At 37.6% G+C, this 57,671-nt stretch carries 45 protein-coding genes, 14 tRNA genes and 3 rRNA genes (2 of these 62 only partly in view); 6 read left to right on the top strand and 56 right to left on the bottom strand.

What is annotated here, in order from left to right; all coding sequences use genetic code 11:
* The 48 genes from ftsX to CYJ72_RS06595 form a co-directional block, all read right to left on the bottom strand.
* Positions 1-563, bottom strand: partial view of a permease-like cell division protein FtsX gene (gene ftsX / locus CYJ72_RS06830; RefSeq protein WP_284628820.1) — the 5' portion only. It extends 328 nt beyond the left edge of the window; 563 of the gene's 891 nt are visible here — the first part of the coding sequence; its start codon is at positions 561-563; its stop codon lies off the left edge, out of view.
* On the bottom strand, positions 550-1,236 hold the full coding sequence (ftsE, locus tag CYJ72_RS06825; protein ID WP_066126244.1) for a cell division ATP-binding protein FtsE: 687 nt from the start codon (positions 1,234-1,236) through the stop codon (positions 550-552). Before ftsE ends, ftsX begins: the two co-directional genes overlap by 14 nt.
* An 83-nt stretch (positions 1,237-1,319) precedes the next feature.
* Positions 1,320-2,436 (bottom strand): peptide chain release factor 2 gene (gene prfB / locus CYJ72_RS06820; protein ID WP_101812885.1). Its coding sequence is split into 2 segments (ribosomal slippage): positions 1,320-2,363 and positions 2,365-2,436, totalling 1,116 coding nucleotides; the frame shifts between segments, so codons are not numbered across the junction.
* Between the two features lie 218 nt (positions 2,437-2,654).
* On the bottom strand, positions 2,655-5,090 hold the full coding sequence (gene secA, locus CYJ72_RS06815) for a preprotein translocase subunit SecA (RefSeq protein WP_066126247.1): 2,436 nt from the start codon (positions 5,088-5,090) through the stop codon (positions 2,655-2,657).
* Between the two features lie 171 nt (positions 5,091-5,261).
* Entirely contained in the window at positions 5,262-5,507 is a 246-nt protein-coding gene (locus tag CYJ72_RS06810; RefSeq protein WP_066126249.1) for a hypothetical protein, read from the bottom strand.
* 112 nt (positions 5,508-5,619) lie between these two features.
* On the bottom strand, positions 5,620-6,174 hold the full coding sequence (gene hpf, locus CYJ72_RS06805) for a ribosome hibernation-promoting factor, HPF/YfiA family (protein WP_066126250.1): 555 nt from the start codon (positions 6,172-6,174) through the stop codon (positions 5,620-5,622).
* 209 nt (positions 6,175-6,383) lie between these two features.
* A complete protein-coding gene (locus tag CYJ72_RS06800; RefSeq protein WP_284628808.1) occupies positions 6,384-7,103 on the bottom strand; it encodes a ComF family protein in 720 nt (239 codons plus the stop codon).
* Positions 7,096-8,448 (bottom strand): ATP-dependent helicase ComFA, encoded by a 1,353-nt coding sequence (locus CYJ72_RS06795; protein WP_284628806.1) that lies wholly within the window; start codon positions 8,446-8,448, stop codon positions 7,096-7,098. The genes CYJ72_RS06800 and CYJ72_RS06795 overlap by 8 nt, the downstream gene beginning before the upstream one ends.
* A 94-nt stretch (positions 8,449-8,542) precedes the next feature.
* Positions 8,543-9,580: an LLM class flavin-dependent oxidoreductase gene (locus tag CYJ72_RS06790; protein ID WP_257876891.1), complete on the bottom strand. Its 1,038-nt coding sequence runs from the start codon at positions 9,578-9,580 to the stop codon at positions 8,543-8,545.
* Between the two features lie 361 nt (positions 9,581-9,941).
* Entirely contained in the window at positions 9,942-11,177 is a 1,236-nt protein-coding gene (locus tag CYJ72_RS06785; protein WP_101812890.1) for an RNA-guided endonuclease TnpB family protein, read from the bottom strand.
* A 231-nt stretch (positions 11,178-11,408) separates the two neighbouring features.
* Positions 11,409-12,284 (bottom strand): DegV family protein, encoded by an 876-nt coding sequence (locus CYJ72_RS06780; RefSeq protein ID WP_101812891.1) that lies wholly within the window; start codon positions 12,282-12,284, stop codon positions 11,409-11,411.
* A 14-nt stretch (positions 12,285-12,298) separates the two neighbouring features.
* Positions 12,299-12,949, bottom strand: coding sequence for a YigZ family protein (locus tag CYJ72_RS06775; protein ID WP_066126327.1), 651 nt, complete (start codon positions 12,947-12,949; stop codon positions 12,299-12,301).
* A 10-nt stretch (positions 12,950-12,959) separates the two neighbouring features.
* Positions 12,960-13,832 carry a DegV family protein gene (locus CYJ72_RS06770; RefSeq protein ID WP_066126329.1) on the bottom strand — a complete coding sequence of 291 codons (873 nt, stop codon included), beginning with the start codon at positions 13,830-13,832 and terminating at the stop codon, positions 12,960-12,962.
* A 14-nt stretch (positions 13,833-13,846) separates the two neighbouring features.
* Positions 13,847-14,884, bottom strand: coding sequence for an MraY family glycosyltransferase (locus CYJ72_RS06765; RefSeq protein WP_066126331.1), 1,038 nt, complete (start codon positions 14,882-14,884; stop codon positions 13,847-13,849).
* Between the two features lie 26 nt (positions 14,885-14,910).
* Positions 14,911-15,741: an NAD(+) synthase gene (gene nadE / locus CYJ72_RS06760; RefSeq protein WP_066126333.1), complete on the bottom strand. Its 831-nt coding sequence runs from the start codon at positions 15,739-15,741 to the stop codon at positions 14,911-14,913.
* Complete coding sequence (locus tag CYJ72_RS06755; RefSeq protein WP_174519406.1) at positions 15,741-17,228, bottom strand: nicotinate phosphoribosyltransferase; 1,488 nt, start codon at positions 17,226-17,228, stop codon at positions 15,741-15,743. The genes nadE and CYJ72_RS06755 overlap by 1 nt, the downstream gene beginning before the upstream one ends.
* 372 nt (positions 17,229-17,600) lie before the next feature.
* A complete protein-coding gene (locus CYJ72_RS06750) occupies positions 17,601-18,992 on the bottom strand; it encodes an ISLre2 family transposase (protein ID WP_284628800.1) in 1,392 nt (463 codons plus the stop codon).
* A 204-nt stretch (positions 18,993-19,196) separates the two neighbouring features.
* Positions 19,197-20,195, bottom strand: coding sequence for a ribose-phosphate diphosphokinase (locus CYJ72_RS06745; protein ID WP_066126334.1), 999 nt, complete (start codon positions 20,193-20,195; stop codon positions 19,197-19,199).
* A gap of 11 nt (positions 20,196-20,206) precedes the next feature.
* On the bottom strand, positions 20,207-21,589 hold the full coding sequence (gene glmU, locus CYJ72_RS06740) for a bifunctional UDP-N-acetylglucosamine diphosphorylase/glucosamine-1-phosphate N-acetyltransferase GlmU (protein ID WP_284628796.1): 1,383 nt from the start codon (positions 21,587-21,589) through the stop codon (positions 20,207-20,209).
* A 76-nt stretch (positions 21,590-21,665) separates the two neighbouring features.
* Positions 21,666-22,505 carry a pur operon repressor gene (gene purR, locus CYJ72_RS06735; protein ID WP_245631301.1) on the bottom strand — a complete coding sequence of 280 codons (840 nt, stop codon included), beginning with the start codon at positions 22,503-22,505 and terminating at the stop codon, positions 21,666-21,668.
* A gap of 326 nt (positions 22,506-22,831) precedes the next feature.
* Positions 22,832-22,915: transfer RNA gene (locus CYJ72_RS06730), tRNA-Leu, on the bottom strand.
* A 9-nt stretch (positions 22,916-22,924) separates the two neighbouring features.
* Positions 22,925-22,995, bottom strand: a tRNA-Cys gene (locus CYJ72_RS06725).
* A gap of 38 nt (positions 22,996-23,033) precedes the next feature.
* Positions 23,034-23,105 (bottom strand) — tRNA-Gln (locus tag CYJ72_RS06720).
* A gap of 12 nt (positions 23,106-23,117) precedes the next feature.
* Positions 23,118-23,190: transfer RNA gene (locus tag CYJ72_RS06715), tRNA-His, on the bottom strand.
* Between the two features lie 14 nt (positions 23,191-23,204).
* Positions 23,205-23,275 (bottom strand) — tRNA-Trp (locus tag CYJ72_RS06710).
* 23 nt (positions 23,276-23,298) lie between these two features.
* Positions 23,299-23,379 (bottom strand) — tRNA-Tyr (locus tag CYJ72_RS06705).
* Positions 23,380-23,391: 12 nt separating this feature from the next.
* A tRNA-Phe gene (locus tag CYJ72_RS06700) sits at positions 23,392-23,464 on the bottom strand.
* A 3-nt stretch (positions 23,465-23,467) separates the two neighbouring features.
* Positions 23,468-23,540, bottom strand: a tRNA-Asp gene (locus tag CYJ72_RS06695).
* Between the two features lie 4 nt (positions 23,541-23,544).
* Positions 23,545-23,617 (bottom strand) — tRNA-Val (locus CYJ72_RS06690).
* A 15-nt stretch (positions 23,618-23,632) separates the two neighbouring features.
* Positions 23,633-23,704: transfer RNA gene (locus CYJ72_RS06685), tRNA-Glu, on the bottom strand.
* A 26-nt stretch (positions 23,705-23,730) separates the two neighbouring features.
* A tRNA-Ser gene (locus CYJ72_RS06680) sits at positions 23,731-23,817 on the bottom strand.
* Between the two features lie 33 nt (positions 23,818-23,850).
* A tRNA-Asn gene (locus CYJ72_RS06675) sits at positions 23,851-23,923 on the bottom strand.
* An 18-nt stretch (positions 23,924-23,941) separates the two neighbouring features.
* Positions 23,942-24,057: ribosomal RNA gene (gene rrf, locus CYJ72_RS06670) — 5S ribosomal RNA — on the bottom strand.
* A gap of 83 nt (positions 24,058-24,140) precedes the next feature.
* Positions 24,141-27,021: ribosomal RNA gene (locus CYJ72_RS06665) — 23S ribosomal RNA — on the bottom strand.
* Positions 27,022-27,221: 200 nt separating this feature from the next.
* Positions 27,222-27,294, bottom strand: a tRNA-Ala gene (locus CYJ72_RS06660).
* Between the two features lie 42 nt (positions 27,295-27,336).
* Positions 27,337-27,410: transfer RNA gene (locus CYJ72_RS06655), tRNA-Ile, on the bottom strand.
* A gap of 67 nt (positions 27,411-27,477) precedes the next feature.
* Positions 27,478-29,026 (bottom strand): 16S ribosomal RNA (locus CYJ72_RS06650).
* The 16S, 23S and 5S rRNA genes sit together here with 14 tRNA genes alongside, the layout of an rRNA operon.
* A 385-nt stretch (positions 29,027-29,411) precedes the next feature.
* Positions 29,412-30,389 carry an IS30 family transposase gene (locus CYJ72_RS06645; RefSeq protein ID WP_101813433.1) on the bottom strand — a complete coding sequence of 326 codons (978 nt, stop codon included), beginning with the start codon at positions 30,387-30,389 and terminating at the stop codon, positions 29,412-29,414.
* Positions 30,390-31,187: 798 nt separating this feature from the next.
* The gene (recA, locus tag CYJ72_RS06640; RefSeq protein WP_066125654.1) at positions 31,188-32,237 is read right to left on the bottom strand and encodes a recombinase RecA; all 1,050 of its coding nucleotides are present in this window, start codon (positions 32,235-32,237) and stop codon (positions 31,188-31,190) included.
* Between the two features lie 60 nt (positions 32,238-32,297).
* Positions 32,298-33,182, bottom strand: a complete 885-nt coding sequence (locus tag CYJ72_RS06635) for a UTP--glucose-1-phosphate uridylyltransferase (protein ID WP_066125650.1) — start codon at positions 33,180-33,182, stop codon at positions 32,298-32,300.
* Between the two features lie 93 nt (positions 33,183-33,275).
* On the bottom strand, positions 33,276-34,574 hold the full coding sequence (locus tag CYJ72_RS06630; RefSeq protein WP_284628795.1) for a ClC family H(+)/Cl(-) exchange transporter: 1,299 nt from the start codon (positions 34,572-34,574) through the stop codon (positions 33,276-33,278).
* A 353-nt stretch (positions 34,575-34,927) separates the two neighbouring features.
* A complete protein-coding gene (locus CYJ72_RS06625) occupies positions 34,928-36,541 on the bottom strand; it encodes a C40 family peptidase (protein WP_101813028.1) in 1,614 nt (537 codons plus the stop codon).
* A gap of 458 nt (positions 36,542-36,999) precedes the next feature.
* Positions 37,000-38,268, bottom strand: a complete 1,269-nt coding sequence (tyrS, locus tag CYJ72_RS06620; protein ID WP_101813056.1) for a tyrosine--tRNA ligase — start codon at positions 38,266-38,268, stop codon at positions 37,000-37,002.
* A gap of 80 nt (positions 38,269-38,348) precedes the next feature.
* Positions 38,349-38,513, bottom strand: a complete 165-nt coding sequence (locus CYJ72_RS06615) for a hypothetical protein (RefSeq protein WP_157064777.1) — start codon at positions 38,511-38,513, stop codon at positions 38,349-38,351.
* Complete coding sequence (locus CYJ72_RS06610) at positions 38,513-39,193, bottom strand: NAD(P)H-dependent oxidoreductase (RefSeq protein ID WP_180764752.1); 681 nt, start codon at positions 39,191-39,193, stop codon at positions 38,513-38,515. Before CYJ72_RS06610 ends, CYJ72_RS06615 begins: the two co-directional genes overlap by 1 nt.
* A gap of 95 nt (positions 39,194-39,288) precedes the next feature.
* Positions 39,289-40,374 carry a hypothetical protein gene (locus CYJ72_RS06605; RefSeq protein ID WP_284628791.1) on the bottom strand — a complete coding sequence of 362 codons (1,086 nt, stop codon included), beginning with the start codon at positions 40,372-40,374 and terminating at the stop codon, positions 39,289-39,291.
* A gap of 87 nt (positions 40,375-40,461) precedes the next feature.
* Entirely contained in the window at positions 40,462-41,883 is a 1,422-nt protein-coding gene (locus CYJ72_RS06600) for a sensor histidine kinase (RefSeq protein WP_101813031.1), read from the bottom strand.
* A gap of 1 nt (position 41,884) precedes the next feature.
* The gene (locus CYJ72_RS06595) at positions 41,885-42,598 is read right to left on the bottom strand and encodes a response regulator transcription factor (RefSeq protein ID WP_284628789.1); all 714 of its coding nucleotides are present in this window, start codon (positions 42,596-42,598) and stop codon (positions 41,885-41,887) included.
* Between the two features lie 134 nt (positions 42,599-42,732).
* Between CYJ72_RS06595 and CYJ72_RS06590 the strand changes: the two genes are divergently transcribed.
* On the top strand, positions 42,733-43,146 hold the full coding sequence (locus CYJ72_RS06590; protein ID WP_066125634.1) for a single-stranded DNA-binding protein: 414 nt from the start codon (positions 42,733-42,735) through the stop codon (positions 43,144-43,146).
* A 283-nt stretch (positions 43,147-43,429) separates the two neighbouring features.
* On the opposite strand, the gene whiA is transcribed toward CYJ72_RS06590, so the two are convergent.
* The 3 genes from whiA to rapZ are packed head-to-tail and all read right to left on the bottom strand — an operon-like array spanning position 43,430 to position 46,274.
* The gene (gene whiA / locus CYJ72_RS06585; protein ID WP_071408992.1) at positions 43,430-44,356 is read right to left on the bottom strand and encodes a DNA-binding protein WhiA; all 927 of its coding nucleotides are present in this window, start codon (positions 44,354-44,356) and stop codon (positions 43,430-43,432) included.
* A gap of 17 nt (positions 44,357-44,373) precedes the next feature.
* Positions 44,374-45,390: a gluconeogenesis factor YvcK family protein gene (locus tag CYJ72_RS06580; protein WP_066125630.1), complete on the bottom strand. Its 1,017-nt coding sequence runs from the start codon at positions 45,388-45,390 to the stop codon at positions 44,374-44,376.
* Entirely contained in the window at positions 45,387-46,274 is an 888-nt protein-coding gene (gene rapZ / locus CYJ72_RS06575; RefSeq protein ID WP_066125628.1) for an RNase adapter RapZ, read from the bottom strand. The genes CYJ72_RS06580 and rapZ overlap by 4 nt, the downstream gene beginning before the upstream one ends.
* Before the next feature lie 132 nt (positions 46,275-46,406).
* Between rapZ and CYJ72_RS06570 the strand changes: the two genes are divergently transcribed.
* Positions 46,407-48,380: an ABC-F family ATP-binding cassette domain-containing protein gene (locus CYJ72_RS06570; protein ID WP_101813033.1), complete on the top strand. Its 1,974-nt coding sequence runs from the start codon at positions 46,407-46,409 to the stop codon at positions 48,378-48,380.
* A gap of 799 nt (positions 48,381-49,179) precedes the next feature.
* On the opposite strand, the gene fba is transcribed toward CYJ72_RS06570, so the two are convergent.
* The 3 genes from fba to CYJ72_RS06555 all read right to left on the bottom strand — a co-directional run bounded on the left by fba (position 49,180) and on the right by CYJ72_RS06555 (position 51,236).
* A complete protein-coding gene (gene fba / locus CYJ72_RS06565; RefSeq protein ID WP_066126019.1) occupies positions 49,180-50,037 on the bottom strand; it encodes a class II fructose-1,6-bisphosphate aldolase in 858 nt (285 codons plus the stop codon).
* Between the two features lie 125 nt (positions 50,038-50,162).
* Complete coding sequence (gene rpoE, locus CYJ72_RS06560) at positions 50,163-50,798, bottom strand: DNA-directed RNA polymerase subunit delta (protein WP_066126022.1); 636 nt, start codon at positions 50,796-50,798, stop codon at positions 50,163-50,165.
* A 42-nt stretch (positions 50,799-50,840) separates the two neighbouring features.
* Complete coding sequence (locus tag CYJ72_RS06555) at positions 50,841-51,236, bottom strand: DUF1934 family protein (RefSeq protein WP_066126023.1); 396 nt, start codon at positions 51,234-51,236, stop codon at positions 50,841-50,843.
* Positions 51,237-51,329: 93 nt separating this feature from the next.
* Here CYJ72_RS06555 and CYJ72_RS06550 point away from each other — a divergent pair, with 93 nt between their 5' ends.
* From CYJ72_RS06550 to tnpC, 4 genes are all read left to right on the top strand, one after another.
* Complete coding sequence (locus CYJ72_RS06550; RefSeq protein ID WP_101813034.1) at positions 51,330-52,181, top strand: lipoate--protein ligase family protein; 852 nt, start codon at positions 51,330-51,332, stop codon at positions 52,179-52,181.
* Between the two features lie 11 nt (positions 52,182-52,192).
* On the top strand, positions 52,193-53,593 hold the full coding sequence (locus CYJ72_RS06545; RefSeq protein ID WP_066126027.1) for an HD domain-containing protein: 1,401 nt from the start codon (positions 52,193-52,195) through the stop codon (positions 53,591-53,593).
* Between the two features lie 216 nt (positions 53,594-53,809).
* Positions 53,810-54,160, top strand: a complete 351-nt coding sequence (gene tnpB / locus CYJ72_RS06540) for an IS66 family insertion sequence element accessory protein TnpB (RefSeq protein WP_084801928.1) — start codon at positions 53,810-53,812, stop codon at positions 54,158-54,160.
* Positions 54,161-54,227: 67 nt separating this feature from the next.
* On the top strand, positions 54,228-55,769 hold the full coding sequence (gene tnpC / locus CYJ72_RS06535) for an IS66 family transposase (RefSeq protein ID WP_284628775.1): 1,542 nt from the start codon (positions 54,228-54,230) through the stop codon (positions 55,767-55,769).
* 188 nt (positions 55,770-55,957) lie between these two features.
* Here the strand turns inward: tnpC and CYJ72_RS06530 are convergent, their stop codons facing one another.
* Positions 55,958-56,893 carry a GNAT family N-acetyltransferase gene (locus CYJ72_RS06530; RefSeq protein WP_066126029.1) on the bottom strand — a complete coding sequence of 312 codons (936 nt, stop codon included), beginning with the start codon at positions 56,891-56,893 and terminating at the stop codon, positions 55,958-55,960.
* A gap of 151 nt (positions 56,894-57,044) precedes the next feature.
* Positions 57,045-57,671: the 3' portion of a MetQ/NlpA family ABC transporter substrate-binding protein gene (locus CYJ72_RS06525; RefSeq protein WP_284628773.1), read on the bottom strand. It continues 201 nt past the right edge of the window; the window shows 627 of its 828 coding nt (coding positions 202-828); the start codon falls outside the window, past its right edge; the stop codon is at positions 57,045-57,047.

Raw genomic sequence — 57,671 nt, 5'->3', positions numbered from 1 at the left:
CTAATTAATAATACCGCTACTACAATTAAAATAGCCGCAATCACAGCGAGAATATAACGTAAGACATCAATCTGCTTGAATAAATTATCTGCTGTTAAAGCACCGTAATTCGCTTCTGAAACATACTTTAAGTCATTAATCTGATTGGCAACTTCGCTAATGTTGTCAACATCATCTACGTCTACAACGTATACATTTAATAAAGGATTTGCATCGCCTTCATGGAGAGCAAATTCTTCCCCTACATTTTCGATTAAGGCTTCTAGCTCTTCATCTTTAGTCCGATACGTAATCGTCTTAACATGTTGTATCGCTTGAATTTCTTCTTTTAACAATTTTTCATCTTGCTCATTGGCGGCAGCATCTATCATTACGCGAATTTGAATACTGGATTCAACATCTGAAGTAATCTTTTCAATATTGGTTAAAAGTAAGACGAGCCCTCCTATCATAAACAAGGTTAAAGCCATTGTAAAAACGGAAGCGGTTGTCATCCAACCATTTCTAAATAAATTCCGGATACCATCACGAACATGACGGAAGAAATTTCTAATGATGATCATCGTATTCCCCCTTATAATCATCGCGAACCAAGTGTCCTCGGTTCAATTCTAATACACGATGACGGTAGTCATTAACGAATGTTTCGTTATGTGTTCCCATGATAACAGTGGTGCCTAAATTATTGATATCTTCCAATAATTTCAAAATTCCTAGAGCGGTCTCAGGATCTAAATTACCAGTCGGTTCATCGGCAATTAGAATAGCGGGCTTATTAACGACTGCCCTAGCAATCGCCACTCTTTGTTGCTCTCCACCAGATAATTCTTCTGGTAGCTGATTGACTTTCGTTCTTAAACCTACTTGCTCTAACACTTCATTGACTCGATGCTTAATATCTTTACTTTTCTTACCAGTGACTTCCATTGCATAAGCAACATTTTCATAAACGGTTAGTTTGGGTAATAATTTAAAATCCTGAAAAACAACTCCTACATAACGTCTTAAAAAAGGGACCTCTTTGTCCTTCATTTTAGGCATTTGATATTTACCTACTTGAACCCGTCCTTTCGTAGGAACTTCTTCGCGATAAAGTAATTTCATAAAAGTTGATTTTCCTGAACCACTTGGTCCGACTAAATAAACAAATTCACCTTGCTCAATACGTAAGGTGATATTGTCTAATGCTTTAATACCATTAGGATATTGCTTCGTTACATTCGTTAGTTCTATCATCATTTTCTCCTTTTCAGGTATTTTCTCATTTAGTTTAACATAAAAATATTATTATCTTTTGTCAAACGAGTATCAAATCATTGTCATTCTTCTCGATGATCTTGAATACGCCATTTTAAATAGGCATCAATAAACTCATTTAAATCGCCATCCATTACTGCTTGAGCATTACCCGTCTCATAATTGGTACGGTGGTCCTTTACCATTGAATAAGGGTGAAAAACATACGATCTAATTTGTGAACCCCAAGCAATTTTACTTTGTTCTCCTTTTAATTCCGCAATTTCTTGGGCCTTTTTTTCTTCCTCCAATTGATAGAGTTTTGCTTTTAATAATTTCATTGCCAAATCACGGTTTTGAAATTGTGAGCGTTGAGATTGACTTTGTGTTACAATGCCAGTTGGAATATGCGTGATTCGGATTGCCGAACTGGTTTTATTAATGTGTTGACCTCCAGCTCCCGATGCTCGATAAGTATCAATCCGTAAATCATCTTGATTGATTTCTAATTCAATCGTATCATCAATCATCGGTGTGACTTCAACTGAACAAAACGAGGTGTGTCGACGACTGTTCGAATCAAATGGCGAAATCCTTACTAAACGATGGACACCTTTTTCTGATTTCAAATATCCATAAGCATTATGCCCTTCAATTTCCAGAGTCACACTTTTAATACCGGCCTCTTCACCATCTTGATAGTCTACCATACTCACATTAAAACCATTTTGGTCTGCCCAACGTTGGTACATTCTTAATAACATACTACCCCAATCTTGTGATTCGGTCCCACCAGCACCGGGATGAATCTCTAAAATAGCATTCGAGGCATCATGTGGTTCTGATAATAATAATTTCAATTGATAATTCGTTAAACTTTTTTTCAACTGACCTACTTGTTCAATTGCTTCTTCCATTAAATCATGATCATCAGATTCTTCAAATAGTTCGACTGCCATTGAAATCTCTTCAAACTGTCCTTCTAATCCTTTAAAAGTTTGATAAGTAGATTTTGCTTCATTCAATAAATTAATAGTCTTTTGAGCTTGTTCATTATCATCCCAAAAATGGGCATCCGTCATTTGATGCTCATAATCTGCAATATCGGCTTCTAATGCATCAAAGTCAAAGAGACCCCCTAAAACTATTTATCTGTTTTTCGGCTTCTGTCATAAACTGTTTAATCTCATATAATTCCATCGGTAATTAATATTCCTTTCTTTAGAAAAAGAGAGTGGACTAGAAGTTGAAAATCTGTGATTTTCGCTTCTACAGCCCACCCCTCACAGTTGACTCGTTTTTAAAACCCGTCCAACCGAACTTTGTTTTAAGTCAGTCAACCACTGCACTTTTAGATTGTTAAGAAGGTCGTGAAAAGCATAATCTTAATATGCTCCACCTGTCTTCACATAATAATATTATTTAATCGCATCTTTTGGTGCTGAACTAGGCGCTGGACGAGCTGCAGGATTATTCACTTGCTCACGTTCCACATTTTGTCTAATTTGAGCCTTCATAACAAAACGCGTGATATCCGCTTCAATTGCAGCGATCATCTCTTGGAATCGTTCATAACCTTCAGTTTGATATTCCGTTAATGGGTTTGTTTGTGCATAAGCACGTAATCCGACACCTTGTCTTAAATGATCCATCATATCAATATGATCTGTCCATTTCGCATCTACCACTTTAAGGGTAATTACTTTTTCAAACTCATTGACCTGTTCTGGTGTTGCAAGGGTTTGAATCTTTTCATCATACGCTTTAGATGCTTTATCGTATAAATAATCAACCAATTGTTTTGGTGATTTACCTTGTAAGTCAGCTAATGAAATTTTGTCTGGATGGAATAATGAATTGTGGGAAAATTCTAATAAGCCTTCTAAATTCCATGTTTTCTTTTCACCTTCAGTAGCATAATCTACTTGGGCTTGAATCGTACGTTTAATCATTGCTTTAATATAAGGAGTTAAGCTACCTTCTTCTTGAATAACTTGTAAACGTTGACCATAAATAACTTCACGTTGTTCACGCATGACTTCATCATATTCTAGAACGTTTTTACGGGTATCATAGTTATTACCTTCAACACGTTTTTGAGCTGATTCAACTTGACGTGATAACATCTTACTTTGAATTGCTACATCCTCATCTTCATCTTCAGTCATATTTAATTTTTGCCAAACAGCTTGGACACGATCTGAACCAAAGCGACGCATTAAATCATCTTCTAAAGATAAATAAAATTGAGAAGCACCTGGATCTCCTTGACGACCCGCACGTCCACGTAATTGATTATCAATACGACGTGATTCATGGCGTTCTGTTCCGATTACACATAAACCGCCTATTTCTTTTACACCACTACCTAATTTAATGTCAGTACCACGACCAGCCATGTTCGTTGCAATCGTAACAGCACCACGTTGCCCTGCTTGCATCACGATTTCCGCTTCTTTAAAGTGGTTTTTAGCGTTCAACACTTCGTGTGGTATGCCTTCTTGTGTTAGTAAACGCGATAAGTATTCACTGGTTTCCACCGCAACTGTCCCCACCAAAATCGGTTGCCCTTTTTCATGGCGTTCCTTGATGTCTTTAACGACTGCACGGAATTTGGTTTTTAAGTTTGGATATAATAAATCGGCTGCATCATCACGAATAACTGGACGGTTGGTCGGTATTGAAACAACATTCATATTATATATCTCGCGGAACTCTTCTTCTTCTGTTTTAGCAGTCCCGGTCATTCCGGATAATTTTTCATACATACGGAAATAATTTTGGAAAGTAATGGTCGCCATTGTTTTGGATTCATTTTCAATTTCGACGCCTTCTTTTGCTTCAATCGCTTGATGTAAGCCATCAGAATAACGTCGTCCTTCCATAATACGTCCTGTAAATGGATCGACGATTTTTACTTTACCTTCATCAACTACATAATCAATATCATGAATCATGATGTAATTGGCACGTAACGCCTGATCAATATGGTGAACTAGAGCCGTATTATTAACATCATAAAGATTTGGTAAACGGAAGACACGTTCCGCTTTATCAACCCCGGTATCGGTTAAGGCAATCGTTTTAGAAGTTAAATCAATAGTATAATCTTCTTCTTCTTTTAATCCTTTTGCAAAATAATCAGCACGTGAATAAAGAGCCGTTGAACGACCTGCTTGGCCTGAAATAATTAGAGGTGTACGAGCCTCATCAATTAAAATAGAGTCTACCTCATCCACTACCGCAAAATGTAAAGGACGTTGAACCATTTGATGCTTATAAACAACCATGTTGTCACGTAAATAGTCAAAGCCTAATTCATTATTAGTCGAATAAGTCACATCACAATTGTAAGCCGCACGTTTTTCCGCCGCTGACATACTGTTCAAGTTTAAACCAACTGTTAGGCCTAGGAAACGGAAGACTTCACCCATCTCCTTTGAGTCACGTGTGGCTAAATAATCGTTAACCGTTACAACGTGAACCCCTTTTCCAGTTAAAGCATTTAAATAAACAGGCATTGTTTCGGTTAATGTTTTACCTTCACCGGTTTTCATTTCGGCAATATCACCATTATGGATAACAAGCCCACCTTGAATTTGTACTTTATAAGGGAATAACCCTAAAACACGTCTTGCTGCTTCACGGGTCACCGCAAATGCTTCAACGGTAATATCATCAAGGGTCTCACCTTTAGATAAACGTTCTTTAAAGATATTAGTTTGACCACGTAACTCTTCATCGGTCATATCCTTGTAACGTTGTTCTAATTCCATTACTTTATCAGCAATTTTTGCTGTTCTTTTCAATTCTGCTTTGTCATTTTCAAACATATTTTTCAGAATATTCGCCATTAATTCATAGCTCCTTTGTCAATCAATCTTTATCTTTTATAATCTCAATTAAAATTATACATTCACTCTCTCATTATATCATTAAAGCTATCTAAATAGAAACATTTTTTCTATTTTAAACATATCTTAGCACATCATTTAGCTTTTCACATTATTTTGCTTTGAATTAGATTAAACAAAGAAACTAATGATGCCGGCAATCAAATAACCGACTAAAATAATAGGGAAAAAATCTACTGGTTTTCCCATAGAATGGGTTTTACCTATATTCATCACATCATGATGATTTTGACCAAATAAAATAATAAATGATAAAATGAGACCTATAAAATAAGCCATTGGTACGTTAAGAACCAGAATTAGCCCTATTACCATAGCGAAGATAAATGTCACAATTTTCTTCTGACTTTGATTCATAAAATCCTCCTAATCTTCATTTTCATTTTAGATTATAACATAAGAAAAGGATGGTAAACGAATGAACTCCTATGAATTCTTTCGTTTTCCCATCCTTAATTAGTTAATTTACTTACATTGAAGCTGTTTCAATTAAACCATAACGTCCATCTTTACGACGGTACACAATGTTAATTTCATCTGTTTCAGCATCAGTGAAGATAAAAAAGTCATGTCCAAGCATATTCATTTGTAATACTGCTTCTTCACTGTCCATTGGTTTTAAATTCACACGTTTTGAACGTACAATCTCTAATTCAGTTTCTGATTCAGGTTTTACATCTTCTGCAACAAATTGTGTTGCCAATCCATCAAATCCACGTTCTCTAGATTTGCGATGAATTTTTGTTTTATATTTGCGTACTTGTCTTTCTAATTTATCCACAACTAAATCAATACTTGCATATAAATCTGGAGTGGTTTCTTCTGCACGCAATACTAAAAATGATAGTGGAATCGTTACTTCAGCTTTTGCAGTTTTATCAGGATAAACTTTTAAATTAACATACGCTGTTGCTTCAGGTACATCATCAAAGAAACGTTCTAATTTTGAAACTTTCTTTTCTGCATAATCTCGTATTGCTTTAGTAACCTCAATATTTTCTCCACGAACATTATACGTAAACATACAAATCCCTCATTTCATATAAAGTTACAATGAGTAAATTCATCATTTTGATTCCGCTAAAAATAGGAGCTTTCTTCTCAATGACTTCTTTTACTATTGTTAAAAAGCATTGGCTAGCTTTTAACATATTATACCACATTTTTAATTTTTTGGAAACGTAATCAAATATTTTATCGCATAGTTTTCAAATATTTTCATAATATTATTGTTTATATTAAACTATCACGTGCCAGAGTAAGACTTAAACATCGTTCAATTGAATGTTGAAATAACAGTTCTTTCGCTCTAATTAGGGTGGTTCCCGTTGTATAGACATCATCCACGATTAAAATATTTTTTGTCTCTAACTTTTCATTGTTGATTATAAAGGGTTGCACTAAATTCAATCGTTCTTTTTTATTTTTCTTAGCCTGACTCTGTCCTGGCTGATGAATATTATAATCGAATAATTCTTGATAAGGAATATGGGCTAATTCAAACAAAACCTGTATTTGATTAAACCCTCTTTTTTTATAATTTTGCGGTGAACTGGGTAAATAAGTCCATGTATAATTTGAATATTGATAATAGTATTCTTTCAAAATTGGTAGCATGATTTGTGCTTGTCTGATATCCCCTAAATATTTATAATCACGAATCCAATCTTTAAAAAAATCATTATATTCAAAAATAGAACGATGATTTAAATAGTTTTCATCATATAACTTTAACCATTGTTGGCAATCGAAACAAATTGTTTCATCAACTTTTATTAGTGGATGTTGACAGTAGCAACAGACTCCTTTAGTAGCACATTTTTTTAATTTTGACTGACAGCTTTCACAACATGATGGCCACTCAATGGTAGTAAAACTCCAAATTTGTTGCCAACTTAATTGTTGACGTAACGGATCTTGACATCTTAAACAATGGGTTATTTCATCAATCATTAAGTAGTCCCATCTTTCTAGCAAGACGATTCATTTTCCTAATATTATGACGAGCTTTAATCATTGATACACTAATACCATAATGCGCATACCATAGTTCTCCTGTAGGATAATTCGGTTTGCGCCCAACACGACCACTCATTTGAATAATCGCCGAACTACTATAAGCTCGATCCTCACTACCAATAATCATGACCTGACAATTTGTAAAAGTCACACCTCTTTCTAAGATTGTGGTACTGATTAAAGTAGATAATTCTCCTTGTCGTAACTGATGTACTTTTTCTTTGCGCAAATAATCTTTCGCATGAACAACAGCCATTTTGTTAGCAAGTGCTTCTGCTTGTAGCCATTCATATAAAGCTTCAGCTAAAAGAATATCAGGCATAAATATCAATTTTACACCTTTTAATAATAAAAATTGTTTTATTTTAACCATTAAGGATCCTGAAGACTGTTTTAGCATTATTTGTTGACGCCAATCGCCAATCCAAATAAATTGTGGTTCTGGAAGTGGATAACGATGATATCGTGCAGGTAAAATCGTTCTTTCAGCCTTTTTTTGCCTTATTAACTTCTCAATATAACTATCTGGTGTTGCTGTTAGATAAATTAATTTTCCTTCCTTTTTCACCGCATTTTTGACCGCAAAATGTAAGCTATCATCTCCCGCTAAGGGAAAGGCATCCACTTCATCGACAATAATTAAGTCAAAAGCATGATAAAATTTCCATAATTGATGGGTGGTCGCGATGACAATCCGGGTATAATGATAGGCTTCTGTCATGGTCCCATGAAGCGTGATGACTTTCACGGTCTTGAAAGCTTCTTGTAGACGTGGTGCTAATTCTAAACAAACATCAATTCTAGGCGAAGCCATCGCTACTCTGCCTCCTTGCTGTAATACTTTCTCAATAACTTTAAAAATCATTTCTGTTTTACCCGCACCTGTTACTGCTTGAATAATGTGGATTTTTTGATACTGATGAAGCTTGTTACACATAGCTGTTGATGCTCGATGTTGTTCATCAGAAAGTTGTCCGCGCCAAGTAAGGAGTGGACTATCGTCAACTTGATGTTGATAGGCTGGAATGCGATACAAAAATTCTGCTGAACTTATTCTTCCTAATTGTAAACAATTTATACAATAAACCCTCTCTTTATTAAGTTGTTTAAACTTGGTCTGATTCCCACAGCGTTGGCATTGCCAATGATTGTTCTTTAATTTTATGATGGCTGGAATTTTTTCGAAAAGAGTCACTTGGTGTTCCAACTCTGATACTAATATTTGAAATTTTTCTAAATCAGACACACTTAATTGTCTGCCGGCTAATGCTACTTCCATTTCTTCACCTTCTTTATAAGTAAATACGTGAAAAAAATAAAAACTCTTGAATCAATGAATGATTTTTTCATTTCATCGAGACAAGAGTTCTATCTTATTTAGTTGTATATTTTTTTACTTCAGGAATTACTTTTTCGCCCAATAAGGTAATCGTCCGTTTAACTTCTTCAAATGGCATGCCACCAAAATCGATTTGTCCAATATAGCGAGTCATTCCCAATTCTTCATACTGTTTAATTAATTTTTCTACTACCAATTCTGGGCTTCCGACATTAATGACTGAATCAAGATTTTTAGCTTTTTCAAATTGTTTTCTCTCAATTCCTTGTTCATTCACCGTAATGGAACCCTCATTGATAAATGGATAGTAATCATCAATTGCTTGTGATGTGTCAGGTCGCACAAATAAATAGCTTGCAACAGCTAATGGGAACTGGCTTGGTTCAAAGCCTTCATGGTTTAACGACTGACGATATTGATCAATTAATAATTGATAATGTTTTAAATCCCCACTAAAGTGCGATACATAAATTGGATCCCCTGCCTGACCAGCCTGTTTTACTGACTCTAAACTTCCGCCAACAGCTCGCCAAATTGGTAATCCTTGTTCCTGAAGAGCACGGGGTAATACAGGAACATTATTTAAAGGAGCACGATGTTCACCGGTCCAGTTAACAACTTCCCGTTGATTGATTAATTTTAAAAGTTCAAATTTTTCATTAAATAAGGCTTCGTAATCAGCTAATTCAAATCCTAATGTCTCATAGAGACCCGTCCGAGCAGACCTTCCACATACCAATTCCATTCGACCATCTGATAGTAAATCAATTGTTGATGCGGCTTCGTATACCCTTACTGGATCAGCTACGCCTATAATGGTAGCACCTGAAGCTAAGCGAATCGTTTTAGTACTTTGAGCAATCGCGCTTAAAATAATTAAATGGGCTTGACTAATAAAATTGCGTTGATGTGATTCTCCTACTTGAAAAATGTCAAAACCAGCTTGTTCGGCTAATTGTGCCATTTCAATAATATTTTTAATCCGTTCTTGTGGCGTAATCAATTGTTTGGTATGAGGGTTTACAACATGTTCTCCTAAAGTATATAAACCTATTTCTAATCTTGTGGACACATAATCCCTCCTAAATATCTAATCCATTTAAAATTATGCTTTTATTTACCTTTTCATCATACCTTAAAGCGTTAAAAAATTCTACCGCTATCTAAAATATAAAGATAAAAAATAAAAAAGGAATGAGAGTGAAGTAAAAAAATAACTTACCTTCAACTAACCCACTCCCGAACTAAACAGCTCTATGCAATTCCTATAAGTACAACATCAACTACTCTCTGTTAAAACAGAGAGTTTGTCCTAAACATGGTGGTTGTACAAACGATGTAATATCTCCAACCGTTTAAAGACACTAAGGGATGGTTGACTGGCACCCCATCAATAAGCAGTCTGTAGACACTTACCGTATATTGTTTTATTTTTAATAATTTTGTATTGGCACAACTTTTTCAAACCGTGGGTTTTTCTCACTCGACAGATATCGGTGACCCAATTCTTGAATATTGATAGCTGCCACACGGTCATCATTTGATTGATACCCACAATTCTGACAAGTAAACAAGTGCTTATCTTGTTGTCTATTCGCTTTATCAATTGATTCGCATTTTGGACAACGTTGGGACGTAAATTGTGCGGATACTTTTAAAACTTGCGAACCACTTTCTAAAGCTTTGTACATTAACTTTTCTTCAAAATCGAAGAATCGCCAAGAATGGTGTTCATACCGTGCATCTTGCTTACGATGGTGAGTCGTGTTAAAAGTAACGTTCGTAAGATCTTCCATCACAAACAAGGTATTGGCCCCGTATCGGTCAACGAGTGTCTTTGATAATTGATGGTTCACATCATTCATCCAGCGGTTCTCTCGTCTTTCAATTGTTTTAAGGCGTCTACGACTTGATTTGGTGTTCTTCGCTTGTAAGGACTGGCGCAATTTCTTAAAATGCCGTCTTTTCTTTATCAAGCTTTTACCCGAATAGAAGGTAGTATGAGCTGTATCATCCGCAATCGTTAGTATCTGTCTTAAACCACGGTCAATGCCTACAATCCGTTGAATATTAGCTTCATCTGGGTTGTCTATCTCTTTACTGGCGGACACGTGTAAGAACCACTTACCCTTACGACAGAGTAATTCAGCTTGACCGAACTTGTAAGCATTTTGGCTAAATTGTTGAAGATAAGCGATATGTTGCTTATCACAAGACACTTTAATTCGTCCTTGATTGGTCGTCAGTGAATAGGTGTCGTCTTGATGATAAGCGTAGTTACGATTACGTACGAACACAGCGACTGGTCGCTTAAACCCTAGGGGTTTCGTTAAATGGTAAAGGTCTTTATATAGCGTATGATATTGACCTGTATGGATATCTTTATAACGCTTAGGTTTTTGTTTAAACTGTGTTTTCACGGTCTTATATCTCGCGATTACCGTACGCATCACGGACTGGGCCATTTGCGATTGCAGTCCAAAATCCTGACGTATCTGACGATACAAGGCGTTATGCAAAGTCGCTTGACCTAATTCAAAGTCATGGTCAAAGATATATGTCGAAACAAAATTACAAGCGTTTAAAAACTGTTGTTGGGTTTCTTCGAATTTTTCAATATCACGAGCACTTGGGTATAATTGCACTTTAATCGTTTTCGTTAACTGCATCTTGTCACCTCTTTCCTCTTAAATACATTATACCATCTATTTAGTGAAAACATTAACGATAACCTAGTAAAATCAACAAAAAGAGCTGTCTATTTCGCTAATTCCTCCTAGGTATTAATACCGAGGTTTCCTTAGCTGACAGCTTGTATATGAAAATCATGAGTCGTTTACTATGACGAGGATAGAAAGAGCACTAGAAATTATGATGTTAATTCAGCGCTATAATATATATTATAAATAATTTTCAATATTTGGAATAATGGCAATACCTTTTGTTCCTCGTCCTGTATGAGTTCCCACTACAGGTCCCAAAGCTGAAACCGAAGAGGTGATTCCTGGATGCTCAGCAACAATTTGCATTTCAACCTTTTTAATTTCGTCATACGCGTCTCCATGCGCAAAAGCAATACTAATCCCTTTCGGATATTTGTCGATTGCTTCTTGAACTAATTCAGACCACCGCTTAAACACTCGTTTATTGGTTCTAATTTTTTCAAACAAAACAATTTTACCCTCTTGATCAAAATAGAGTAATGGTCGTATTTGTAATACACCACCTAAGAGGGCACTTGTGGCAGTTAATCGGCCACCTTTTACTAAGTTGGTTAAATCTTCAACCATTAAATAAATACGACTTTCATTAGCCAACCAATTTAATTTATTCGCAATAAGTGAAGAGTCTTCTCCTTGATCAATCATTTTTAAAGCCGCTCTTACTAGACCTTCCATCGTCACAGAAGCTCCCTTGGAATCAATACAATAGGCTTGTATTTTATCTTGATACTCACTGGTAACCATTACCGCGGTTTGATAAGTACCACTAATCCCTGCTGATAAATGAATACAAAAAACGGTTTGATATCCCTCAGCTACTAAGTGATCAAGCAACTCATAATATTTACCTACTTGTGGTTGAGAGGTGGTAGGTAGTTGAGTTTCTTTACTTAAACGATCATAGAATGATTTTAATTGTGCTGGTTCACAGGTATCACTGATGACAGTGCCATCACTAAAATTAACTGTTAAATCAATTGTATAAACATTTGATAGTGAATTTAATTCTTCAGACAGATAGCCTACACTATCGACAATTAATGCAGTTTTCATTGATTACCTCCTCTTTATGATTTATTTTTTATTGGAATATAGACCGTGTCTTCACCAATTTTTTCCCAAGTCAGTTGTCCATTAAATAATGAAATTAACTCTTCTTCTACTGTTTTTGCACTTTCGATATTAACAGCTAATTGATAATTGACTTGGTCGGTATATATTGTATCAAGGATAGTGATAGGATGCTCGGTTTTATTGAGAAAATAATTAAAAGTATCTACTGAAGGATAACCAATAATTAAAGAAATCCGCATCTGACTAATATTAGCGACGATTTCTGCCTCTTTTAAAGCTTCACTCACTGAATTACCATAAGCTCGAATTAATCCGCCAGTCCCTAATTTGATACCTCCAAAATAGCGAACTACCACAGCCAATATATTGGTTAATTGATGATGCTTTAGCACCTCTAACATTGGTACGCCCGCTGTGCCACTAGGTTCGCCATCATCACTCATTCTTTGAATGGAAAAATCTTCCCCTATTACAAAGGCTGAACAGTGATGATTCGCTTTATGATGTTCTTTACGAATAGTTTTCAATTTTTCTTCAACTTCGGCCTCAGTCTTAACAGGGACCAAATAAGTTATAAAGCGTGATTTTTTTATTTCCATTTCAGAAACAAATTCTTTTAAAATAGTACGAAAATTCTCGGACAATTGATCCCTCCTAATGAGTTGCAACAGGAATTATTGCCATTCCTTTGACACCATTTCCACCGTGTACGCCTACTACTGGTGTCAAATAACCTATGCCAAAGGATTTTATTTGAGGAAATTTCTTTTTCATTGTTTCTTGAACAGCTGCGACCGCTTCATAAGCGTCTCCATGAGCAAATCTTAAATGAATGCCATTAGGAAACTTTTGCAATGCATTTTCAACAATTTCTTCCCAACGCTTATAAACTTTCTTCTCTGTTCTAATTTTTTCGATTACTTGAACTGCTCCCGTATCAGTAAATTCTAATAATGGTTTTATTTGCAGTAAGGACCCTAAAAAAGCATTGGCAGATGATAAGCGTCCTGATTTTACTAGGTTATTCAAATCTTCAATGACCATATAAATATGAGATTCTTCAGCTAGCCAATTTAATTTTTCATTAATCTCTTCAAAAGTAAGCCCCATATTTTGCATCTCTAACGCCTGTTCTAACATATTCTCAATTACAACAGAAGTGCCTTTTGAATCAATCGCTGTGACCATTAAACGATCTGAATATTCATTTAAAACCATTTGCGATGTTTGAAAAGTGCCGCTTAACTGACTAGACAAATTAATCACAATGACTGCTTGGTAATTATTTGCTATTAATTGATCCATTAATTGGTAGTATTCACCAGGTGACGGTTGCGCAGTAGTGGGTAATTGAGTTTCTTCTTTTAAACGTTGATAAAAAGCTTTTACTTTTGAATTTTCTGTTGAATCCTCATACACATCGCCATTGGCAAAATTAATCGTTAAATTTAAAACATAAACATCTGGATGTTGTTTTAATTCGTCTTTTAATCCAGCCGTACTGTCTACAATATAAGCTATTTTCATTCTATCATCCTTTCCTATTTATTTTGTTTAGATAATTTATTCATTGTTACCATTAAAATGATTAAAATGATTCCGGTTACGATTAACCAAATTACACGATAATTAGGCCAGATATGTGAAAAGATTGCAATTAAAGAAAAGATAATCGTGATACAAATCATTGATAAAACCACTTGTCTCTTTGAAAAACCGAATCTTAACAATCGATGATGTAAATGCTCGCGATCGGCTTGACCAATCGGTTTATTCGTTAAGAATCGTCTCATCATCGCATAACTTGCATCAAACAATGGAACCATATAGATTAAAACAGGTACTATTAATGAAAATAAACTAGCATTTTTCAAATTTGAAACCGATAAAGCAGCATACATGAAGCCAATAAATAAAGCCCCAGTATCCCCTAAATAGATTCTTGCCGGTACCCAATTAAAAGGTAAAAAACCTAAAATAGCACCTGTTAATAAGATTAACATTGTCAGAAATGCCATTCTAATGGACAAACTAAAAAAGTAAGTCGTAATAATTAAGGTAATTAAACTGACAATGGATACTGAGCAAGCTAAACCATCAACGCCATCAATCAGATTTACCGCATTGGTCACCGCATAAATCCACATAATAGTAGCAGAATAGGATAATATTTCAAAAAATAAAGGACTCGCTTCAGGTAATAATGCAGAAGAAAATTCAATGCCTGCTTTAAAATACAATAGATTCGCAGCTAATAGAATCCCGATAGTTTTTTGTATCGGATTTAATTCAATCGTATCATCAATAATCCCCACGATTAGGATGACAATCGAGGCAATGAACAACCAAAATTGATTACTTGACGATAATAATTGAGGTATTGTGAAAATAGACCCGATCCAAAAACTTAAAAATATGGCAATCCCACCATAACTGGCAACTTTTTTTTGACTCTCTTGAATTTGATGTGGATCCTTATCGAGCCACTTTTTTCTTTTAGCAATATGTAATAGTACAGCTGTTAGTACAAAAGATAAAAGAGTTACTTGTAAGAAGGCCGTTCCTATTTGGCTTAGCATCTCACTGTCTCCTTTCTACCAACTTATTAATTTTTCCAAAAATCATCGAAAATGGTAATAGGTAAATGACGTTTATGTTGCGATTTAAGGTACCATTTTTCGATTGTTTCTGCGTCTTGTTCTGATACTTCTTTACCCGTTAAATAATCATCAATGGCTTGATACGTTACTCCTAAAGCCACTTCATCAGCAATCATCGGTTTATTTTCTTCTAAATCCGCTGTAGGAACTTTTAAATATAATCGTTCTGGTGACTGAAGTTCTTTCATTAATTCTCGTCCTTGGCCTTTAGTTAAGCGCCATAATGGTGTGATATCAGCGGCACCATCGCCAAATTTGGTATAAAAACCGGTTACAGCCTCCGCGGCATGATCGGTACCAATCACAGCCCCAGCCATTTGTCCGGCAATCGCATACTGGACAATCATTCTTTGACGAGCTTTAATATTTCCTTTATTGTAATCACTAATCTCTAATGGATTCATTTCCAATGCTTTAACCATCGCATCAGTGCTCTCTTTAATATTAATAGTCATTATTTGATCAGGTTGAATGAATTCAAGCGCCGCTATAGCATCCGCTTCATCATTTTGAACTCCATAAGGTAGACGAACTGCTATAAATTGATAACTTTGATCACCGGTTTCTGCTCTGATTTCTTCTATCGCTAATTGAGCTAAACGACCGGCTAGACTTGAATCTTGTCCACCACTAATTCCTAAAACATAAGTTTTTAAAAATGGATGTGCCATTAAATATTCTTTTAAGAAATCAATGGTACGTCTTACTTCTTGCTTTGGATCGATCGTAGGAGCAACATGCAAAGCGCTAATAATTTCCTGTTGTAAAGGACGCATTATTGATCACCTTTTTCCATTTTTTTAACTTGACTGTCGATTTTTGAACGAATGTCTTTAATACTTGCCATTTTTTCATCATATAATTTTTGAGATAAGTCTACCGGATATTGTTCAGGGTTTAAAATCCGTTTGTATTCATCCCATAATGCATTAATCGATTTATTAGCGTAGTCTTTCACTTCAGATAATGAAGGAACTTCATATACTAACTCACCCTTTTTAAAGACCTCAACTAATAATGGCTTAGCAGTAAAGTCTTTAACTGTCTTATTGATATATGTATGTACCGGATGGAACATAAAAAGTTCATCTAATAAATCGGGACGTTCATCAATTAAAGCAACATAATCACCTTCGGATTTGCCATCACGATTACGTGTAATACGCCAAACTTGTTTCACACCTGGAGTCGACATTTTTTCAGCATTACTTGAAATTTTCATTGTTGGTACCATTTCACCATTTTCATCCTCAATGCTGACTAATTTATATACCGCTCCTAGTGAAGGTTGATCGAAAGCAGTAATAATTTTAGTCCCAACACCCCAATCATCAATTTTTGCCCCTTGCATTCTTAAGTTAAGAATCGTTTTTTCATCTAAATCATTAGAAGCAATAATGTGAGCATCTGGGAAACCTGCCTCATCTAATTGTTCACGAATTTTTTTTGATTGATAAGCCATGTCACCAGAGTCAATTCGAACTCCTAAGAAATTAATTTTATCACCCATTTCACGTGCTACACGGATAGCAGTGGGTACACCTGAACGTAATGTATCATAAGTATCCACTAAAAATACAACATTTTTATGTGATTCAGCATATTTTTTAAATGCAGTATATTCATCACGATAGGCTTGTACTAAAGAATGAGCGTGAGTACCGGAAACAGGAATACCGAATAATTTTCCAGCACGAACATTACTAGTAGAATCAAACCCTCCAATATAAGCAGCGCGCGTGCCCCAAATAGCTGCTTCCATTTCTTGAGCACGACGGGTTCCAAATTCTGATAACTTATCATTCTCACCAATCACACTACGCATACGAGAGGCTTTAGTGGCAATCAATGTTTGGAAATTTAAAATATTGAGTATCGCAGTTTCAACGATTTGACATTGACCTAAAGGCCCTTCAATTTGAATTAAAGGTTCGTTTGCAAAACATAGTTCTCCTTCAACCAAACTTCTCACGGTACAAGTAAATTTGAAATCACGTAAATAGTCTAAAAATTCCTGTGGATATAAGTCTAAGCTTTCTAAATATTCAATATCAGTTTTTGAAAAACGCAAATTACTTAAATATTGAACGATTCGTTCTAATCCTGCAAAAACAGCATATCCATTTTCAAAAGGATTTTTTCTAAAATAGGCTTCAAATACCGCTTGTCGATCAGCTGTATTGTCATCCCAATACGTTTTTAACATATTTATTTGATATAGGTCAGTATGTAATGATAAACTATCATCCGTATAATTAAACATAATATACTCCTTCATTATTAACGTCAATTTAATCTTTATTTTGACTTTTACTTTTGTTCATTATACCACATCTAATTAGTCAAGTTCCATGAAGAGCCTTAGTTTGATAGTGTCAAATTATTGTTGGTTTTCCTCTACCATACTTTTTACTAATTCTCTGAACCCAGTTTCATGGATTCCATATTTTAATCGATATCCTTGATAGCCAGCCTCTAGCGGCATGGGAGGTTCTGGAAGTCTTTAGGGAGGCATTTCCACCCGATAGCCAATCCAGTCTCGCTAGACGCCAGTACCATGCCGTTGCTCGCTATCAAGCATTCACTTCATCGCCTTTAGCTATCATTATGAAGACTGGCTTCAATCTACTATATTTCAATAACCAGCGATTGTCCCAAAAGCCTGGCGACTGCGTGTGTTATTGGAATAGTGTAAGATGGCTACTTTACCACTCCAATCATACTGACGGGCGTATTTCCGCCCCACACGGCCATCTAATTTCTCTACTCTTCTTTTTCTTTCTTTTGTTTTAATTTGATTTGTTACCCAAGTTTTTAAATCGCCACCATTTAAGTCATAAGCACGGGCTTTAGCGATGTTTTCTGCTCCTGTTGTACTCCATCCTAGCGGTCGCGAACTTAAACGAGCACTTAACCAATGGCTGACGTGACCTTCGGCACTACAACCGATATATTGAGGGTCCCTTTGTCTTTGAATAGAATCCCAATTTCCTATCAGATAGCGACGGACCTTTTGAAGCGTTTGTTTCGAAGAGTCGGGTAGCGACGGATCGCTGAGTCGCACTTCGAAGTAGTCCTGTAAATAGCCTTTTTCACCTGTATAAAGCCAACGATGTAAAGTGGCGTATAAATGATCATTACTGATACCAACACATGCCTGACGAAGGTATTTAACCGTATGATAAGGGTCAAGAACAAAGCGTGTTTGAGTCGGTAGATAGTCCAACCCTTTCTTAATCCAGTGAGCCCCGTCTCCACTTAAATAGAGGGTCGGACAGGCTGCTAAATCGTATTGTTGGTCGAGGTAGTAATAAACATCTTCCCACAATTCCTCGCTATCTTCGTATAATCCTGTGAAGATGCGACTAATATTTAATTCTTTTCGGTCACTTGATTCTAAATTTTCTTTGTATCCTTCGTGAACATACGCCAAGCGCATTTCCCGATTCTTCCCATCTTGATAAGCTACATGGTCTTCATCGGCTTCAATATATAAGCAGTCTACCTGACGCTTTGCTTCCACTGGCAACGCAACAGAATCCGGGCGATACTTATGCACAATATTCTTGACTGTCTGGCGACTATAAATCCCGATATGTTCGAAGCTATCAATGGTCTCTTGATAAGAATGCTTACTAGCCTTCTCGTAAATGGCTGCTTCTAGCTCGAGATCCACGCGCTGGTGAGGCGTGAGCGATAAGAAGTCATCCAATAAATAGCAGAACTCACCCGTTTGTTTATCTTTGTAATAACGCCTTGAGAGTTTAATGTCACCAATCAGTGTGGAGATTGTTTTTTCATCATCGCAACGATGAACGCTATATCTTGCTTTTCTTGCAGGACTTTCAAAGAGTGATTCCTCAATTGTTGTACAGAGATCTTCTCCTAAATCGACTGAGAGTTGACGCATCGTATTGCTAATGGTTTTGATGCATGTTGAAAAGTCTACTTCACCTTGAATCGCATTATTATATAAATCTGCCATCATTTCATTAATTTCTTGCATAATTTGTGTTATAATACTCATGGATAATCCTCTACCTTTCTGTGTGTTTAGACTACTTACAGTATAGCAGAGGATTATCTTTTTTGCTTTTAGCTGACCAACAGTTATTTTACACTAAGCCTTAGTTTCTATAGAGAAAGCCTTGCTGGGCGCACCGAAAAAACCTTTCAAACTTCCTAAATTGGTTTAAAAGGTTTTATTAATGGATTAACTATTTAACTCAAATTAATCCAAAATATTGAATTTTTCGCTAAATAATGGACTGACAGAACGATTTTCATGGATTCGACGAATGGCTTCTCCCACTAACTGACTAACGGAAATAATTTCAATTTTATCAATTTTCTTTTCTTCCGGTAAGACAATTGAATCGGTAATAATCACTTTTTCAACTGGCGCTGCTTCTAATTTTTCTTTTGCATTGCCTGATAAAATAGCGTGAGTACAACAAATATAAACTTCTTTAGCACCTTTTTCTTTTAAGGCATTAGCGGCTAAAGTAATCGTTCCAGCTGTATCAATCATATCATCAATAATAATACATTTTTTTCCTTCAACATCCCCAACGATATTCATGATTTCCGCAACATTTGGACGTGGACGGCGTTTATCAATAATCGCAATCGGAGATTTTAAAAATTCTGCTAATTTTCTAGCGCGAGTAACACCACCATGGTCAGGGGAAACGACTACGCAATCATCCCCATGTAAATTATTTTCTAAGAAATAATTCGCTAATAAAGGTGCTCCCATTAAATGGTCTACTGGAATATCAAAGAACCCTTGAATTTGAGCTGCATGCAAGTCTAATGCTAAAATACGAGAAGCTCCGGCCATCGTCAACATATTCGCTACTAACTTAGCTGTAATCGGCTCTCTTGATTGGGCTTTGCGGTCTTGTCTCGCATATCCATAATAAGGAATCACAATATTAATTGTTTTTGCACTTGCACGACGTAAAGCATCAATCATAATCATTAATTCCATTAAATGATCACTTACAGGGAATGAAGTCGATTGGACGATATAAACATGATCCCCACGAACACTTTCTTCAATATTTACTTTAATTTCACCGTCAGAAAAATGAGAAATTGTTAATTGTCCTAATTCAATTCCTACTTCTTCTGCAATTTTTTCTGCTAAGGGTCTATTTGAACTTAATGAAAAAATCTTCAACTTTGGATCTTTATAATGTACTTTTGTCACGAAATGAACCTCCATTTAATTTTGATCTATTTTCTGACGCTTTTTTTTTGTAATTTTTCCCAATAGCCTGGAATATTTTTTTGTTCAGATCTTGAAATGACTAATGATTCTGATTCAACATCTTTGATTACCGTTGTGCCGGCCGCAACAAATACTTTTTCGCCAATATTAACAGGTGAAACAATATTCGCATTGCATCCAATAAAGGCATCTTTTCCAACATGCGAACGATGTTTATGTTTACCATCATAATTCACAAAAATGGTACCGCATCCCACATTAATATTTTCTTCTAAATCAGCATCCCCAATATAAGTTAAATGGCCTGCTTTGGTTCCTTCACCAATCGTACTATTTTTTACTTCTACAAAGTTTCCAATATGTACATTTTTATCCAACTTACTGTTTGGACGAAGATGAGCAAACGGTCCAATCGTCACGCCTTCTGAAACGACTGATTTTTCAATAACTGATTGAGTAATTTCGACATTATCTGCAATTTCACTATCTACGATTTCACTATTAGCACCTATCAAACAATCAGAACCGATAATGGTATTGCCTTTTAACATTACACCTGGTTCAATAATGGTATCGTTGCCGATTTTAACACTTGCTTCAATAAAGGTAGTTGCTGGGTTCACGATGGTGACACCATTGCGCATATGCTCTAAATTAATACGTTTTGTCATTAATTTATTCGCTTGAGATAGAGCAACACGATCATTGACCCCTAATGCTTCTGACATATCATCCATAATATAAGCGGAAATTTTACCGCCTTCAGCCTTAATCAATTCAATCACATCTGGTAAATAATATTCACCTTGGGCATTATCATTTTTGACATTTGATAGAGCTTTAAATAAGGCTTTATTATCAAAAACGTAAGTACCTGTATTGATTTCTGTAATTTTTAATTCTGATTCTGAAGCGTCTTTTTGTTCGACAATTTTTTCAACATCTACATTCGTAGAACGTACGACACGCCCATAACCCGTTGGATCTTCAGCAATAGCTGTTAAAATAGTTGCACTTGCTTGGTTTTCCGAATGATATTTAAATAGATAATTTAAAGTGTCACTTGAAAGTAACGGCGTATCGCCACAAATAACCAATGTTTGTCCGTCTAAATCACCAATTAAATCTTTAGCTTGTAGGACCGCGTGACCCGTTCCTAATTGTTCCTCTTGCAATGCGTACTTAGATTGTTCACCTAAAACTTCTTTAACTGTTTCAGCACCATGGCCAACAATTGTAACAATTTCATCTACACCCGATGATTTTACTGAATTTACCACATGTTCCACCATCGATAAGCCACATACTGGATGCAATACTTTGTATAATTTTGACTTCATCCTGGTTCCTTTTCCGGCTGCTAGAATAACAGCTAAACGTTTTTCCATCAAAACACTCCTCTGTGTATTTCTTACCACCTAATTATAGCACAACGAGAACAGAATATTGATAAAAAAACTGCATTTACTCAAAAAAAGTTCCTAGTTCTGATTGAAGTTCAAAACGTGATTCTTCTTTATTATAAACGATCTCGACCTTTAATAAAGAGTCATAATCCGGAATGGGTTCATGGTCTCGATACGTACTCTCAACAAACACGCAAATACCAACAGTTTTACAATCAAATTCTTCAATTAAGTTCATTAATCCAATCATTGTTCCACCATTTCGTAGAAAGTCATCAATGATTAACACTTTACTTCCTGCTTTTAAACTAACTTTTGAAAGTTCCATTTTAGAAACTCTTTGATGAGACCCTGACACATAGTTAACAGAAATAGTAGAACCGTCCATCTCAGAAGAACTTCTACGAACAACTACATGTGGAACATTTAAATATTTAGCAACTGCTACACAAAGCCCAATTCCTTTAGTTTCAATCGTTACAACAGCATCAATCTCTTCCTTTTGATATTTAACAGCAATTAGTTTCGCAATATTATCTAATAACCTCGGATCTTGTAATAAATCGGCCAAATATACATAATTTCCGGGTAAAATTCTTTTTCCTTCGGTTAATCTTTGACGAATTTCATCCATTAATTCATTTGTCTTAACGTCTGAATAAGCTGGTCTAAAAATCATGCCGCCTTGCACACCCGCTATTGTTTCAATGACACCAATCTCTGTTTCTTCAAAAATCCCTCTAACAAAATCAATGTCTTCACTGATGGAAGATTTAGCAGAGTTAAAATAATCAGAAAAATAGGATAACCCAATTAATTCATTTGGATGAGTCACAAAAAATTGACTAATGTATACAATCCTCTGATTGCGTTTCATTTTATTCGACATTGTAGCCATAAAAAAACCTCCAGTCTCTTAATAAATCTATTATAGCAAAAAAACAAATGATAGCTAGCAAATAATTGTTAATGTTCGTGAAAAACAACAAAATTAAGGAAGTTTTAATAAGTAAAAAACACTTGAACAATCGTCAAGTGCGTCATTATTATTACAATAAGACTCATTCGTCAAAGAATCCAAAGTTTAAAGACCACACCATTTGACAAAGAGGCGTAAAAATAGCGGTAATGGTTCCTGCACCAACACTAAAAATTATAGAACCACAAAAAACCTTAGCACCATAAGGCAACTAAGGTCTTCAAACTGATGTATTTATAAAAATATGCCGGTGGCCGGGGTCGAACCGACACGCCCGTGAAGGCACAGGATTTTGAGTCCAGCGCGTCTGCCAATTCCGCCACACCGGCCTAATTGTAAGGCGGTAACCGGATTTGAACCGGTGATCGAGGTTTTGCAGACCCATGCCTTACCACTTGGCTATACCGCCATATCTTGTATAGCTATTCTTCTATATAAAATAAAAAACTGGGGTAGCTGGATTCGAACCAACGAATGACGGAGTCAAAGTCCGTTGCCTTACCGCTTGGCTATACCCCAATAATATAAAGAGGCGACTGAAGGGAATCGAACCCTCGAATGTCGGTGCCACAAACCGATGCGTTAACCACTTCGCCACAATCGCCATTATCCACCTAACAGGGACTGTAGGAATCGAACCCACACTAACGGTTTTGGAGACCGTTGTTCTACCGTTAAACTAAGTCCCTATCGTCCTCTAGGTCTTATCCTATGGAGGGAGGCAGATTCGAACTGCCGAACCCGAAGGAGCGGATTTACAGTCCGCCGCGTTTAGCCACTTCGCTATCCCTCCGCTTTATGTTAATGGCTTGGGACGGAATCGAACCGCCGACACTTTGAGCTTCAATCAAATGCTCTACCAACTGAGCTACCAAGCCATACGGTCCCGACGGGATTTGAACCCGCGATCTCCTGCGTGACAGGCAGGCATGTTAACCCCTACACCACGGAACCGGAATGGAGGTTAACGGGATCGAACCGCTGACCCTCTGCTTGTAAGGCAGATGCTCTCCCAGCTGAGCTAAACCTCCATGTCTATTCTCTTATGATCCGTACGGGATTCGAACCCGTGTTACCGCCGTGAAAGGGCGGTGTCTTAACCACTTGACCAACGGACCTTCTTGATATAATCGTCTATTCTGTACGGAGAGTAAGGGATTCGAACCCTTGAGACGGTTTCCCGCCTACACGATTTCCAATCGTGCTCCTTCAGCCTCTCGGACAACTCTCCATCTTAGAAGCTGTCTCCACTCTATACAAAATACTCCGCAAGTAGGGCTCGAACCTACGACATCATGATTAACAGTCATGCGCTCTGCCAGCTGAGCTATTGCGGAATGAAAAAAATATACCCTGCGCGGCAACGTCCTACTCTCACAGGACCAAAGGTCCAACTACCATCGGCGCTAAGAAGCTTAACTGCTGTGTTCGGCATGGGAACAGGTGTATCCTTCTTGCCATCATCACCACACAGGTACATTATTTTCTTTAAGTAAACTTATATTAGTTCACTCAAAACTGAATAACTCACAAACCTTTCAACCTTAAATCTTCGTGGTTAAGTCCTCGACCGATTAGTACTAGTCCGCTCCATATATCACTATACTTCCACTTCTAGCCTATCTACCTGATCGTCTCTCAGGGGTCTTACTTCTTACGAATGGGAAATCTCATCTTGAAGCTGGCTTCGCGCTTAGATGCTTTCAGCGCTTATCCTTCCCACACATAGCTACCCAGCGATGCTCCTGGCGGAACAACTGGTACACCAGCGGTGCGTCCATCCCGGTCCTCTCGTACTAAGGATAGCTCTTCTCAAATTTCCTACGCCCGCGACGGATAGGGACCGAACTGTCTCACGACGTTCTGAACCCAGCTCGCGTACCGCTTTAATGGGCGAACAGCCCAACCCTTGGGACCGACTTCAGCCCCAGGATGCGATGAGCCGACATCGAGGTGCCAAACCTCCCCGTCGATGTGAACTCTTGGGGGAGATAAGCCTGTTATCCCCAGGGTAGCTTTTATCCGTTGAGCGATGGCCCTTCCATACGGTACCACCGGATCACTAAGCCCGACTTTCGTCCCTGCTCGACTTGTAGGTCTCGCAGTCAAGCTCCCTTCTGCCTTTGCACTCTACGAATGATTTCCAACCATTCTGAGGGAACCTTTGGGCGCCTCCGTTACACTTTAGGAGGCGACCGCCCCAGTCAAACTGTCCACCTGACACTGTCTCCCGTTGCCTTACAACGCGGGTTAGAGGGTTCATATCACAAGGGTAGTATCCCACCAGCGCCTCCTCGTAAACTGGCGTTCACGATTCTTAAGCTCCTACCTATCCTGTACATGTCACACAAACACTCAATATCAAGTTACAGTAAAGCTCCATGGGGTCTTTCCGTCCTGTCGCGGGTAACCTGCATCTTCACAGGTACTATAATTTCACCGAGTCTCTCGTTGAGACAGTGCCCAGATCGTTACGCCTTTCGTGCGGGTCGGAACTTACCCGACAAGGAATTTCGCTACCTTAGGACCGTTATAGTTACGGCCGCCGTTTACTGGGGCTTCAATTCGAAGCGTCGCTTGCGCTAACCTCTCCTCTTAACCTTCCAGCACCGGGCAGGCGTCAGCCCCTATACGTCATCTTTCGATTTGGCAGAGACCTGTGTTTTTGATAAACAGTCGCCTGGACCTATTCACTGCGGCTGGTATTTCTACCAGCACCCCTTCTCCCGAAGTTACGGGGTCATTTTGCCGAGTTCCTTAACGAGAGTTCTCTCGATCACCTTAGTGTTCTCCACTTGACTACCTGTGTCGGTTTGCGGTACGGGTTCATGTTATCTCGCTAGAAGCTTTTCTCGACAGTTTGATTATCCACCTTCGCTACTTTATTCGCTACGCTTCACAGCTCATCCTTTAAAGTAAAAGCATTTCACTCTTACTAAAACTCACTGCTTGCACATCCTCTTCCATCCGGATGCGTGGAGTCACCTCCTGTGTCCCTCCTTCACTCAATCGATAACATCAAGTACAGGAATCTCTACCTGTTGTCCATCGCTTACGCCTATCGGCTTGGGCTTAGGTCCCGACTAACCCAGGGCGGACGAGCCTTCCCCTGGAAACCTTAGTCTATCGGTGGACGGGATTCTCACCCGTCTTGCGCTACTCATACCGGCATTCTCACTTCTATACGCTCCAACACTCCTCACGGTATGCCTTCGCCGCATATAGAACGCTCTCCTACCACTCTAGTCTTAAACTAGAATCCACAGCTTCGGTGTATTGTTTAGCCCCGGTACATTTTCGGCGCAGAATCACTCGACTAGTGAGCTATTACGCACTCTTTAAATGATGGCTGCTTCTAAGCCAACATCCTAGCTGTCTGTGCAACTCCACATCCTTTTCCACTTAACAATTACTTGGGGACCTTAGCTGGTGGGCTGGGCTGTTTCCCTTTCGACTACGGATCTTATCACTCGCAGTCTGACTCCCAGAGATGAGTCCTTGGCATTCGGAGTTTATCTGAATTCGGTAAAACTTGCGTCCCCCTCGTTCAAACAGTGCTCTACCTCCATGACTCTTACTCTGAGGCTATACCTAAATATATTTCGGAGAGAACCAGCTATCTCCAAGTTCGATTGGAATTTCTCCGCTACCCACAAGTCATCCAAACACTTTTCAACGTGTCCTGGTTCGGTCCTCCAGTGTGTCTTACCACACCTTCAACCTGCTCATGGGTAGGTCACTTGGTTTCGGGTCGACAACAACATACTCTCGCCCTATTCAGACTCGCTTTCGCTTCGGCTCCGTTTCTTCAACTTAACCTCGCATGTTATCGTCACTCGCCGGTCCATTCTACAAAAGGTACACCATCACCCCTTAACGGGCTCTGATTACTTGTAGGCACACGGTTTCAGGTACTCTTTCACTCCCCTCCAGGGGTGCTTTTCACCTTTCCCTCACGGTACTGGTTCACTATCGGTCACTAGGGAGTATTTAGCCTTGCCAGATGGTCCTGGCGGATTCCAACGGGATTCCTCGTGTCCCGCCGTACTCAGGATACTCCTAAAGCTTCAGTCAGTTTCGTATACAGGGCTCTCACCTTGTCTCGCTCTGCTTCCCATCAGATTCTACTACTCACTTCGGTCTTATATCGGAGTCCTACAACCCCATTGTGCATGCACAATGGTTTGGGCTCTTCCCTTTTCGCTCGCCGCTACTTAGGGAATCGATTTTTCTTTCTCTTCCTGCAGGTACTTAGATGTTTCAGTTCTCTGCGTCTTCCTCGCTTACGCGTACTGCATTTAGCAGTGGGTTCCCCCATTCGGATATCTCTGGATCATAGCTTACTTACAGCTCCCCAAAGCGTTTCGTCGTTCGTCACGTCCTTCATCGGCTCCTAGTGCCAAGGCATTCACCGTGCGCCCTTTGTTTCTTAACCACATTTTTGCGCTCGTAAAGGCTCTTCCCCTTTACTCTTATTTTCTCTATATTATTATATAGACTCGGTCAATTCTCGGTTTATTATATCTTTCTCTTGAAATTATATAATCTATATTGATTACTCCTGTTAAAATAATCAATATGGTTTGTTTTGTTATTCAGTTTTCAATGAACTATGATGTTAGTCTTCACTAACAATGGAGAATAGCGGGATTGAACCGCTGACCTCCTGCGTGCAAAGCAGGCGCTCTCCCAGCTGAGCTAATCCCCCGTGCTAGTATTCTATTATACCATATTGTTGCTTTTAGAGCAATGGGCCTAAATGGATTCGAACCATCGACCTCACCCTTATCAGGGGTGCGCTCTAACCAACTGAGCTATAGGCCCGTTTAGTGAACCTCACTCAAAACTGAACAATGACAATACCTACTTGTGTAGTTCCAGTACTCCTTAGAAAGGAGGTGATCCAGCCGCACCTTCCGATACGGCTACCTTGTTACGACTTCACCCCAATCATCCATCCCACCTTCGACGGCTCCCTCCTATTGGTTAGGCCACCGGCTTCGGGTGTTACAAACTCTCGTGGTGTGACGGGCGGTGTGTACAAGACCCGGGAACGTATTCACCGCGGCGTGCTGATCCGCGATTACTAGCGATTCCGGCTTCATGTAGTCGAGTTGCAGACTACAATCCGAACTGAGAATGGCTTTTAGAGATTGGCATGCTCTTGCGAGTTAGCGACTCGTTGTACCATCCATTGTAGCACGTGTGTAGCCCAGGTCATAAGGGGCATGATGATTTGACGTCATCCCCACCTTCCTCCGGTTTGTCACCGGCAGTCTAACTAGAGTCCCCATCTCAATGCTGGCAACTAGTTATAAGGGTTGCGCTCGTTGCGGGACTTAACCCAACATCTCACGACACGAGCTGACGACAACCATGCACCACCTGTCTTCTTGCCCCGAAGGGTTTCTCTTATCTCTAAGATATGCAAGAGATGTCAAGACCTGGTAAGGTTCTTCGCGTTGCTTCGAATTAAACCACATGCTCCACCGCTTGTGCGGGTCCCCGTCAATTCCTTTGAGTTTCAACCTTGCGGTCGTACTCCCCAGGCGGAGTGCTTATTGCGTTAACGCCAGCACTGAAGGGTGGAAACCCTCCAACACTTAGCACTCATCGTTTACGGCGTGGACTACCAGGGTATCTAATCCTGTTCGCTCCCCACGCTTTCGAGCCTCAGTGTCAGTTACAGACCAGAAAGCCGCTTTCGCCACTGGTGTTCCTCCATATATCTACGCATTTCACCGCTACACATGGAATTCCGCTTTCCTCTTCTGCACTCAAGTTCCCCAGTTTCCAATGACCCTCCACGGTTAAGCCGTGGGCTTTCACATCAGACTTAAGAAACCACCTGCGCTCCCTTTACGCCCAATAAATCCGGACAACGCTTGCCACCTACGTATTACCGCGGCTGCTGGCACGTAGTTAGCCGTGGCTTTCTGGTTAGATACCGTCAATCTACTAACATTTCCTCTAGTAGCCGTTCTTCTCTAACAACAGTGCTTTACGATCCGAAAACCTTCTTCACACACGCGGCGTTGCTCCGTCAGACTTGCGTCCATTGCGGAAGATTCCCTACTGCTGCCTCCCGTAGGAGTTTGGGCCGTGTCTCAGTCCCAATGTGGCCGATCACCCTCTCAGGTCGGCTATGCATCATCGCCTTGGTAAGCCGTTACCTTACCAACTAGCTAATGCACCGCGGGGCCATCCTTTAATGATGCCGTAGCACCTTTCCCAACTTAACCAGGCGGTTAAGTTGTCTATGCGGTATTAGCAGTCGTTTCCGACTGTTATCCCCCACTAAAGGGCAGGTTCCCCACGTGTTACTCACCCGTGCGCCACTAACCTTAACCAGAACAAGTTCAAGTTATGGTTCGTTCGACTTGCATGTATTAGGCACGCCGCCAGCGTTCGTCCTGAGCCAGGATCAAACTCTCATGAAAGTTTCATGAGTCGTTTCAGACTCTTACTAATTACTAGCTTGTATATTTATAGAGTTACCACTCTGTCTCGAATTTATATTCGGGTATGTTGTGATAATTCTTTTGAATTATCCCCTACACATTTTTGGTGTTTGTCTTTGTTCAGTTTTCAATGAGCTTCGTTGTTGCTTGCTTAAGCAACTTCTATATAGTATCACGTTTGATTGAAACTGTCAACAAGTTTTTTCAACTTTTTTTATTTCTTTTTCAATCTTTCGTCTTGTTCTCTTGGAACTCCCTTATAGTATCATGTTATCTGACACTCGTCAACACCTTTTTTACTTTATTTTTACATTTTTCATCTATTACTTATAAAATCGTTTAAAAGGCAAATTTCAAGTTTAAATTAGCCAGCGTACATCATCTCAAATGGTGATTTGTAGTTGAACATTCTTTTCGGATAATGATTAATCCAGTTTTCGATTTTCTTTACTTCTAATTCCGTTACATCTGTTGTTCCTTTAGGTAAAAACCGCCTTATTAGTCGATTGTGGTTTTCGTTTGTTCCCCGTTCATAAGAACAATAAGGATGGGCATAATAAATATGCTCATAAGGAAAGACTTCATGCAGTCTAAAAAATTCAACACCATTATCCGCAGTAATTGATTTAATCGCATATTCATTGAGAATATCTAATAAAGCATTATTGACGGATGCCGCCTGTTTATTTGGAATCAGTCGAATAATTTGATGGCGTGTCCGACGATCGGTTAATACGAGTAAACATTTATTGGTCTTGCGCGTTAGAATCACGGTATCAATTTCATAATGACCGTACTCACCACGCTGATTAATGACTTCCGGACGCATTTCTATAGATTGACCTTTAACTCTAAATTGCGAGCTAGTATTCTTGCGTTTTTTCTTTGATTTACGCGGATAAAGTAAGTCATTCGATGTTAAGCCTAAATGTCCGTTATGAATCCAATAGTAAATCGTTGAAACAGGAACGTTGACAAGATTAGAATGAACGATCATTTCTGGTGAATATTTCATTTCGGTCAGAAAATGAACGAGTGTTTCTTTGGTTTCCTTATCAAGTGACACTTTGCGTCCGCACTTGTCGCGCTGTTTTAAATACTGAGAATGAGCATACTCAGCAGAATAAATCTTTTTGAAGCGACCTTTTCTAACTTGTTGAAGAACGAGCCCTCTTTTTATTTCATTATGAATCGTTTGAGGGGCTTTATCTAGAAGACGCGCAATTTCACGATTAGACTTACCACTATGGTGCCAACGCTCAATATTATGACGATCGTCCAAGGTTAAATGTTTATTTCGGGTCTTGCTTTCTGCTGAAAATGAATTATAATGATGATACATCTTAAAACGTCCTTTATTCTGGTTTTGTCACTACAATAATAACGTTTTGAGATGTTTTTTTCTATACTTTTTCTATACCGTAGCACTTGACTGAATCGTCGAATCGGGTGCGGGGTCACTCCCCGACCTTCCGCACTTCGCTTAAATTTTCGGTCGAGTCATTTAGCTTACCCGATTCTCCCATTAAGTAAAGTGCTACTGTTGTATTGAAAGCCATAAAATAGTTCCCCTCCCAACCGCAACTAGCAGCTTTATTTTCAATCATAAAAATGGGGAGGATACACAATTTAAGTGGCTAATTTAATTTTAGAACTTTCAAAAATCGTTTAAAATGATGTTATCGCTCTTTAATACTGGCAACTTGTATGAAATCTATCATTAGGAGATTAGGTATCTTTACTTATTAATCATCTATATCGACACTTAATATTGATCGCAAGTTTTATAATAGACTTAACTTACATTTTTGATTACTATTTGTGAGCGATTATTTTCCCATTTTGATATATCTCTCTAAATCAAGGTGAATTTGTATTTGTTTGATTGCTTTGATATCTTTACTTTCCTGCATTTATAGCTTAGGCACCAGTAAAGCTTTCTTTTTTAACAATTTAAGAATTACTTCTTTTTCTATTTAAAGTTTTCGCCAATGATAATATTATTTACTTTTAAACAACCTCTTTCCGTTTCGTTAAGATTTACACATTTTAATAAAGCCCCCTAAAAATTATATCTAACATTTTTAGGGGACTCTATTATATTTTATTCATCTCAAATTATGTTTTTCAGTTGTCATTCTTATTTAATATCGAATAAAGCTTCTACAGATTCCTCTGAATCACTTGCTTTATCTTTGTTATTAGAAATATTATAGAAACTTCTTACTTTATCGAAAATCTCCTGTAATAATTCTGGATTTTCTTCCAAGTAAACTTTAGCATTCTCACGTCCTTGACCTAATCTAATGTCACCATATGAATACCATGATCCTGCTTTTTTAATAATATCGGCATCGGCGGCTAAGTCTACCAATTCGCCGATTTGTGAAATTCCTTTTCCATACATGATGTCTACGAAGACTTCTTTAAATGGTGGTGCAACTTTATTTTTTACAATCTTAATTTTGGTTCTATTTCCGATCATTTGTGTGCCATCTTTGATAATTTCACCACGTCGTACTTCCATACGAATTGTTGAGTAAAATTTTAAAGCACGTCCGCCTGGCGTAACTTCTGGATTACCATATACTACCCCTACTTTTTCTCTTAATTGATTGATGAAGAAGCAGATGGTTTTTGTTTTATTGATAGTACCTGAAAGTTTACGTAATGCTTGTGACATTAATCTGGCTTGTAACCCTACATGGGAGTCTCCCATTTCTCCTTCGATCTCGGCTCTTGGTACTAAGGCTGCAACAGAGTCAACTACAATGATGTCAATGGCCCCCGTTGCTACTAATGCATCGGCGATGGCTAAACCTTGTTCTCCAGTATCAGGTTGTGATAACAATAACTCATCGATATTGACACCTAAATTAGTTGCGTACGCAGGATCTAGTGCATGCTCAGCATCAATAAAGGCAGCTGTTCCACCTTGTTTTTGCACCTCAGCAATAGCATGTAATGCTACAGTTGTTTTACCTGATGATTCTGGTCCGTAACACTCAATGATACGACCTCTTGGATAACCACCGACTCCTAATGCAATATCAAGACCTAATGATCCTGATGGAATGGTTGAAATTTGCGTTTCAGTTTTCTCACCCATTCTCATAATCGATCCTTTTCCAAAGTCTTTTTCTATTTGTTTTAAAGCTTTATCTAAAGCTATTTGACGTTCTTTATCCAACTCTTCCCCTCCATTTAGATAATTGTCTAATTATAAATACGCAAATAAACGTATTTAACTCTATTGTTTTAGTTGTTTTACTAGCTCAATTAAATATTTTTTTAAATCCTGACTCGTTTCAGGATGTCTCAAGCCATATTGTAAGCTGTATTCCAAATAGCCTAATTTGTCACCAACATCAAATCGTTCACCCTCAATAACTTTAGCAAGAACTTTATTTGCTTGAGATAGTTGATTAATAGCATCAGTTAATTGAATTTCTTCATCAACACCTGGTTTTAATGACTCTAACACTTCAAATATATCCGGAGTTAATATATATCGTCCCGCTATAACTAAATTCGAAGGTTGATCTGCTTTACTTGGTTTTTCGACAAATGATTTGACAGAAAAAACCTTTTCATCAGACACTTCACTAGATTCCTTTTGTACAAAACCATATTTTTTCTCTGGTGTATTTTCCATTTCGACAACAGCTAGACAGGCCGATTGATGTTCTTCATATAAATCAATTAGTTGCTTGGTCACCGGGATATTCCCTTCGGTAATGTTATCACCTAGTAATACCGCAAAAGGTTCATTAGCAACGAATGCTTTCGCATGTAAGATGGCATCGCCTAAACCAAGCGGATAAGATTGGCGAACAAAATATAAACCTTCTCTGGTAGTCGATTTTACAATATTTAATAACGCGTCTTTACCATTTTCAGCTAAATTTTGTTCTAATTCATAATTCGAATCAAAATGATCTTCAATTGAGCGTTTTTGTTTACCGGTAATAATCAATACTTCTTCAATTCCTGAATCAAAAGCCTCTTCTACTATAAATTGGATAATTGGTTTATCAACAATGGGTAACAATTCTTTAGAACTTGCTTTCGTTGCTGGAAAAAAACCCGTTCCATAACCGGCAGCTGGAATAACTGCTTTACGTACTTTTGTCATGTAATGCCTCCTCACATTCTTAAATATTATACCATAGAAACTATTCATATTCCTATCTCAAGCTTTCATACAAATAACATACAGACCATTATCTTAACTTTGATGAATCTTTTTTTGATCCCGATACAGTCTTTTAGCTAGTACTTCATAAATAGGGTGTACACCTAATAACGTAGCCACAAAATAAGAGACTAAGACACAAATTGCAATTGGAACTAACCGTGTCATTCCTCCTACCATTTCGGTCACTAATAATATGGCCGTAAATGGTGCTTTACTAATAGAGGCGAAATACCCCGCCATCGAGAACATGACCAGATAAGATATAAACCCTTCCGGAAAATCAAAGTATTGTGTTGCAATTGTTGTAAAAATAAGTCCGTGAAGCGCCCCTAGGGTTAATATCGGCAAGAAAATACCTCCTGGTAAACCCGAACCAAAAGATAACATTGAGAAAGTAAAGCGTAATAGCAAAAACAAAATTAACATGCTTAATGAAAAATGATTATTTAATAAAAAAAGGATTAAAGGTCCTCCACCACCTAATAAAAAAGGAAAGAAAATCCCTAAGGGAATTATCAAAACTAATGGCACTAAACCATAGTAATGTTTATTTATGAACGGAAAAAAAATCTTAAAAATCGTTGGTAAAGATAAGGTTACTTTTGAATATAAATAGCCACCAAAAGCAAGAAAAACACCCAAAACTACCAGCCAATAATATTCATTTGGTGGAAAAGTGTGCTCATTCAATAACATTAAAGTAGCTTGATGTCCAAAAACCTTTGCCGAAACTTGATGGGCCGTTAATGAAGAGGTTAAAATCATTAAAATAATTTGATGGTTCATCTTCTTATAGAGCTCTTCAATTGAAAACATTAATCCTGCTAATGGAGCATTGAAAGCAGCGGCTACCCCTGCACTTGCTCCGCAAGCGATGAGAGCTTTTTTAGTCCGATCATCAAGTTTAAGAGTTTGACTTAATCCTAGTCCTACTACCGACCCTAGCTGAATTGACGGACCTTCTCGCCCTAACATCAATCCTGAACCAATTGCCAATGTACCAACAGTAAATTTTTTCCAAAGTACACTCCACCAGTTCATTGATAACTTTCCATGCATTTGTAATTCTACTTGTGGAATGCCACTTCCTTTAATGTCTTTATCCGTTTTAGTGACAATTGATAATAACCATCCTAATATCAATGAAGCCATTAACCACAACACCATTATCAAGGCATTACCTTTCATTTGATGGTAGAGATCTCCAACCTGAGAATAGATAATCCCTATTCCAAATCGAAACGCACTTACTATCACACCTGAAATAGCTCCAACAACAATCCCTAGCACTAACATTTTTATTTGCTTGCTTAGACAATAACTTTCCAATTTATTCACCTCTATGTTCCAATGTATAGTATATCAAAGCCGATAGAACAAAAAAGGTTCATCAAAAAAATTTTTAACAATTGCCGATGCAACTAAAAAACGCTTCAACTTTTTATTATTGGTTTATAAAGATGGGAAAATTAAAACTTATTATCTCATCGCAGTATTGTTTAGGAGTTTAAAAATTCTGATTTTTTTATCAATGCACAAAATCGAATTACTCACCTTTTTACGCCAATGTTTTTAAAAAATCCTCTCGGAAATCTCAATCAATAAAGGTCCTATATCATTCTTTTGAAACATGACAAAAATACCAAGTAGCTTAGGGCCACTTGGTAAGTTTATTTATTATTTTATTGTACATTGACACGTACTGCAAAGCTTGGCATGAAGTATGAACTAACTGAGTTATACTCTAATGGTGTTCCAGGTTGAGAAGCGTGGATGTAACCACCACCACCTGTTGCGATTGCAACATGGTATGTTCCTCCTGGTGATCCCCAGAAATATAAATCTCCTGGTTGAGCTTCAGCTACACTAATTTGAGTACCAGCATATTCTTGTGCTCCAGTATAACCACCTACATCAATACCATAAGTTTGCATAAATACATATTGTACGAAACCTGAGCAGTCAAATCCGCTAGGTGATTTTCCACCCCATACATATGGAGTTCCTAAATATTGTGAAGCATTACTTAGTAATGCAGAAACATTTCCGGTTGCCGCTGGTGCTGATGCTGCCGCCTCTTCTTCAGCTGCAATTCGTGCTGCTTCTTCCTCAGCTGCAATACGCGCCGCTTCTTCTTCAGCTGCAATTCGCGCTGCTTCTTCTTCAGCTGCAATTCGCGCTGCTTCTTCGGCTTCATAATTATCTTCATTTCCAAAGTCATCAACAACTGGTGCCTCTGTTACTGTCTCTTCGACAGCTGGCGCTTCAGTCACTTCTGCTACTGTCTCTTCGACAACTGGTGCTTCAGTCACTTCCGCTACTGTTTCTTCAACAACGGGTGCTTCTGTTACTTCTGCTACTGTTTCTTCGACAACTGGTGCTTCTGTTACTTCTGCTACTGTTTCTTCAACAACTGGTGCTTCTGTTACTTCTGCTACTGTTTCTTCGATAACTGGTGCTGCTACTTCAGGTAACTCTACTTCGTTGGCTACAGTTGTTTCTTCGACCTGAGCTGCTGCCGCAACTAATGCCGCTTCTTGAGCTGCTGCTTCTTCGGCCGCCATACGAGCTGCTGCTTCTGCTTGCGCAATAGCAATCGCTTGTTGTTCTTCGAAAGCTGCTTTTTCTGCAACTAAAGCATCACGATGTCCCGCTGCTAAAGTAATGTCTCCAGTAAGCGCGTTATAAACTTCTTCGTTAGCATTTTGTTGCTCTTCTAATGAAGCTTTCAAACCTTCTAATTCGATTTGTTTATTAATTTTTTCTTCTTTTGCCGCTTTTACTTCATCTTGTTTTTTAACAACTTGTTCTTTATCTTCTTTTTGAGTTGCTAATAAATCTTTATTTGAAGAAACCATTTTACGAACAACGTCTAAACGTCCAACAAATTCGCTAATAGATTCTGAAGAAGCAATTAAGCTTAAGTAATTAGTGCTACCACCATTCGCTTGAACTGCTCTTGCTTGATTATCTAATAGTTCTTCACGTTTTGCGATTAATTCTTCTAATTCTTCGATTTGTCCGTTTAATTCTTTAATTGCTTCATCGTCTTTGGCGATTTCAGCTAATAAAGTTTCAGCTTCTTCTTTTAATGCTGTTAAAGCTTCGTATCCTAAAGCTAATTCAGAATATAAGGTTGCTTGTTGAGCTGATAAATTATCAATTGCAGCTTGAGTATCATTAATAAGTGTATCATAATCTTGTGCAAATGTTGCGATCGGTGAAGCAACAGAGCCTAATATGATCGTTGACGTAAATAAGGTTTTAAATGCTTTTTTAGTAAAGCTCAGCTTCATTGGTCCATCTCTCCTAGTTAAAATATTTTTATATATCATTCAGTATATGAGGGGTCTCCCCCCTCTTTAATTAGCTGAGACTATCTTAACACATGCAAATCGGATATTGTTGAATTTATCCAAATCGTATTTACTTTGTAACATAGTTGTAAACTTACTCAATGCTTTTCACCTCAATGTTACAAACTATAAAAAACAGGGAGTGTACCAGAAGTAGAAAACCGGATAGTTTTCGTTTCTTCTGCCCATCCCCGTAAGACAGTTGAGGCTACTCAACCACTGTGCTTTTTATTAACGAGTAACAACTTGACTGAATTGAACATGTATGAGCTTAGACTCATTAAGACGCAGTTTGAGGCCGCTCAACCAATGCGCAATAAATTAAATAGATGAGACCAAACAGTTAATTAATGTGTTGCTTAACGTCTGTTAGTCGAATAAAAAAATTCTACTTAATTTTAGTCAGTTAAAGTAACTAAATAATAATTTTTCTTACCACGTCGAACAATAATATATTTGCCACCAATCGCATCATCGGTAGAAACTTCATAATCGACATCGGTAATTTTATTGCCATTTAAGCTTATCGCACCATTGGTAATAAATTCTCTCGATTGACGACGCGAATTGACAATACCAGTGTCAACTAACCATACCGCCAAATTCTGAGTCGCTTGCTTAGCTTCAAATTGTGGCATGTTTTTAAATCCTTCTTCAATTTGCTTTTCAGAAAGATTTTGAACATCCCCTGAGAAAAGAGCTTCAGTGATTTGGATTGCTTCTGCTAATTCTTGTTCACCGTGGACAAACTTCGTTATTTCTTCTGCTAGTGTTTTTTGTGCTAATCGCAAATGAGGTTCATTTTTAACTGACTCTTCTAGCTTATTAATTTCTTCCTTCGATAAGAAAGTGAAATATTTTAAGAATTTTACTACATCTTCATCTGCTTGATTTAACCAGAATTGGTAGAATTCATAAGGCGTTGTTTTTTCCGGATCTAACCATACTGCACCGCCAGCTGTTTTACCGAATTTTGTTCCATCGGATTTAAGCATCAATGGGATGGTCAAGCCATAGACATCTGCTTCATGACCTTGAGTACGTCGGATATAATCTAAACCGGAAGTAATATTCCCCCATTGATCAGCCCCGCCAATTTGTAATTGCACATCGTGATTTTTATGTAAATAAGCAAAATCGATTGATTGTAAAATTTGGTATGAGAATTCCGTAAATGAAATCCCTACTTCTAATCGACTTGAGACGATATCTTTAGCTAACATAGTATTAATATTAAAATGCTTCCCATAGTCACGTAAAAAATCTAAGAGTGAAATTTGACTTAACCAATCATAGTTGTTAACAATTCTAAAGCCGCTATTAGCGACGTCACCTTTCAAGAATAACTTATCAAACTGTGCTGCTAACTTACGTGCATTCTCATTAACGGTATCCATTGTTTGTAATGAACGCTCTGAAGTACGTCCACTCGGATCTCCAATCGAACCAGTTGCACCCCCAATTAACACTACCGGTTTATGTCCCGCTAACTGAAATCTCTTTAGTACCATAAATGGAATTAGATGCCCAATGTGCATCGAAACTCCTGTTGGGTCCACTCCACAGTAGAGACCTATTGATTTGGTTTCTATTAATTTCTTTAATCCTTCTGCATCGGTCTGTTGATTAATGGCTCCACGCCATTCTAATTCTTCAATAATTGACAACATCCTCGCTCCTTCTCATTCATCTGTTATTATTATAGTTTGTATAGTTTGTATTATCAACTTTTAATCTAACTTTTATCTTACCATTCAGATGGACTCCAAGCTTTACCATCCAATTCTCCTTTTAATTGCTCGATGCGATCTTGCTGTTTTTGGTCTAGTTCTTTTAAAACGGTTAGTAATTGACGCAAAGGGTAGTCCTTAAGCTCATTGGCAAGTGGTTCTAATAAGTTCTCATCCCACATTACATTTCCTCCTCCAAATTGATTCCCATCAACTCTTCAATTTCGAACTCTTGCATTTCCAAATGTGAGATAAACGCCTGCCACAAAGGAGCCAAATTATGATCAGCAGCTATTTCTTCACCAATTAAGGTTTTTGCTCGAGCAATGATAAACCTCTGATAATTAGTTAAACGTTCCTCTTCGTTTGTCTCTAAGTAAAACAAATAACGCCACATCAAATGAGCTTTTTGTTGCTCATTCATATATTGGAATTGATGGATTGCGAAGATGGGTTTATAGTTCATCTTAAAATGACGCGCCAGCACTTCAAAGTTTGAGAGTAATTCAGAAACAGTTCTCCCCTCTCTTCCACCAGATTGATAATGCTCTTTCTTACCGCCTACCACTACCACAATCCCTAACGTTTTACCTTTGAGTTGACTTGGTTTTAATGTAGACCATACTTGATTAATCCATTCAAATAAGATTCCTGGGGCTTGATACCAATACATTGGAAATTGAAAAATAATTTGATCAGCGGCTAACAAGCGATCTTGTTCTTGTTCAATTACTAAATTATTCATCATCTCATATAAGTTCACATATTGAGCTTGAGAATAATTTAACCCTGACTCTAGTAAATATTGTTGGCTACTTGATTGATTAACATCCGGATGAGCAATATAACAAACAGTCTTCATCATACACCTCTTCTAATCTATTTGCCTTCATACATCTTTTTTATTCATATAGTGGAATGAGGCTCGGACGTTTGGTCCCAGCCTCATAAATAAAATTATTCAGTTTGATCTGATGAAACAGGTGGCTCAGGAGTCGGTTCTGCAGTTGTCGGCGGTTCCGTGACCGGTGGCTCTGTTACCGGTGGCTCTGTTGTTGGCGGCTCCGTTACTGGCGGTACTGTTACCGGTGGTTCCGTATATGACGGTTCAGGCACATATTGACTTTCTTCCGTGACAATTTCTTCCGTTACCACTTCTTCTGTTGTTTCTGTTTCAGTTTCTGTCGCTTCTAGCGTCTCACGATTTTCTTTCATCAACTTGGTTAGTAATTGAGACGGTTCTGCTGCAACTAAAGCAATATCATAATAACCTGGAATCTCACTTGCAATCTCAGTGAATGCTTTTAAGAAGACAGATAAATATTGATCTGCTTTTTCATTCAATTGTTTTAATAAGTTGTCATCTGTCACTTTGTCACGTAATTTTTCAAAATCACGTAAAGCTTTCGCAATATTACCAATTTGACCATCTTCAATATCAATTGCTTCTACTTTATTTAAGGCTTCAAGCGCTTTGTCAAAGTTTTCAAATTGATCTTTGGCCTCGTTAATTAATTCCGTAATGGCAGTATTGAATTTATCTTCAGGAACCTCTTCGTCATCTAACAATAAACGCTTAGGCATGGTATCAATAAAATCGGTCGCCACTTTTTCAACATCTGCTAATTTAAGGTTATCGGCTAAAACTTTTTTAGTCGCTACTTGATCACCTTTGATAACAGGGGTTGCTGAGCCACTGTATAAATGATTAACCGCATCTAAGGCCGCTTTTTTCCATTCGACAATTTCAATTTCTACTAAGACTTTATTTTTGTCAGCTGTTGAAGCATTGACCGTATCGATTGCTTCTTTTAATTGAGTTAACTCTTCATCAGCGATAGGTTCTTCCCTTAAGAATGATTTCTCATTAGGATTAACATAATAGCTACCTATCTGTTGAACCACTTGATCCAATTGTTGAACTGTATTTACGCTCACCGGTTGAGTTGGTTTTGCTGTTTTATTCATACGGGTCGCGTAAAGCAACACACCAATCAACGCTAACAGGACAAGAATAACCAGTCCTTTAAAAATATTTTTCACTCATTTCACCTACTACTTAATATTTTCACAAAATACTAGCGTTATTATACAATTCATTAATATAATTGTAAAGGTCTGAACTGAATTCTATCGTGTGCTTGTTGAAGTTTGGTCAGGAATGGTAATAATAAATTTCGTTCCTTGTCCCAATTCACTTTCGACTTCAACTGTTCCAGAATGCGCTTCTACCAATGATTTCACGACAGCTAAACCAATCCCCGACTCACCAAACTCGGTATTTTTCCGTGAGATATCCGCTTTATAAAATCTCTCCCAAATACTTTTTATTTTTTCTGGTTCAATGCCAATACCATGGTCTTCAATCTCAATGCTAACACCCGCATGAACTTTAGTTGCACGTAGATTTATGTCGCTATCTTTTGAAAACTGGATGGCATTATTAACGATATTGATGATAATTTGTAGAATACGATCGTTATCGGCCCAGATTTTTAAATTTTCGGGAACAGAAATGACAATATGATTATTCTTCAAAGAGGCTTTGCTCTCCATTTGCGATTTAATTTGTTCAAAGAGTTGCTTAACATCAAGCCATTGTGGCTTCAAGACGATTTGTTGACTTCGAATCTTCTCATAATCGAGGTTTTCATTGACCAAACGGATTAAACGTTGGGTTTCTTTCATCACCAAATTCAAACTACGTTCTTTTTGCTCCTCAGGAATCATATCATATTGAAGCCCTTCTAAAACGCCACTCATTGTCGTTAAAGGGGTTCTCATTTCGTGGGCAGCATCCATCATCATTTGACGGCGTAGTGTTTCTTGTCTTTGAATTTCTTCTTCTGAAGCTTGTAATGAATTAGCCATTACTTGAAAATCGCGAGCTAAATCACTTAACTCATCGCTTCCTTGTGTATCCAATTCAATTTCATAATTTCCCGAAGCAATTTGCCGAGTCGCCATCTGCAGTTTTTGAATTTTATTTGATTGATACATGGCATACAAAATGGACATCACAATTCCAAGTCCAGCTGAAATCAAAAAGCCAAGCATAATATTTTGCTGAACCGCTTCTACTTGTTGGTCCAATTCCGATAAAGGAGCCCCAATACTGATAATCCCTTCAGGAAATTCACTATATCCCCCTTGATTCGATACATAAACTGTCGCCATATTAACGAGTACACCATTGCTATCATAACGGGTACTTCTTTGGATACCAATGGTTTGATCTTTCGTTATGCGACTTAACTGTTGTTCGGTAAGCTGCAATTTATTTCGCTGGTCGTAGGAAGGATAAATAATCGTTCCGTCACTTAAGTAAACTTGAATGACAATTTCTTTATCTTGTAAAAGTTCAGAGGCTCTTTCTAAATCATTTCTTGTAAAATGGTTGGCCACAATATTGGTCCCGTACTGTATAAGTTCTTCTTGCTTATCTTGGAAAATACGGTTAGATATATACCGACTTGTTAAATAAGCACTTAACCCTAACGCAACCATCAAAACCGCCATGACCCCAATAATTTGTTGCCATAACAACTTCATCTTATTCGCCTACTTCTTCATATTTGTAGCCAACACCCCAAACCGTTTGAATTACTTGTGGTCCGACTACTTCTATTTTTTGTCTTAATTTTTTTATGTGTGCGTCAACGGTTCGTTCATCACCATAAAACGGATCCTCCCATAAGCTTTTTAGTAATTGTTCCCGACTGAAAACTCGCTTAGGATGGCTCGCAAACATAATTAACAATTCGAATTCTTTTGGTGTTAAATTCTCGATTAATTGGTCATTATAATACGCTTCTCGATTATTAGTACTGATTTTCATTGAGTCTGTTACGACATCAAATGAACCTTCATCAACTGTTTCAACAGTCTTTTCTGGCTCTAAGTGTGCGCGACGATGTAAAGCTTTCATTCTCGCCAATAAAGTGAGCGGACTAAATGGTTTCGTGACATAATCATCTGCTCCCATTTCCAAACCAATGACTTGGTCACTTTCAGAGTCATGGGCAGTTAGCATGATAATTGGTAATGTTTTGGAAATGTCTCGCATTTTCCGACAAATTTGAATGCCATCCATCGAAGGTAAATTAATATCTAAAATAGCTAAATCCCAATTATTTGGATCGGCTTCATATGCTTTATAGCCTTCAAGGCCATCATGATAAAAAGTCGCTGTAAATTGTTCTTTTTCAAAAAACATCGACATCATTTCTGTAACTGATTCATTATCTTCAATCATAATTATACGCATAATAATTCCTCCTTATCGTGTCAATTTCATTATACATCAATTTTTGAAATTATTAGAATAATATTACTATCAAAAAAAGTGTTTTTATACAAAAATGTGTATTTATAAGTAAAAGAAAGACAGGAGAGATATAAATGAATCATGTTGTTTTAGTTGGGAGAATCGTTCGTGACCATGACTTAAAGACCGTCAATGACGACCATCGCGTCATTAACAATACTTTGGCGATTAATCGACGTCAACGCAATAAAGAAGGTGCTTTAATGGCAGACTTTATCCCTTTTGTTGCTTGGGATCATTTAGCTGATATCTTGGATAAGTATTCAATAAAAGGCCAACGTATCGCGATTAGCGGTCGCATGCAAAGTCGAAATTACCAAAATAGTGACGGAGAGACCGTCTATACTGTGGAATGCGTTGTCTCTGAAATCACCCTTTTAGACCGGCCTAATGGTACTCGCGAAGAGGGGTTACAATTTTCTGATGAAATAACTGAAGCTTTAAAACATGAAACGATGGAAACGAATCAAGAATTAAGTACGCCATAACACTTTCATAATAAAAGAAAAGTGGTCCATCATTCGTGATGAAAATCATTGTTACTCATTACTCAAAATAATGATAATAAACCATCGATATTTTTATTAATGACGATTGTCTCCCCCTCAATACAAAAAACATCGTGTTCTCTATGAGCTCCAAAAGGTTAGATTTTCGGTCTAACTTGCGGGTTCACTACAAACACGATGTTTATTTTACTTTTTATTACTTAATAATATTCATCCTTTAATCGGTAAAAAGAACATTGTTTCAAACAAATAAAAGAGGTTGTTAATTAGACAGCTCCTCAGCAATTTGAACGAGTTTTCTTAATCGATGGTTCACTCCAGATTTAGAAATCGGTCCACCTGGAATTAATTCACCAATTTCCTTCATCCCTAAATCGGGATTGTCTAATCGAAATTGCGCCATCTCTCTTAATTTTTCTGGTAAAGAATCTAATCCTCGTTTTTCAATAATTAATTCAATGGCTTCTCTTTGTCGATTGGAAGCTTCAACCACTTTATTTAGGTTGGCATTTTCACAGTTTACTAAACGATTAACAGAATTTCGCATATCACGGACAATCCGAATATCTTCAAATTTTAACATTGCTCGATTAGCCCCAATAATCGCTAGAAAGTCTGATATTTTCTCCGCTTCTTTAATATACGTAATATAGCCATTGCGTCGGGTAATGGTCTTGGCGTTTAAATTAAAATCATTCATCATTTTACAAATATCTTCATTATGAGATTCATAATTCGAATAAATTTCTAAATGATAACTATTGGCCTCAGGATTATTAACCGATCCTCCCGCCATAAAGGCTCCTCTTAAATAAGAACGTTTTTTCTGATCATTCTCCATAATTTCAGGTGCTACATCCGCTTTAATAAAAGCACCATCAAAGATACCTAAAATTTCCAGCACTTCTTTAACATTTTGTCGGCAACGTACAATATAAACATTATTTTTCTTTAATTTCATCTTTCGACGAACAATTAATTCACTGTCAACAGCAAAATGTTGTTTAAATAAAGTATACATTCGTCTAGCAATCGCTGCATTTTCACTTTGAACATTTAAAATGAGAGACTGTTGATAGATACTCACGGCTCCGTTCATACGGATAAGCGCTGTTAACTCTGCTTTCGCATGTTCCCGATGTACTTCAATTAAGGTACATTCTTTTTTTACCTCCGAAGCAAAAGTCAACGGTCCATCACACCCTTCTATTTTGATAATTTACTTCTTACATATAATTTATGTGTATCTAATAAATGAGCTAATTCCTCAACCACTAGTTCAGTATCGTGATATGCCCCACCATTTTTCATACTTAAAAAACTATTTGAAATGACGCGGACACCCTGACTTCTTAAGCCCATAAAATCATGTTTAACTTGTAATAAATATTCTTCATTCGGTTGGTTTAAAATATAGTCTTCTGGTACTTCGGCAATATTCACTAAAACCGTATCGATATAATGACCGCCTAAATGCTGGTTTAAAACTTCAACATGGTTGGCATCGGTAAAGGATTCTGTTTCTCCTAATTGGGTCATGATATTACAAATATAGATCACTTCTGCTGAGGTATTGCGAATCGCTTCTCCAATCTCGTCAATCATTAAATTAGGCAGTATGCTAGTATATAAACTCCCCGGTCCTAAAACAATCATATCGGCTTCCATTATCGCTTCAACTACTTTCGGACTGGCAATTTTCGCTTCATCACCAAGACGGGTCGTTACTGAAACTTCCTTAATCTTTTTGCGATGTTTGGCTATCTGAGACTCACCAACCGCAATCGTACCATCTTCAAATAACGCATTCAATACTAATGGTTCTTGTGCTGCTGGCAATATTTTTCCTTTTACCTTCATATACTTAGACAATATTTCCAAAGATTTATCCAACGAACCATTCATTTCTTTTAAGGCAGCGATGATTAAATTCCCAATGGCATGTCCTGCTAAAAAGGCATCTTCACTATCAAAGCGATACTGAAATACATCCAGTAATAATGGGTCACTTTCAGATAACGCAACCATACAATTTCGTATGTCGCCCGGAGGAACGACGTTAATATAGTCTCGAATAACGCCACTACTTCCCCCATCATCAGCAACCGTTACGATGGCACTCACATAAGCATTTAAATGCTTGAGTCCTTTTAAAATGACCGGTAGTCCGGTTCCGCCTCCAATAACGGCTACTTTATATTTTAGTTTATTTTCTTCACTCATGATCTAACTACACTTTCTTTTTTCTTAAAGCGATCGCGATGAGAGATTTTAGTTTCATAACCGCTATTCATTAAATGACGTCCCACTCGTTCGGCTAAAGCAATCGAACGGTGTTGTCCTCCAGTACAGCCAATTCCAATCACGACACTAGACTTACCTTCTTTTTTATAACCTGGTAGACATAATTCAATTAAATCAATAAATTTTGCATAGAAAGCTTGTGTCTCGGGTTGTTTCATCACATAATCGTAGACATCTTGATCCAATCCGGTCTTATCTCTTAGCTCATCCACATAATGCGGATTAGGTAAGAAGCGCACATCCATCATCACATCTACATCGATTGGCGCACCATATTTAAAACCAAACGACACTACTTGCACATGAAATGTTGATTGCTTTTCAGTTGCAAAAATACTAATCAATTGTTCACGTAATTGTCTCGGCGTAATATCACTCGTATTAATAATCGTTTGTGCACGACTTCTTAAATCCTTCAGCATTTCACGCTCAAGTTTAATTCCCTCACTCACACGTCCCATGGTTGCTAATGGATGATTTCTGCGTGTTTCTTTATATCTTGATACTAACGCTTGATCATCGGCTTCTAAAAATAGAATCTTGGTGGTAATCATTTGTGTATTATCCATTTTAGAAATAACATTGGTTAATTCATCAAAAAAATCACGCGATCTTAAATCAATTACTAATGCAATCTTCGTAATTTTTCCTGATTCCTTGATTAATTCCCAGAATGTCGGGAGCAAGTTAGGTGGCATATTATCCACGCAATAATATCCCAAATCTTCGAAACTTTGAACTGCAACTGTTTTACCAGCACCACTCATACCAGTAATAATGACTAATTCAAGAGCATCTGACATGGAATCGCCTCATTTCCTTTATTTTTAAATTTATTATAACATACTCCACTATTTATTGTCTTATTTTGTTCACGGTGTTAAGTTCTTTTGCTATAATGTAGCTATTGAACCATACTAAAGGAGTATGCACACATGATATTACTACAAGTAAATGATTTGGCAAGACGTTTTGCCGATGAAACCTTATATGAAAATGTTAATTTTAGTATTCAAACCCGTGACCGTATCGCCCTCGTTGGTCGTAACGGAACTGGAAAATCAACGCTTATCAAGCAAATTATGAACCAAGAACCTATTTCTAGCGGCACCATTTCAAAGGCTAAAGGGCTTAAAATTGGGTATTTAGAACAACATGTTGCGATTGACTCAAAGCGAACGATTTGGGAGGAAATGCTTCATACATTTGAAGCAACCTTAAAGTTAAGAGACGAAGCACAAGAAGCGGCTGATCGCTTAGCTCAATTAGCTGATCATCATGATAGTACTGAATACCAAGAAGCTTTACATCAGTATGACCAGTTACTTGAAACATTAAACAATAAAAACGCCTATGCCATTGAATCTGAAATTCGAACAGTATTACACGGCTTTCGATTCTTCGAGGAAGATTATCAAACTCCTGTTCAAGCTTTATCTGGTGGGCAAAAAACACGCTTAGCACTCGCACAAATTTTATTAATGGATTATGACTTATTAATTCTTGATGAGCCTACTAACCATCTAGACATGGAAATGCTCGCTTGGCTCGAACAGTACCTCGTAGGATATAAAGGCGCTCTACTAATCGTCTCCCACGACCGCTATTTTTTAGATAAAATTACCAATCAAGTCATCGAATTGCGTAATCATACTGCTCATCTCTATAAAGGGAATTATTCTTATTATATGAAAGAAAAAGAAGCACGTTTAGAACTTGAATGGAAAGAATATCAAAAGCAGCAAGTCACGATTGCAAAACTCGAGGAATTTGTTCAAAAAAATATTGCTCGCGCTTCGACAACGAAGAGGGCTCAAAGTAGACGTAAGCAATTAGAAAAAATTACTCGGTTAGAAAAACCAAAACAAGACCAAAAAGCACCACGCATTCAGTTTTCAACGGCTAGCGAAAGTGGCGAACGCGTGCTTGAATTAGAAAATCTAAGCATCGGCTATCAATCTGAAGTAATTGCCGAAAATATTCAATTGGATTTAAGAAAACAAGAAGCCATCGCAGTCGTCGGGCCAAACGGTGTTGGTAAATCTACTTTATTGAAAACGATAATTGGGGAAATTCCTCCAATTAAAGGCGAAATCATAAGAGGTACTGGATTAGATATTGGGTACTACGCTCAAAACGTTAATATGTTAAATCCTGACTTAACTGTCTTAGAAACTCTATGGCAAGCACACGATACAACTGATGAATGGATTATTCGGAGTATTTTAGGCAGCTTCCTTTTTACTGGCGAAGCTGTTGAAAAGAAAGTATCGATGCTAAGCGGTGGAGAAAAAGCTCGGCTAACTTTAGCTTTATTGGCTACTGACCATGATAATACCTTAATTTTAGATGAGCCTACCAACCACTTGGATATCGATAGTAAAGAAGTATTAGAACAAGCCTTAATCGAATTTGATGGTACACTTTTATTTGTTTCGCATGACCGTTATTTTATCAATCGGATTGCCACCCAAATTTTAGAGATTACGCCATCAGGCTCTACTCTTTATTTAGGAGATTATGATTATTACTTACATAAAAAAGAAGAGCTAGCTGTTCTTAAACAAGAGGCTGAGTTGAAAAACAAAACAAACGCCAAGCCGACTGAAAGTATCACTGCTACTAAAGGGCAAGCTCAGTTATCCTTCGAAGAAAGTAAGCAATATCGTCGTGAATTAAAGAAATTAACTCAGCAAGTTGATAAAGTGACCGAAGAGCTAGAAACGATAGAACAAGCGATTGAAGCCTTACATCATCAAATGGCGGAAGCTTCTACATTGAATCAACAAGACGAGTTATTAAAGATGCACGAGGAACTAATGGGCTTAGAAAATCGCCAGGAAAACTTAATGGAGGAATGGGAAGAAGCGAGTTTAGCCCTTGAAGAGCTAGAGGAAACAAACAATTAATGTGACCGATAGTATTAAGTAGCATAAACTACTCACTATTACCACTCTAATCTAGTAGCATTGTTTTAGTCGACAGTAATGCAATAACATAGAGTGGTTTTCGTATATACTACCGAGAAGCTTTGGCACAAGCGCATGCATCAAGATAAAGCGTCAACTTTTTAAACTTATTGAGTCTTTACTCTATGAGGGAGTGAACAGGCAGTGAAGATGGAGTGATTTCCTTGCTGGCTCACTCCTTTTTTGAATCGAGATGATTTTATTTATCTTCTGGCGCATTCATTTTTCCATTAATCAATATGATAAAGAAACAGGGAGTGGGCAAGAAGTAGAAAATCAGTTGATTTCCGCTTCGTCTGCCCACCCCCGCACAGTTGGGAGTAGACTAGAAGTAGAAAATTGAATAATTTTCGCTTCGTCGGTCTACCCCCGCACAGTTGAGTAGGCCTCAAACAAGTCGAAAGACGCAGTTTGAGGCCACTCAACCACTGCGCTTTAAATTAAATAGATATACCTGAACAGAGTTTAAAAAGTTTTTGCCCAGCCTCTGTTTTTTAAATTTATTTATTTAACGAATGATGCTTTCTTACTAATCAAGCAAAATTTGCTATTGTCAACACATCATAGAAAATGTAGGTCATTCTAATCCTAAAACAACACCCAAAATATATAACCATGTGACATCTAAAACGAAAGAAAAAGGGCAAAATGTGATAGACAATTTATACTAATTGCCCCTTTTTTGCCCTTTTGCTATTAAATGTGTTTAAACCGTTGATATATCAACGTTATTTAATGATTATGCTTTGCCAGTTGACCCAAACATATCCATTGTTTCTTTAGTAATTTTAACGATTGCTTCTTTACCAGGAGCAATTACTTTACGTGGGTCATAAACTTTATCATCTGAATTTAATTTTTCACGAACTGCTTTAGTCCATTGTTGTTGTAATTCAGTATTAACGTTAATTTTAGCATGTCCACGTTCGATAGCTTTTTTAATTTGATAATCAGGGATTCCTGATCCACCGTGTAATACTAATGGTGTTCCTGTTGCATCAGAAATTGCTTCCATTTCATCAAACCCTAAAACAGGTTCTCCATCGTAAGTACCGTGAACTGAACCTAAAGCTGCTGCTAAAGCATCAATCTTAGCTTCAGATACCATACGTTTACATTCTTCTAAGTCAGCATATTTTACGCCACCTGTTACACCGTCTTCAACACCACCAACAGTACCAACTTCAGCTTCTACTGATACACCTTTAGAATGAGCGTATTCAACTAATTCTTTAGTCATTTCGATATTTTCGTCGATAGGGAAATGAGAATGGTCGAACATAACAGAAGTAAATCCAGCATCAATATAATGTTTAACACTTTCAACAGTTGAACCGTGGTCTAGGTGTAATGCAACTGGAACAGTGATATCCATCGTTTCCATTAAAGCATTAACCATCGCTGCAACAACTTCAGCACCACCCATGTATTTACCAGCACCTTCAGATACACCTAAGATAATTGGTGAATTGTTTTCTTGTGCTGCTTGTAATACTGCTTGAGTCCATTCTAAGTTGTTAATGTTGAATTGACCAACTGCATACTTACCTTCTTTTGCTTTGTTTAACATTTCTGTCATACTAACTAATCTACTCATTATATTTCCTCCTTGAAATCCTTTAGAAATAGTATATGTATTTCACTTAATATTATACTTTATTTTAATGATTAAGGCTAGTGAAAATAATAAATCTTTTCACAAATTCATCATGTAAGCGATATTTAATCTTCGTCTTCCTCGTCTTCGTCGTATTCTTCGAAATCTTCTTCTTCATCATCTACTAATCCATCATCTTCTTCATCGATTTCAACATCTTCATCAATGTCTTCATCTTCAAAATCAGATAACTCACTTGCATAGTGATCTAACTCTTCTTCTTCATCTTCGTCTTCTTTAGCAATGACTTCGTCGATATCATCCATGTCTTCATCATCTTCATCGAACTCTTCATCTTCTTCGTCATAAACTTCGCCATCTTCTGGGTCATCATCGTTGTAATCGATCATGTCTTCATCGTCAGCAAATGCATTTAATTTACGTTTCTTACGACGGCGTTTTGGAACTTCTTCCTCTGCTGAAGTAATCGTTTCTTCGTCGATTGAATCAATTGGATACCATAAACGTAAGCCCCAACGATTATCTCCTAATGAGATGAAGCGTCCATCAATATTTAAATCAGTATAAAATCTTACTAAATTTGCTTCTAATTGGGCTTCATTTAAATCTAAATATTCTTGAATCATAATTAATAATTCATTAAATTCAATGACATCACCTTTTTGAACTAATATTTCATGAGCAACTTCAATTAATGAAAGTTCCTCGCGGTTCTGACCTTCGAATGCCTTTAACTCCATATCGTCACTTCCTTTATATTTCTACCTTACTATCTTAACGATTTATTGATGATAAATCAATCTAAAATCATAATCACCAATGGGGTTTTTTTCATTTAATAGCTGATAATCCACCGAAATTTTATTATCAGCAATACTGATTCGATGTGTTAAGACATCAAACACCATTAATCCCTGTGGTGTCGAATAAGCTAATTGGGTTGGCTCTTCTTTATTAAATAATAATCGGGTAGAACCATAACTAATTTCTAAATTTCCATTATTAGGAAACCATTTAACATGAACCATTTGTCCTTGTTGATCTTCGTAAGTAATTTTTTCAAATGAATTGAGTTGATAATACTCACCTTGTGTTTGATGACGCCATTTTTCAATACGTTTTGTCGTAGAATCCATAATTTTCTGGGTCACTTTTACCGTAACGCTTTCACGCTTCACTAATTCACTTCCCCTCTGCTAGTAATTATAACCTATTATTTGCTATAATAAAAAGGAATTAACACGATTTTTACAGTTTATTGGAGGTAAGGTATGTCAGAGTTTTTATCGTATCATCATTGGCTTTACACTGAAGTCGGTTCAGGTTCTAATGCAGATGATGGTTTAGTCGCTTTAAGTTGGCAAGATGCTTTTATTCGCCATATTATGACACTTAATGACCATCCGTCTGATAAATCGTCACAGGCAAAAGGGATTATTCACTTCTATCGTCTCAATTACCCAACGATCATACTGGGCCCTAAAGACACTCGATTAAAAGCATTACCAGAAGGTATAGCGTATTTAAATTGGGCAGGATTCGCTACCCATTTACGTGCTCATGGTGGACTAGCGGTGGTTAGTGACCCTGGCATTATCAATATTTCCTTTATCAGTAATCTAAAGGAATACCCCTTAACTATTGATGAAGGCTATGAGCAAATGATTCGATGGCTTAAAGAAGCTCTTAATCCTATGGGATTAAAGGTAGAAAGCTACGAAGTACCCGATTCCTATTGTCCTGGTACATACGATATTGTCATTCAACAACAAAAAATTGGTGGCATTGCGCAACGTCGTTTTAAAGATGGTGTGGCCGTCGCCGCTTATATCAGTGTCACTGGTAATCAAAAAGAACGATCTGAAATAATCCGGCAATTTTATCAAACATCAGAGGCTGATTCGCAATACCCTAATGTCAATCCTGATGTGATGTCCAACATCAACGACTTCTTAGCTCAATCTATATCTGTCGAAAAGTTTAAACAACTCCTTTTAAATACCGTTCAACAACAAACTCAATTAACTCATTTGCCTGGTCCTGGGGAAGCATTAGAGGCACTCTACCAGAAAATGTACCAAAAAACACTTGATCGTAATTACCCTCTACAAATTAATAAATAAGGAGCATCTATATGTCAACATTTCAAGAAAAAGTTATGGCACAAAAGTTACCTCGTGAAAAAGTTTTCCGCGACCCTGTTCATGATTATGTTCATATCCATGACAAAATTATTTTAAAATTAATTGATACGCGTGAATTTCAACGTTTGAGACGAATCAAGCAATTAGGAACCTCTTCGTTTACATTCCATGGGGCAGAACATTCGCGCTTTAATCACTCATTAGGTGTATATGAGATCACACGCCGTATCATTGATTTGTTCGAACGCCAATACGCAACTAAAAAAGCCAATGATGGCTTATGGAATCCTGATGAGCATATGGTAACACTTTGTGCGGCCTTATTACACGATATTGGTCATGGCGCATTTTCCCATACCTTTGAAGGTATTTTTAATACGGATCACGAGGCTTTAACACAACAAATCATCACTTCTTCTGAAACAGAAATCAATCAAGTATTGCGCTATTTTGGAGACGATTTCCCTGAAAAAGTAGCCAGTGTCATCAATAAAACTTATCCTAACCAACAAGTAGTACAAATTATCAGTAGTCAAATTGACGCCGATCGAATGGACTATCTTCTTAGAGATGCCTATTATGCTGGTGTCAGTTATGGAACTTTCGACTTAACACGCGTACTCAGAGTAATACGTCCTTATAATAACCAAATCGCTTTTGACTATTCGGGAATGCATGCTGTAGAAGATTATGTTGTCAGCCGATATCAAATGTATATGCAAGTTTATTTCCATGGGGTATCGCGTGGAATGGAACAAGTATTAAAGAGCTTATTAGACCGTGCTAAAAAACTCTATTTAGAAGACGAAACACAAATGAAACAACCGGCTGGCTTATTAAAACCATTCTTAACCGGCACCTGGACTTTACAGGATTACTTACTATTAGATGACCATGTAATGAGCACTTATTTCTCAATGTGGATTTATGAAGACGATCCGATTTTATCTGATTTAGCCTATCGCTTCGTCAATCGTAAGCCATTTAAATCGTTAATCGTGACCGAAGAAAATCGCGAAGCCTTAGCTATTGCCCTACAAGATGAAATGATTCAAGCAGGGTTTGACCCAGATTATTACTTCGGTATCAATAGTAGTTATGATTTACCTTACGATTACTATCGCCCTAATCAAAAAAAACAACGTACCCAAATTGAATTATTAACCAAAACATACGATAAAGTCGAATTATCACAAGTCAGTGCTTTAGTTAATACCTTAGCTGGAGAAGTAAAAGGAGATTTACGTCTTTATTTCCCAGGGCAATTAATGACATATTTTGAACGTATTCCAGCCGACAAATTGACAAGTAATCAACAAATGATCTTAGTGGCTCATGAAAAAGAATACAATGACACTAACTACCAAATCCAAGAACGACTCTTTAATTAAAAACATTTTGATAATCACTAGCTCTAATTACCCGTTAACCTTGAATAATTAATAAACATAACGAGTAGGCGAGCTGATATGCTCCCCCTAAAGTAGACACTTAAAAAAGTAAACTACTTTAGGGGGAGATTTTTTTGTAAGCGCCGAATAACCAGGTACGTATCACAGCCCAACCACCTCCTGTATGATTAAGTTAAAACTTATGGAGGTGGTTGATTGATTATTAATCTCGATGCTGCTAAACGCTATTACATTATGACTGGTCGGACAGACTTACGCAAGGGAGTTGATTCTCTGGCTGCTCTCGTTCAAAATGATTATCAATTAAATCCCTTTGAAAAGAATCTCTTTCTCTTCTGCGGGTCCAGGCTTGACCGCTTTAAAGCTCTTTATTGGGATGGCCAAGGTTTCTGGTTACTGTATAAACGCTATGAATCTGGCCGAATTCATTGGCCTAGACAGGAGGAATCACTGAAGGAAATTGACCGTCACCAACTCATTCAGCTTATGGATGGCTTTCTGATCGAACCATCCGTTCAATCATTGGAAGGATCTTACACAATGTGAAAAAACTTGATTAAATCGTTTACATGGTTTATAATCAAAGAAATTTGAACAGAAGGGAGGTCCGGGAATGGACATCAAATCCATCGAGACGCAGACACCTGAACAACTAATCGATATTATTGAAACACAAGAACGTGAAATTGAATGGTTGAAAGAACAGCTTCGTTTGATGATGAACCAACAGTTTGGTCGCAAGAAAGAAACAGCGCCTCAACCTGGACAAACCAGTCTGTTCGAGGATTGGCAGGAAGCTCTAGACAACCTAGAACTAGAAGAAGAGATCGTCCAAGAAGTGAAGGCTCATAAGCGTAAAGCAAAGAAGAATAAAGGGATCAAGCGGGCGATTCTCGACCAGTTCCCTGCCGAAGAAAAGCTACACGAACTTTCAAACTGCCAGTGTCCAGACTGTGGGGAATCGATGAAACAGATAGGGGCTAGTGCTGTTCGTGAAGAGCTTGTCTTCATTCCTGCTCATATGAAACGAATCATTCATAAACAAGCTTCTTATAAATGCGAGGGTTGCACTCAAAAAGAGGGGGCCAATGACAAAATCGTGAAGGCTCCCGTTCCTAAAGCTCCCCTCAACAATAGCTTGGGGTCTGCATCATTGATCGCTCAAACGATTCATCAAAAATATGGCTTGAAGTTACCCGCTTATCGTCAAGAACAGGAATGGAAACAAATGAATCTGCCCCTAAGTCGGGATACGATTTGCGGTTGGCACATTCGCACCTATCAATATTATTTCCAGAACCTCTGTGACTTACTTTTAAACAAGCTCCGTCAACAAGAAGTTCTCCACGCAGATGAAACCAGCTATCGGGTATTAGAGAGCCAAAAAGCGAAGAATTATTTTTGGCTTCTCATGAGTGGCAAGGACACCCCAGAACAGGGAATTATTTATCAATTTGATGAAGGCAGAGGACGCCAAGTCATTCTTGACCTATTGGGTCCAGATTTTGAAGGCAGCCTTCATGCAGATATGTATGGTGCCTATGTCAACCTATGCAAGGAGAAAGTTAAAGTCAGTGGCTGTTGGGCGCATTTAAGGCGGAAATTCTTTGAAGCCCTGCCAGCTAAAGTGTCTAAGCATCATCCTGCTTATCAGGCGGTTAAATGGTGCGATTCCTTTTTCCAATTCGAACAGAATTGGAAGGAGCTGACGCCTGAGGAACGCTTGACTTGGCGCCAAACTTGCCTTCAAAGACAAGTTGACGAGTTCTTTGATTGGGTCAAGACTTTGAATGCCTTACCTCAAACCAAGCTGGGAATGGCCATCTCCTATGCTCTCAAACATGAGCCTTTCTTCCGTCAATTTCTTGAAGATGGTCGACTAGAGATGAGCAATAATCGAGCGGAGAGACAAATCAAGCCACTGGTAATTGGGCGCAAGAACTGGTTGTTTAGCCAAAGCATTCAGGGAGCCCAAGCGGCTGGGGGGATCCTCAGTCTCTATGAGAGTGCGAAGCTTAATGGTATCCATCCTCCGTCTTATTTTCAATATTTACTTGAGGAGCTTCCTGAACTTCCGGTGCAAAATTTTGAAGCACTCGAGGCTTATTTGCCTTGGTCTTCGAAGGTCAAGGAAGCCTGTCAGGCCATTAAATAATTAAAAAGACTGAAACTGGCCCTTCAACACCTATTGTAGAGTGTTGAGGGGCCGGTTTCTATATACTTGGCTATTGGGCGCTTACATTTTTTTGCGTTCAAACAGAATGAGATATAAAAAATAGCAATTTAATTCAGGTTGATCCCGCAAAAATCAACAGCATTTCGAATTAAGTTGCTATTTTATTCTTATTTTTCAATTAATTCAATCCATTCGCTCACAGTTTTAAAGCCAAGCTTTTGGTAGAGTTTTATCGCTTTTTTATTATTTTTATCGGCTTGAATTTGTAAGGGACGGCGATATTTTTGCGTTAAATAAATGGTTAATTGAGCTATTGCTTTAGTTCCGAACCCTTTATTTTGTTGTTTTTTCTTAATCGCGACTGCAAACAGATAAATAACCTTAGGATGCACTTCAATCGAACACGTTCCGATGATTTGATTTTGAATAGAGAATTGATACAATACCATGCTGCTATCTGCTGCGACTCGCTCCACAAAAAGCCGTTCTTCATAATATGAATCGTCAAAGCACTCCGCTAATATATGAGCAATTGAATGCAAGTGTTCGGGTAATGCTCGTCTTACCTGTATGACATTTGATTCTTTTTCGTAATGCTGACGGTCGCAGAGTTTATTTTTTTGATCTTCCACAGATGTAATTGTTTGAGTTTCTGCACCAAAAAACTCTTTTTGATCATTTCCAAATTGTAAAATCAATTCTGGTATCGCATCAGGATTAAGACGATAACGATTAAAAATCGCGGGATATTGCTGATAAAATTTACGTTCTATTTTATAACCAATCGTTCTTATTCGATAATCACGACAAATTTGTTTTATTTTAGCAACTATTACGTCTTTAATTGGTAGCTTTCGATATTGAGGATGGACGATACTCGCTACTTCTGCTAACGCTGTATCCTCTGCATAGATTGTTCCTACACCAACGAGATGACCTTGATGATAATATAACACTAAAAATGGCATCGTTTGATTAAAATTATATTGATTAGACAGAAATAACCAACGATAAGTGTGATCTACCTGATGAACCAATTGTTCTAATTGATGAATGTTATCTCTTAATTCTGATGATAGGTGGTTTAACACAACAATACTCATACTTGACTCCTACTGAAATTCAATATTCTATTAAGACACCTTCATTTAACAACAAAATCACGTTGTCGTCAATTCACAAAATAAAAAACCTTCTAGCTATCTCATCAATATTCGATAGCCAAAAGGTATGTTTGTGGTGTGTAATCAGTGATTACCAAGCGGCAACATTCGCACCGTCCGTAATTTCAGTAATTTTTTCTGCTACTTCCTCTGATTGATATAATTCAACAATATGTTTGTATAATTCATTTTCAACATCATCTTTACGTGTTACGACCACATTTTTATAGACCTCGTTCACTTTAGCTAAATCTTCTGTGTCAACAAAGATCGCATCATCTTCGATAGATAAATCATGGTCTAAGGCATAATTTGTATTAATTATCGCCGCATCTACGTCTGGTAAACTAACCGCTACTTGAGCAGCATCTAATTCTTTAAACTCTAATTTTTTATCGTTTTTAGTAATGTCTTTTACAGTTGGTAAAACCCCCGCTGCATCATCTACTTCAAGGACACCTGCTTGTTCTAATAATAATAGAGCACGTCCACCATTCGTTGGGTCATTTGGAATAGCTACTACTGCTCCTTCTGCTAATTCATCCAATGAAGTTACTTTTTCAGAATATGCTCCTAGCGGTGATACATAAGTATAGCCGATTGGTTGCAGATCTTCGTCATTTTCTTTATTCCATTCTTCTAAGTAAGCCACATGTTGGAAGGCATTTAGGTCTAAATCGCCACTAGCGACTGCCACGTTTGGTTGAACATAATCATT

The sequence above is a fragment of the Globicatella sanguinis genome (genome assembly GCF_002847845.2).
In the GTDB taxonomy this organism is placed as follows: Bacteria; Bacillota; Bacilli; order Lactobacillales; family Aerococcaceae; genus Globicatella; species Globicatella sanguinis.
This window is presented reverse-complemented; position numbering and strand designations above follow the sequence as displayed.

What these genes read in the sequence shown, in the direction of transcription:
- ftsE (WP_066126244.1), bottom strand. Translation starts at nt 1,236, where the DNA reads ATGATAGAACTAACGAATGTAACGAAGCAATATCCTAATGGTATTAAA.
- secA (WP_066126247.1), bottom strand. Translation starts at nt 5,090, where the DNA reads ATGGCGAATATTCTGAAAAATATGTTTGAAAATGACAAAGCAGAATTG.
- CYJ72_RS06810 (WP_066126249.1), bottom strand. Translation starts at nt 5,507, where the DNA reads ATGAATCAAAGTCAGAAGAAAATTGTGACATTTATCTTCGCTATGGTA.
- hpf (WP_066126250.1), bottom strand. Translation starts at nt 6,174, where the DNA reads ATGTTTACGTATAATGTTCGTGGAGAAAATATTGAGGTTACTAAAGCA.
- CYJ72_RS06800 (WP_284628808.1), bottom strand. Translation starts at nt 7,103, where the DNA reads ATGATTGATGAAATAACCCATTGTTTAAGATGTCAAGATCCGTTACGT.
- CYJ72_RS06795 (WP_284628806.1), bottom strand. Translation starts at nt 8,448, where the DNA reads ATGGAAGTAGCATTAGCCGGCAGACAATTAAGTGTGTCTGATTTAGAA.
- CYJ72_RS06785 (WP_101812890.1), bottom strand. Translation starts at nt 11,177, where the DNA reads ATGCAGTTAACGAAAACGATTAAAGTGCAATTATACCCAAGTGCTCGT.
- CYJ72_RS06780 (WP_101812891.1), bottom strand. Translation starts at nt 12,284, where the DNA reads ATGAAAACTGCATTAATTGTCGATAGTGTAGGCTATCTGTCTGAAGAA.
- CYJ72_RS06770 (WP_066126329.1), bottom strand. Translation starts at nt 13,832, where the DNA reads ATGAAAATAGCTTATATTGTAGACAGTACGGCTGGATTAAAAGACGAA.
- CYJ72_RS06765 (WP_066126331.1), bottom strand. Translation starts at nt 14,884, where the DNA reads ATGCTAAGCCAAATAGGAACGGCCTTCTTACAAGTAACTCTTTTATCT.
- nadE (WP_066126333.1), bottom strand. Translation starts at nt 15,741, where the DNA reads ATGCGTCCTTTACAACAGGAAATTATTAGCGCTTTGCATGTTGCTCCT.
- CYJ72_RS06755 (WP_174519406.1), bottom strand. Translation starts at nt 17,228, where the DNA reads ATGTTTAATTATACGGATGATAGTTTATCATTACATACTGACCTATAT.
- CYJ72_RS06750 (WP_284628800.1), bottom strand. Translation starts at nt 18,992, where the DNA reads ATGAGTATTATAACACAAATTATGCAAGAAATTAATGAAATGATGGCA.
- CYJ72_RS06745 (WP_066126334.1), bottom strand. Translation starts at nt 20,195, where the DNA reads ATGGAGGTTCATTTCGTGACAAAAGTACATTATAAAGATCCAAAGTTG.
- glmU (WP_284628796.1), bottom strand. Translation starts at nt 21,589, where the DNA reads ATGGAAAAACGTTTAGCTGTTATTCTAGCAGCCGGAAAAGGAACCAGG.
- purR (WP_245631301.1), bottom strand. Translation starts at nt 22,505, where the DNA reads ATGGCTACAATGTCGAATAAAATGAAACGCAATCAGAGGATTGTATAC.
- CYJ72_RS06645 (WP_101813433.1), bottom strand. Translation starts at nt 30,389, where the DNA reads ATGTATCATCATTATAATTCATTTTCAGCAGAAAGCAAGACCCGAAAT.
- CYJ72_RS06635 (WP_066125650.1), bottom strand. Translation starts at nt 33,182, where the DNA reads ATGACAAAAGTACGTAAAGCAGTTATTCCAGCTGCCGGTTATGGAACG.
- CYJ72_RS06625 (WP_101813028.1), bottom strand. Translation starts at nt 36,541, where the DNA reads ATGAAGCTGAGCTTTACTAAAAAAGCATTTAAAACCTTATTTACGTCA.
- CYJ72_RS06615 (WP_157064777.1), bottom strand. Translation starts at nt 38,513, where the DNA reads ATGTGGGATGAGAACTTATTAGAACCACTTGCCAATGAGCTTAAGGAC.
- CYJ72_RS06610 (WP_180764752.1), bottom strand. Translation starts at nt 39,193, where the DNA reads ATGAAGACTGTTTGTTATATTGCTCATCCGGATGTTAATCAATCAAGT.
- CYJ72_RS06600 (WP_101813031.1), bottom strand. Translation starts at nt 41,883, where the DNA reads ATGAAGTTGTTATGGCAACAAATTATTGGGGTCATGGCGGTTTTGATG.
- CYJ72_RS06595 (WP_284628789.1), bottom strand. Translation starts at nt 42,598, where the DNA reads ATGCGTATAATTATGATTGAAGATAATGAATCAGTTACAGAAATGATG.
- CYJ72_RS06590 (WP_066125634.1), top strand. Translation starts at nt 42,733, where the DNA reads ATGAATCATGTTGTTTTAGTTGGGAGAATCGTTCGTGACCATGACTTA.
- CYJ72_RS06580 (WP_066125630.1), bottom strand. Translation starts at nt 45,390, where the DNA reads ATGAGTGAAGAAAATAAACTAAAATATAAAGTAGCCGTTATTGGAGGC.
- rapZ (WP_066125628.1), bottom strand. Translation starts at nt 46,274, where the DNA reads ATGTCAGATGCTCTTGAATTAGTCATTATTACTGGTATGAGTGGTGCT.
- CYJ72_RS06570 (WP_101813033.1), top strand. Translation starts at nt 46,407, where the DNA reads ATGATATTACTACAAGTAAATGATTTGGCAAGACGTTTTGCCGATGAA.
- fba (WP_066126019.1), bottom strand. Translation starts at nt 50,037, where the DNA reads ATGAGTAGATTAGTTAGTATGACAGAAATGTTAAACAAAGCAAAAGAA.
- rpoE (WP_066126022.1), bottom strand. Translation starts at nt 50,798, where the DNA reads ATGGAGTTAAAGGCATTCGAAGGTCAGAACCGCGAGGAACTTTCATTA.
- CYJ72_RS06550 (WP_101813034.1), top strand. Translation starts at nt 51,330, where the DNA reads ATGTCAGAGTTTTTATCGTATCATCATTGGCTTTACACTGAAGTCGGT.
- CYJ72_RS06545 (WP_066126027.1), top strand. Translation starts at nt 52,193, where the DNA reads ATGTCAACATTTCAAGAAAAAGTTATGGCACAAAAGTTACCTCGTGAA.
- tnpC (WP_284628775.1), top strand. Translation starts at nt 54,228, where the DNA reads ATGGACATCAAATCCATCGAGACGCAGACACCTGAACAACTAATCGAT.
- CYJ72_RS06530 (WP_066126029.1), bottom strand. Translation starts at nt 56,893, where the DNA reads ATGAGTATTGTTGTGTTAAACCACCTATCATCAGAATTAAGAGATAAC.